64 protein-coding genes (1 of these 64 running past the window's edge) are annotated in these 54355 nt (G+C 62.3%); 13 read left to right on the forward strand and 51 right to left on the reverse strand.

The window, feature by feature from the left end:
- From CAG11_RS27775 to CAG11_RS27790, 4 genes are all read left to right on the forward strand, one after another.
- Positions 1-1136: the 3' portion of a virulence factor family protein gene (locus tag CAG11_RS27775; RefSeq protein WP_085599236.1), read on the forward strand. Its footprint begins 160 nt before the window's first position; only the last 1136 of its 1296 coding nucleotides appear in the window; its start codon lies beyond the left edge, outside the window; the stop codon is at positions 1134-1136.
- 499 nt (positions 1137-1635) lie between these two features.
- The gene (locus CAG11_RS27780; RefSeq protein ID WP_085599238.1) at positions 1636-1926 is read left to right on the forward strand and encodes a DUF3077 domain-containing protein; all 291 of its coding nucleotides are present in this window, start codon (positions 1636-1638) and stop codon (positions 1924-1926) included.
- 181 nt (positions 1927-2107) lie between these two features.
- Entirely contained in the window at positions 2108-4867 is a 2760-nt protein-coding gene (locus tag CAG11_RS27785) for a hypothetical protein (RefSeq protein ID WP_085599240.1), read from the forward strand.
- On the forward strand, positions 4854-7562 hold the full coding sequence (locus CAG11_RS27790; protein WP_085599242.1) for a hypothetical protein: 2709 nt from the start codon (positions 4854-4856) through the stop codon (positions 7560-7562). The genes CAG11_RS27785 and CAG11_RS27790 overlap by 14 nt, the downstream gene beginning before the upstream one ends.
- Before the next feature lie 76 nt (positions 7563-7638).
- Here the strand turns inward: CAG11_RS27790 and CAG11_RS27795 are convergent, their stop codons facing one another.
- Positions 7639-9480 carry a potassium transporter Kup gene (locus tag CAG11_RS27795; protein ID WP_371857876.1) on the reverse strand — a complete coding sequence of 614 codons (1842 nt, stop codon included), beginning with the start codon at positions 9478-9480 and terminating at the stop codon, positions 7639-7641.
- Positions 9481-9837: 357 nt separating this feature from the next.
- On the opposite strand from CAG11_RS27795, the gene rimO reads away from it, so the two are divergent.
- From rimO to tsaA, 5 genes are all read left to right on the forward strand, one after another.
- The gene (gene rimO / locus CAG11_RS27805) at positions 9838-11175 is read left to right on the forward strand and encodes a 30S ribosomal protein S12 methylthiotransferase RimO (protein WP_022642664.1); all 1338 of its coding nucleotides are present in this window, start codon (positions 9838-9840) and stop codon (positions 11173-11175) included.
- Positions 11176-11283: 108 nt separating this feature from the next.
- Positions 11284-11757, forward strand: a complete 474-nt coding sequence (locus tag CAG11_RS27810; protein ID WP_085599246.1) for a GNAT family N-acetyltransferase — start codon at positions 11284-11286, stop codon at positions 11755-11757.
- A gap of 82 nt (positions 11758-11839) precedes the next feature.
- The gene (locus tag CAG11_RS27815) at positions 11840-12550 is read left to right on the forward strand and encodes an rRNA pseudouridine synthase (protein ID WP_022642662.1); all 711 of its coding nucleotides are present in this window, start codon (positions 11840-11842) and stop codon (positions 12548-12550) included.
- Positions 12551-12603: 53 nt separating this feature from the next.
- Positions 12604-13065: a DUF1456 family protein gene (locus CAG11_RS27820; protein WP_022642661.1), complete on the forward strand. Its 462-nt coding sequence runs from the start codon at positions 12604-12606 to the stop codon at positions 13063-13065.
- Positions 13066-13076: 11 nt separating this feature from the next.
- Positions 13077-13772, forward strand: a complete 696-nt coding sequence (gene tsaA / locus CAG11_RS27825; RefSeq protein ID WP_085599248.1) for a tRNA (N6-threonylcarbamoyladenosine(37)-N6)-methyltransferase TrmO — start codon at positions 13077-13079, stop codon at positions 13770-13772.
- 69 nt (positions 13773-13841) lie between these two features.
- Here tsaA and fpr read toward each other — a convergent pair whose 3' ends face one another.
- Entirely contained in the window at positions 13842-14621 is a 780-nt protein-coding gene (gene fpr / locus CAG11_RS27830) for a ferredoxin-NADP reductase (protein WP_003198368.1), read from the reverse strand.
- 119 nt (positions 14622-14740) lie between these two features.
- Here fpr and CAG11_RS27835 point away from each other — a divergent pair, with 119 nt between their 5' ends.
- On the forward strand, positions 14741-15667 hold the full coding sequence (locus CAG11_RS27835) for a LysR family transcriptional regulator (RefSeq protein WP_053135597.1): 927 nt from the start codon (positions 14741-14743) through the stop codon (positions 15665-15667).
- Here CAG11_RS27835 and CAG11_RS27840 read toward each other — a convergent pair.
- Both CAG11_RS27840 and erdR read right to left on the reverse strand, forming a co-directional pair.
- On the reverse strand, positions 15664-16026 hold the full coding sequence (locus tag CAG11_RS27840; protein WP_022642657.1) for a diacylglycerol kinase: 363 nt from the start codon (positions 16024-16026) through the stop codon (positions 15664-15666). The genes CAG11_RS27835 and CAG11_RS27840 overlap by 4 nt on opposite strands.
- A gap of 75 nt (positions 16027-16101) precedes the next feature.
- The gene (gene erdR, locus CAG11_RS27845) at positions 16102-16752 is read right to left on the reverse strand and encodes a response regulator transcription factor ErdR (RefSeq protein WP_022642656.1); all 651 of its coding nucleotides are present in this window, start codon (positions 16750-16752) and stop codon (positions 16102-16104) included.
- Between the two features lie 233 nt (positions 16753-16985).
- Between erdR and CAG11_RS27850 the strand changes: the two genes are divergently transcribed.
- Positions 16986-17894, forward strand: a complete 909-nt coding sequence (locus tag CAG11_RS27850) for a DMT family transporter (RefSeq protein WP_085599250.1) — start codon at positions 16986-16988, stop codon at positions 17892-17894.
- Here CAG11_RS27850 and CAG11_RS27855 read toward each other — a convergent pair.
- The gene (locus CAG11_RS27855) at positions 17878-18588 is read right to left on the reverse strand and encodes a tRNA-uridine aminocarboxypropyltransferase (RefSeq protein WP_085599252.1); all 711 of its coding nucleotides are present in this window, start codon (positions 18586-18588) and stop codon (positions 17878-17880) included. The two genes, CAG11_RS27850 and CAG11_RS27855, sit on opposite strands and share 17 nt — an antisense overlap.
- A 189-nt stretch (positions 18589-18777) precedes the next feature.
- Between CAG11_RS27855 and CAG11_RS27860 the strand changes: the two genes are divergently transcribed.
- Entirely contained in the window at positions 18778-19203 is a 426-nt protein-coding gene (locus CAG11_RS27860; RefSeq protein WP_022642653.1) for a quorum-sensing-regulated virulence factor family protein, read from the forward strand.
- On the opposite strand, the gene CAG11_RS27865 is transcribed toward CAG11_RS27860, so the two are convergent.
- Positions 19204-19398 carry a hypothetical protein gene (locus tag CAG11_RS27865; protein ID WP_085599254.1) on the reverse strand — a complete coding sequence of 65 codons (195 nt, stop codon included), beginning with the start codon at positions 19396-19398 and terminating at the stop codon, positions 19204-19206. It abuts the gene before it with no gap.
- Positions 19399-19850: 452 nt separating this feature from the next.
- On the opposite strand from CAG11_RS27865, the gene CAG11_RS27870 reads away from it, so the two are divergent.
- Entirely contained in the window at positions 19851-20969 is a 1119-nt protein-coding gene (locus CAG11_RS27870) for an LOG family protein (protein ID WP_085599256.1), read from the forward strand.
- A gap of 40 nt (positions 20970-21009) precedes the next feature.
- On the opposite strand, the gene recX is transcribed toward CAG11_RS27870, so the two are convergent.
- From recX to CAG11_RS28085, 45 genes are all read right to left on the reverse strand, one after another.
- Positions 21010-21477: a recombination regulator RecX gene (recX, locus tag CAG11_RS27875; RefSeq protein WP_022642650.1), complete on the reverse strand. Its 468-nt coding sequence runs from the start codon at positions 21475-21477 to the stop codon at positions 21010-21012.
- Between the two features lie 8 nt (positions 21478-21485).
- Positions 21486-22538 carry a recombinase RecA gene (recA, locus tag CAG11_RS27880; RefSeq protein ID WP_053135606.1) on the reverse strand — a complete coding sequence of 351 codons (1053 nt, stop codon included), beginning with the start codon at positions 22536-22538 and terminating at the stop codon, positions 21486-21488.
- A gap of 83 nt (positions 22539-22621) precedes the next feature.
- Entirely contained in the window at positions 22622-23122 is a 501-nt protein-coding gene (locus tag CAG11_RS27885; RefSeq protein ID WP_022642647.1) for a CinA family protein, read from the reverse strand.
- A 189-nt stretch (positions 23123-23311) separates the two neighbouring features.
- Positions 23312-23626, reverse strand: coding sequence for a hypothetical protein (locus tag CAG11_RS33385; RefSeq protein ID WP_143494780.1), 315 nt, complete (start codon positions 23624-23626; stop codon positions 23312-23314).
- Positions 23627-23776: 150 nt separating this feature from the next.
- A complete protein-coding gene (locus CAG11_RS27890; RefSeq protein ID WP_022642646.1) occupies positions 23777-23959 on the reverse strand; it encodes a hypothetical protein in 183 nt (60 codons plus the stop codon).
- Between the two features lie 224 nt (positions 23960-24183).
- Positions 24184-24357 carry a Com family DNA-binding transcriptional regulator gene (locus tag CAG11_RS27895; protein WP_022642645.1) on the reverse strand — a complete coding sequence of 58 codons (174 nt, stop codon included), beginning with the start codon at positions 24355-24357 and terminating at the stop codon, positions 24184-24186.
- A gap of 56 nt (positions 24358-24413) precedes the next feature.
- A complete protein-coding gene (locus CAG11_RS27900; protein WP_085599257.1) occupies positions 24414-25424 on the reverse strand; it encodes a contractile injection system protein, VgrG/Pvc8 family in 1011 nt (336 codons plus the stop codon).
- Positions 25425-25433: 9 nt separating this feature from the next.
- Positions 25434-25646 (reverse strand): tail protein X, encoded by a 213-nt coding sequence (locus tag CAG11_RS27905; protein WP_085599259.1) that lies wholly within the window; start codon positions 25644-25646, stop codon positions 25434-25436.
- Positions 25639-26022 carry a phage tail protein gene (locus tag CAG11_RS27910; protein ID WP_022642642.1) on the reverse strand — a complete coding sequence of 128 codons (384 nt, stop codon included), beginning with the start codon at positions 26020-26022 and terminating at the stop codon, positions 25639-25641. The genes CAG11_RS27905 and CAG11_RS27910 overlap by 8 nt, the downstream gene beginning before the upstream one ends.
- Positions 26022-28358: a phage tail tape measure protein gene (locus tag CAG11_RS27915; protein ID WP_085599261.1), complete on the reverse strand. Its 2337-nt coding sequence runs from the start codon at positions 28356-28358 to the stop codon at positions 26022-26024. The genes CAG11_RS27910 and CAG11_RS27915 overlap by 1 nt, the downstream gene beginning before the upstream one ends.
- 6 nt (positions 28359-28364) lie before the next feature.
- Positions 28365-28490, reverse strand: coding sequence for a hypothetical protein (locus CAG11_RS34205; protein ID WP_022642640.1), 126 nt, complete (start codon positions 28488-28490; stop codon positions 28365-28367).
- Entirely contained in the window at positions 28487-29056 is a 570-nt protein-coding gene (locus CAG11_RS27920) for a phage tail assembly protein (RefSeq protein ID WP_085599263.1), read from the reverse strand. The genes CAG11_RS34205 and CAG11_RS27920 overlap by 4 nt, the downstream gene beginning before the upstream one ends.
- 248 nt (positions 29057-29304) lie before the next feature.
- Positions 29305-29811 carry a phage major tail tube protein gene (locus tag CAG11_RS27925; RefSeq protein WP_085599265.1) on the reverse strand — a complete coding sequence of 169 codons (507 nt, stop codon included), beginning with the start codon at positions 29809-29811 and terminating at the stop codon, positions 29305-29307.
- Entirely contained in the window at positions 29811-30977 is a 1167-nt protein-coding gene (locus CAG11_RS27930) for a phage tail protein (RefSeq protein ID WP_085599267.1), read from the reverse strand. Before CAG11_RS27930 ends, CAG11_RS27925 begins: the two co-directional genes overlap by 1 nt.
- Before the next feature lie 2 nt (positions 30978-30979).
- Entirely contained in the window at positions 30980-31183 is a 204-nt protein-coding gene (locus CAG11_RS27935) for a hypothetical protein (RefSeq protein ID WP_085599269.1), read from the reverse strand.
- A gap of 87 nt (positions 31184-31270) precedes the next feature.
- Positions 31271-31507, reverse strand: a complete 237-nt coding sequence (locus tag CAG11_RS27940) for a tail fiber assembly protein (protein WP_053135617.1) — start codon at positions 31505-31507, stop codon at positions 31271-31273.
- Positions 31508-31518: 11 nt separating this feature from the next.
- Positions 31519-32223 (reverse strand): hypothetical protein, encoded by a 705-nt coding sequence (locus CAG11_RS27945; protein ID WP_256578510.1) that lies wholly within the window; start codon positions 32221-32223, stop codon positions 31519-31521.
- Positions 32224-32378: 155 nt separating this feature from the next.
- Positions 32379-32915 carry a phage tail protein gene (locus CAG11_RS27950; RefSeq protein WP_085599273.1) on the reverse strand — a complete coding sequence of 179 codons (537 nt, stop codon included), beginning with the start codon at positions 32913-32915 and terminating at the stop codon, positions 32379-32381.
- The gene (locus CAG11_RS27955; RefSeq protein ID WP_085599275.1) at positions 32912-33646 is read right to left on the reverse strand and encodes a phage tail protein I; all 735 of its coding nucleotides are present in this window, start codon (positions 33644-33646) and stop codon (positions 32912-32914) included. The genes CAG11_RS27950 and CAG11_RS27955 overlap by 4 nt, the downstream gene beginning before the upstream one ends.
- Positions 33643-34638, reverse strand: coding sequence for a baseplate J/gp47 family protein (locus CAG11_RS27960; RefSeq protein WP_085599277.1), 996 nt, complete (start codon positions 34636-34638; stop codon positions 33643-33645). Before CAG11_RS27960 ends, CAG11_RS27955 begins: the two co-directional genes overlap by 4 nt.
- A complete protein-coding gene (locus CAG11_RS27965) occupies positions 34635-34967 on the reverse strand; it encodes a phage baseplate protein (protein ID WP_053135635.1) in 333 nt (110 codons plus the stop codon). The genes CAG11_RS27960 and CAG11_RS27965 overlap by 4 nt, the downstream gene beginning before the upstream one ends.
- 10 nt (positions 34968-34977) lie before the next feature.
- Positions 34978-35589: a phage baseplate assembly protein V gene (locus tag CAG11_RS27970; RefSeq protein WP_085599279.1), complete on the reverse strand. Its 612-nt coding sequence runs from the start codon at positions 35587-35589 to the stop codon at positions 34978-34980.
- A 3-nt stretch (positions 35590-35592) separates the two neighbouring features.
- Complete coding sequence (locus CAG11_RS27975; protein ID WP_085599281.1) at positions 35593-36117, reverse strand: hypothetical protein; 525 nt, start codon at positions 36115-36117, stop codon at positions 35593-35595.
- 18 nt (positions 36118-36135) lie between these two features.
- The gene (locus CAG11_RS27980; protein WP_085599283.1) at positions 36136-36651 is read right to left on the reverse strand and encodes a hypothetical protein; all 516 of its coding nucleotides are present in this window, start codon (positions 36649-36651) and stop codon (positions 36136-36138) included.
- A gap of 30 nt (positions 36652-36681) precedes the next feature.
- Positions 36682-37245: a glycoside hydrolase family 19 protein gene (locus CAG11_RS27985; protein WP_022642626.1), complete on the reverse strand. Its 564-nt coding sequence runs from the start codon at positions 37243-37245 to the stop codon at positions 36682-36684.
- 12 nt (positions 37246-37257) lie between these two features.
- A complete protein-coding gene (locus CAG11_RS27990) occupies positions 37258-37755 on the reverse strand; it encodes a phage tail assembly chaperone (protein ID WP_085599285.1) in 498 nt (165 codons plus the stop codon).
- Positions 37756-38649 carry a hypothetical protein gene (locus CAG11_RS33865; RefSeq protein WP_085599287.1) on the reverse strand — a complete coding sequence of 298 codons (894 nt, stop codon included), beginning with the start codon at positions 38647-38649 and terminating at the stop codon, positions 37756-37758.
- Between the two features lie 108 nt (positions 38650-38757).
- A complete protein-coding gene (locus tag CAG11_RS28000) occupies positions 38758-39249 on the reverse strand; it encodes a hypothetical protein (protein ID WP_085599289.1) in 492 nt (163 codons plus the stop codon).
- The gene (locus tag CAG11_RS28005; protein ID WP_085599291.1) at positions 39250-40179 is read right to left on the reverse strand and encodes a phage tail protein; all 930 of its coding nucleotides are present in this window, start codon (positions 40177-40179) and stop codon (positions 39250-39252) included.
- Positions 40180-40318: 139 nt separating this feature from the next.
- Entirely contained in the window at positions 40319-40837 is a 519-nt protein-coding gene (locus CAG11_RS28010) for a phage tail assembly chaperone (protein WP_085599293.1), read from the reverse strand.
- A complete protein-coding gene (locus CAG11_RS28015; RefSeq protein WP_085599295.1) occupies positions 40837-41757 on the reverse strand; it encodes a hypothetical protein in 921 nt (306 codons plus the stop codon). The genes CAG11_RS28010 and CAG11_RS28015 overlap by 1 nt, the downstream gene beginning before the upstream one ends.
- A gap of 13 nt (positions 41758-41770) precedes the next feature.
- A complete protein-coding gene (locus tag CAG11_RS28020; RefSeq protein WP_085599297.1) occupies positions 41771-42169 on the reverse strand; it encodes a phage tail assembly chaperone in 399 nt (132 codons plus the stop codon).
- A gap of 2 nt (positions 42170-42171) precedes the next feature.
- Positions 42172-43110 carry a hypothetical protein gene (locus CAG11_RS34210; protein WP_085599299.1) on the reverse strand — a complete coding sequence of 313 codons (939 nt, stop codon included), beginning with the start codon at positions 43108-43110 and terminating at the stop codon, positions 42172-42174.
- Between the two features lie 10 nt (positions 43111-43120).
- Entirely contained in the window at positions 43121-43720 is a 600-nt protein-coding gene (locus CAG11_RS28030) for a YmfQ family protein (protein WP_085599301.1), read from the reverse strand.
- The gene (locus CAG11_RS28035; RefSeq protein WP_053135669.1) at positions 43708-44748 is read right to left on the reverse strand and encodes a baseplate J/gp47 family protein; all 1041 of its coding nucleotides are present in this window, start codon (positions 44746-44748) and stop codon (positions 43708-43710) included. Before CAG11_RS28035 ends, CAG11_RS28030 begins: the two co-directional genes overlap by 13 nt.
- The gene (locus CAG11_RS28040) at positions 44738-45136 is read right to left on the reverse strand and encodes a phage GP46 family protein (protein ID WP_085599303.1); all 399 of its coding nucleotides are present in this window, start codon (positions 45134-45136) and stop codon (positions 44738-44740) included. The genes CAG11_RS28035 and CAG11_RS28040 overlap by 11 nt, the downstream gene beginning before the upstream one ends.
- Positions 45136-45645 (reverse strand): phage baseplate assembly protein V, encoded by a 510-nt coding sequence (locus CAG11_RS28045; protein ID WP_022642615.1) that lies wholly within the window; start codon positions 45643-45645, stop codon positions 45136-45138. Before CAG11_RS28045 ends, CAG11_RS28040 begins: the two co-directional genes overlap by 1 nt.
- Before the next feature lie 83 nt (positions 45646-45728).
- Positions 45729-46769 (reverse strand): phage baseplate assembly protein, encoded by a 1041-nt coding sequence (locus tag CAG11_RS28050; RefSeq protein ID WP_085599305.1) that lies wholly within the window; start codon positions 46767-46769, stop codon positions 45729-45731.
- A gap of 3 nt (positions 46770-46772) precedes the next feature.
- A complete protein-coding gene (locus CAG11_RS28055) occupies positions 46773-48011 on the reverse strand; it encodes a DNA circularization protein (RefSeq protein WP_022642614.1) in 1239 nt (412 codons plus the stop codon).
- On the reverse strand, positions 47998-49959 hold the full coding sequence (locus tag CAG11_RS33680) for a phage tail protein (RefSeq protein WP_158091444.1): 1962 nt from the start codon (positions 49957-49959) through the stop codon (positions 47998-48000). Before CAG11_RS33680 ends, CAG11_RS28055 begins: the two co-directional genes overlap by 14 nt.
- A gap of 130 nt (positions 49960-50089) precedes the next feature.
- Positions 50090-50386, reverse strand: a complete 297-nt coding sequence (locus CAG11_RS28065; protein ID WP_031321005.1) for a phage tail assembly protein — start codon at positions 50384-50386, stop codon at positions 50090-50092.
- On the reverse strand, positions 50383-50730 hold the full coding sequence (locus tag CAG11_RS28070; RefSeq protein ID WP_022642610.1) for a phage tail tube protein: 348 nt from the start codon (positions 50728-50730) through the stop codon (positions 50383-50385). The genes CAG11_RS28065 and CAG11_RS28070 overlap by 4 nt, the downstream gene beginning before the upstream one ends.
- A 63-nt stretch (positions 50731-50793) precedes the next feature.
- Positions 50794-52290 carry a phage tail sheath subtilisin-like domain-containing protein gene (locus CAG11_RS28075; RefSeq protein ID WP_085599307.1) on the reverse strand — a complete coding sequence of 499 codons (1497 nt, stop codon included), beginning with the start codon at positions 52288-52290 and terminating at the stop codon, positions 50794-50796.
- Positions 52290-52472 carry a DUF2635 domain-containing protein gene (locus tag CAG11_RS28080; protein WP_022642608.1) on the reverse strand — a complete coding sequence of 61 codons (183 nt, stop codon included), beginning with the start codon at positions 52470-52472 and terminating at the stop codon, positions 52290-52292. Before CAG11_RS28080 ends, CAG11_RS28075 begins: the two co-directional genes overlap by 1 nt.
- Positions 52469-53053, reverse strand: a complete 585-nt coding sequence (locus CAG11_RS28085) for a hypothetical protein (RefSeq protein ID WP_085599309.1) — start codon at positions 53051-53053, stop codon at positions 52469-52471. Before CAG11_RS28085 ends, CAG11_RS28080 begins: the two co-directional genes overlap by 4 nt.
- Positions 53054-54355: the final 1302 nt, after the last annotated feature.

Consider the following 54355-nt stretch of genomic DNA (forward strand, 5'->3'; position numbering starts at 1 on the left):
CCAAGGCCAAGGCCCGCGTACTGGTCGCCGTACTGCCGGATTCGACCCTGAGCGACAAGCAACTGCTGGCCCTGAGCCGCGGCGGCGCAGCGCAGATCGTCCAGGTGATCCTGCCCAAGGACGACTGCAAGCTGCAGGAACAGGCCCTGCAAAACGCCCTGCCACAGTTGGCCGGGCCCGCGACCCTGGTCAGCGGCATCGGCCCGGGTGCCGCCCTGGCCTGGCGCTGGATCGCCGCACAAAACGACGACAAGGCCCAGGCCGTATCGGTGGGTTTCACCATCGACCCGGCGCCGGGTTGCACCGACCCGCTGCCCAAGACCATGAGCCATGGCCATTGGCTGGTGGCCTGGAACGACAATCCGGATGACGAAAGCGCCGGCTTCGTACGCGACACCCCCAATGCCACCACCAGCATCAGCGACTACGACGTCCACCTGCCCCAGGTGCTGAACAACGAACTGCGCAAGCTGCTGGTGGGTTCGGACAACGGCGGCCTGAACATTCCCGTGGTGGAAGTCCCGGCCGGCCAGGCCAAGGACACCGTGACCCTGTTCCTCTCGGGCGATGGCGGCTGGCGCGACCTGGACCGCGACGTGGCCGGGGAAATGGCCAAGCTCGGTTATCCGGTGGTGGGTATCGACACCCTGCGCTACTACTGGCAGCACAAGACCCCGGAGCAAAGCGCCACCGACCTCACCGAACTGATGCAGCACTACCGGCAGAAGTGGGGCACCAAGCGTTTCGTCCTGACCGGCTACTCCTTCGGCGCCGACGTCCTGCCGGCCATCTACAACCGCCTGCCGGAAGCCGAGCAGCAGCGGGTCGACGCCATTATCCTGCTGGCCTTCGCCCGCACCGGCAGCTTCGAGATCGAAGTCGAGGGCTGGCTGGGCAACGCTGGCAAGGAAGCCGCCACCGGGCCGGAAATGGCCAAGCTGCCAGCGCCCAAGGTGGTGTGCATCTACGGCGTGGAAGAAGTCAACGAGAGCGGTTGCACCGACAAGACCGCCGTTGGCGAAGCGATGAAACTGCCAGGCGGCCATCACTTCGACGAGAACTACCCGGCCCTGGCCAAGCGTCTGGTGGAGATCATCGAGAAGCGCCAGGGCAAGGACAAGGTCGCCGAAGAGTGATCTGAGCCCCTCCCAAGAGCCCCCACTGCCCACCGGCACTGGGGGCTTTTTTACGCCTGCTAAAAACGAAAGACCGACCCGGTGTCTAGCACGACTGGCCACTCCGCCTGCATGCGGCTGGAACACATCAAGGCGCCAAACGAGGGCGAAAAATCACAATGCCGGATGACTCCCGCGGAGGTTGTAGGCAAACTCCGAACATTGCGTAAGGGGGTGCGTTAGAGCACTTTGCTGCCTTGTTGGCCTTCGCTTCGACGGGATAGGCTCCAGACGTCGCTGACTACTCAGCGATCGGGCTTGGAAACCCGACGAGTTAAGCACAACATCACTCCCTCACGACTGCAGACGTTTACGGCTGCAGTCCCGTGTTATGGCAGTTGTGCGCGGGACGTTTTCGGACGTGCCGGTTCTTAGCTCCCGGTTTTCCAACCTGCGCACAGCTGCCACCCATTCGCTTGGAAACGAACGTGGCAGCTTCTTGGAGTTAAGGAGCAAGACCATGAACAAAACAGATCCGCCTGTACTTTCAGCGCTAAAAACTATCGGCCTCACCCTGTTCATCTACCGCGCAGAGCAACCATTGTTCCAGGTCAGCGCCGGCGTGCCCATTGGCGACGCCCTGGCCCAAGCCTCCGACCTGCTGTTCCTCGCCAAGGCCTTTGCCGAGGACGCCGCCTACAGCAAAGACACCGACCGCCATGCCTGGGCCGCGCATTACCTGACCGCCATGGGCAAGGCGGTGATTGACGACGTGGTGCAGGTGCTGAACCAGTGCTCTGCAAGCCATTAATCAAAGGCGACAAAAAAGCCCCCACAACCTCACTGTTTCGGGGGGCTTTTTTGTGGGCGGATGGTGCGATGTGAGGAGGGAAACCCAGGGGCTTTGAATGAAATTCGGCGGAAGCCATTATCTCGCCATCACCGATATCTCCAAGTAAACTCCCTCTATTTTTCAGGAAGGGATACCGACGATGAGCCAGCTGCCACTAGTCATCAACCTCTCAAGTAGCGCCTCGGGAAGGTTCGACGAAGGTAACGACATTTTGCAGCGCGACGCTATCAGGCGTCTCGACGCCCTGATCATCGAACAGGTAAACGGTATTTCCGAAGAGAGCGAAGACAGTTACGCAAAGGTTAAAGAAACCTCCTTGAGCTATACGCGCATCCACAATGCAATGCTCATTGAAGGTGGGCGCGGCAGCGGTAAGACCACCTTTCTTCTGAACGCACTACACCGACTGAACGCTGCGCAAAAGCCGGACAAATCAAAAGGATCAGAGATCGCCAAGGTAGCGGACAAACTTTACGTCCTGCCGATGATTGACCCGACCCTTATAGAAACCAAAGAAAACATCATCATCGTCATTCTGTCGATGATTGAAGCCGCCATTGCCCATCTAACGGACGATAGCGGCAAAATGGAGAAAGTACGGCAATCTCTAGCAGAAGGTCTCGGTCTACTGGATGGAATCGGACCGGACTCGGCCTACGGTAACGAATGGGAAGATGCCAACTGGGTCATGAGCCGCGGCCTGCATAAAGCCAAGAAAGGTCGAATGTTCGAGCTGAAGTTTGGCGTTTATCTTGAAACTGCATTGGCCATGCTCGATAAAAAAGCTTTCGTGATTGCCTTTGACGACGTCGATACCAACTTTAATCACGGCCACACGATCCTCGAGACAATCCGTAAGTACCTGACCTCTCCCCGCCTTGTTCTGTTGCTGTCCGGCGACCTGGATCTCTATGGCCGACTACTGCGGCGAAATATCTATAGCACGTTCGGCGAACAGGTCCTGAAATACGACCCCGAAGTCATCGGAGATGACAAGCGTAACCTTGGCCATGCTGTGCTCGAGCTGGAAGAACAGTACCTTCTGAAGATCGTACCGCCACAAAACCGGATTCCGATGCTGCCGTTGGGCGGAATCATGCAGCGCTCAGGTGTCTCCGTTAAGACCAGCGTGAAGGAGGAGAACGTACAAGATCTGGCTTTATGGGCTAACCAGCAGATTCGAAAGTTACTGCTCGAAAAAGATGGCCAGTCGCAGTCGTTCTTCGATTTCGTCTCCATGGAACACCTACGTCTAGTCATTGGCTATCTACAGGCACTTAATCAGGACGATAAAAAAGCCAGCCGCCAAATGATTTTGAAAGTGTTCGAAACTCGGCTGAGAACAAGCCAGGTCCCTACTGACCTCATTGAGCGAGGTAACTTCGATTACGCCCTGAGATCGGCTTTCCAATGGCTCACAAATCAGGATGATGCGCCTGATCTGCTGGAGTTCGGGGTGCCGGTTGATCCAGTTAGAGCCGTCGTGCTGCATTGCTTAGCGCTGGCACTTGCCCAAGGTCTTGAGGCGCATAACGGGGGGTCTCTGAGGGCGCTGTTCGCTCTGGCGCTACCAGTTACGATGATGCGACGTCCGGAAAACCTAGACAAAGACATTCGAACATCCATTTTCCGTTTTCTCTGGACCAACTCATCTCCGTCATTACCCGAAATCGCCGCACGTATCGGCACCATTGACAGGTCTCGCCGTCAAGAAATCGGCAAAGTACCGGCGAGTTCCTTCGGCTCGGTTGGGCTGACTCACAAGCTGACACAGAAAGAAAATCTACTTCGTGTGTATGGTTTAACCGCCCCGGTGAAGAGTGGCGATCGACCAACTATGGTGGAACTCGTCAAACTCAATGGACCACAACTCGATACCACTACCGCGAATTGGGTCTACCACGTGCAAAACGCGGGATATGGGGACCTACAGATCCGACAAAGTGTGAGCTGGTTCTCAATCGACGATCTCATCCAAGAACGAAGTGGAAAGTTCAGCGAGGTGCTGAGACTGATTGCCTATAAACGCTTCAGCGCACGTGGTGAAATGTTCCGGTCACTTTCAGCTCTATCACTTTTCGCAGTGATTGGGGACCTGTTGATGTCCAGCGACATTGGCGACCTAACTTCACATGCTGTATCCGCGACCATTCCTCCATTCAAGCGAGAAAAAACTCAAGATGACCTCAACTTTTCGACTGAAGCCGACGATGACCAGAGCGAAGAGGAGTCGAGTAGTGAAGAGGACACCGCCTACGTTCCGGATGATGGGCATTTCGACTACTTCGTGGAAAATCTCAGGGATTGGCACACCTTCGCTCGCAGCGACCGCCTGAACGCCGCAGTTTCTCCAGCGATGCTGGGAAGCATTGCTTCACGCATCCATGATGACCTGATGGACTTAGATGAAAAGGTCACATCGTCCTGGAAAAGCGGACAAATACTTCATCGACAGATTACTAACATCCTACACGGTATCCTCGTGCTCACTTCAGGTTTGCCGGGTCGCAAGGAAAGTCCAAAAGTTTCTGATCGACCGTTGCGCGAGGCACTTGGGCGCATTCAGGGAACTAGAACGGACGCCTCCCTTCATCCGTTGGCAGTCATTGTCCTTTCCTGCCCACTAGTCTGGGCTTTCCTGAACCCCCACGACGACGACAATCATGATGAATGGGCCGATAACCCACTAAGAGTTACCGCACTCGAAGCCTTGAAAGACTGGAGAGACCATCAGGAAGCGGAGAATCACAAGGTTTATCCGAGCTTCGAGAGCTGGCTGACGCCGCCGACGATCCAGATCAAAATCGGCCCCATCGTTCAGTCCGCCAACCAGCGCTCAGTTGCACTGGAGGGCTTCTACCATGTCCTGAATGTCGTCCCGCGTAATGTCACGAAATAAGTCCTCACCCTTTGCAAACGAGCTGTTTGAAGCCCATGAACTGGTGGACTACGCCAAATGTACGCTGTCCAACCTGGACCTGTTGCGCGCATTCGAACATTTGTCGAACTCGGCGTCCGACAAGATCGACGTGGCCAAACATTTCACCCAGGAGCAAAAGGGAACTCTGAACGAAGCCCATTGCACGGGACGTTTCGTGCAAATGCGCCGGCTCCATCCTGCGTTAACCGATGAGGGGGCAGAGAACCGGATTGCGCGCATCGTGAAGCGGATCAATGGCCGAGCGGCACTGCCCGATCAGTATCCCGACAGCCTGCGCCTGGGCTGTCCGCAGAAGCCGCAGACAGGGTCGGATGATGACCTGAATGGTAACTTGCCGGAACTGTTGTCCTGCCTGGGTGAAATGTTCCTCTGCGAGGGCAACGATGGTTCGATTCGTGTTCGGACAAGGCTGCTGGAGCCTTGGCAGGATCTGGTGCTGGTGGTTCCGCCGCTGCTGATTACATCAGCCTGGATAGCGCAGCGCCTGTACTTGCCCGACGCAACGCCGTCAGTTGATGAGCTGCAACACGCCGTCACCCGGATGAAGGCATGGCTGTGCGATTCCACCTTGCCGGTGGATGATGATCCGTTCCTCGATCACCTGTGCCGGACCGAGGGGCTGGATGAAACGCATCTGCACCTCAACGGCACAACCGAGGCAGAGAAGGTCTGGTGTGATGCATTGGAGCGGCCGGAACAGGTTGTCGGTGGACTAACCGCAAAGACCATCAAACCAGACAGCGGCATCAAGGTATTGATTGGCAATGGTGTAAAACGCTTGCTGCTGCAAGAAGATCTGGACCTCACACCGGAACGATTGATGCAACGGGTAAAAAACGCCGCCGCGCTCAAGGCGCGCCTGTTGAACCACGCCACAGCGAAAGTTGCCCCGACATTTGGCGAGTCTTCGGTCGCGGCCTACCGACGCGCACAGGAAAACTGCCTGCGGCGCATCGCTTCGCAGACACCCAAAGTGGTCAAGGAAGCCTGGCAGTTGGTAGTACTGTTCAAAGGCTTTAACGAAAACCGTATGGATTACACCAGCGGACTGCTCTTCTGGCACTACACGCTGCTGCGCGCGCAGTTCTGTCGCCTGTTGATCCAGCAATCGAACCAGAAAGGTTTCGACCAGTTTCAGAGCATCACGCTCAACGAATTACGTGAGGCGACGGAGAAAGACTACGCCGAGCGGTTCCGCCAGATTGAGCGTGGACAGCAGCAAGGCGTGGATTTTCTGGAAGGCCGATTCACTCCGAAAATGACCCCCGACGATACCGCGCTGTTGCTCGGACGTATTTTGCGCGGTTACCTGGAGTTTCTCGGCGAAGGTGTTGCGCGGCCGGCTGGGGTGATGCGCGAAGCACGCGAGTATCGTTCCCTTTCAGACTTACTGAGTCGGGTACGAAGGCTGGAAGTCGGGGACGACCAATTGCCTAACAGTTCGCGAGAACACCTCAGCCACAACCATATCCCACGCTCGTCCCGGCGCTTGCGTCTGGGACTGGTGCCGCACTTCGTCAAACAGACCCATAAAGATGAGCGTGAAGGCTTCTTTGGTGGTGGAAAATTACGCGCGATTTGCCGGGACGCGAAAGTCCGCCGCGAATCCGATCAGCGTGCGCGAGCACTCGTGTCACTGATCCAGCGGACACCCGGACTCGAAACGCTGATTCGCGGTATCGATGCCGCGAGCAATGAACGCCACGCAGGCCCCGAAGTATTCGCCCCGGTGTTTCGGCGCATGCGCCATGCCGGAATCCGCCGTTTCACCTATCACGCCGGAGAGGACTTCGGGCACATCGTCTCCGGGATCCGGGCGATCCACGAAGCGGTGGTTTTCCTCGACTTCGATGCGGGATGCCGAATCGGCCACGGCACGGCATCGGGACTGGACCCGAAAGCATGGTGGGAAGCGGTCAGCGGCTACGTGGTCATGCCGGCGGAGGATCGGCTGGACGACCTGGTGTTCGCCAGAGAAATGCTGCTTTCAAGCCGGACACACATTGATCGCCTGCCATTGATCGAAGCGGAGATCCAACGCCTGTCGATGAAGATCTGGAACGAACCACGCATCACCCCTGACCTCCTCGCCGAAGCCTGGAAACTGCGTTCACTTGATCCCCTAGCGCAGAACGTGAGCCTGGAGGATGTGGACCCCAATCGAAGGTTCGAGGCTCGCTACTTTGACAACGCACTTCAACACAACTCAAGTGCGCTTAAACACTTCTTGCGTCGGCACGGAATAGAGGCGAAAAGCGAGGAGCTGAAGGCAGCACGCGAGGAGGTAGTCGTTTCGCAGGAAAACGATGTATTGCGCCCCAAAGTCATACGTGCCCTGCAGAACGCAGTGCTGAGATTGCTGCGCGAACGTTCGATTGCAATTGAAACGCTACCCAGCAGCAACCTGCGGATTAGCATCCACAAATGCTACAACGACCATCATGCGCGCAACTGGCTGGGCTTGGGTAAAAAGCCTATGGAGGGTCCTGTCAGTGTGGTCATCGGCTCGGACGACCCAGGGATCTTTGCCACCGGTTTGCGCCTGGAATACGCCCACCTTTCGCGCATGCTGCACGCCCATGTCATGTCGCCCGAAAGTGCCAAGGAATTGCTTCGTCGGATGTGCGTGGAAGCCAAGCAGTACCGCTTTTGAAAGACAGGACTGGGATCATGAAAAACAAAAAGCCCCACCTGCAGCAAAGCTGATGGGGCTTTTTTGTAAAGGCAGCTTACATCTCGACCTGGGTTCCCAGCTCGATCACACGGTTCACCGGCAGCTTGAAGAAGCGCAGGTTGCCGTTGGCGTTCTTCAACATGAAGGCGAACAGCACTTCGCGCCAGCGGGCCATGCCCACCAACTTGGAGGCGATCACCGTCTCGCGGCTGAGGAAGTAGGTGGTACGCATCGGGCTGAAGTCCAGCTCGTCCAGGTGACACAGCTTCAGGGCCTCGGGCACGTCCGGCTCGTCGGTGAAGCCAAAGTGCAGGATCACCCGGAAGAAGCCTTCGCCGTAGGAGTCCACCTCGAACCGGCGCTGGGCCGGCACCCGTGGAATGTCCTCGTAGACCACCGTCAGCAACACCACTTGCTCATGCAGCACCTGGTTGTGCAGCAGGTTATGCAGCAAGGCGTGGGGCACGGCATCCGGGCGAGCGGTAAGAAACACCGCGGTGCCCTGCACTCGGTGCGGTGGCTGCACGCGGATGCTGCCGATGAAGATCGGCAACGGCAGGCCACCTTCGTCCAGGCGATCCACCAACAGCTCCTTGCCACGCTTCCAGGTGGTCATCAGGACGAACAACACGATCCCCGCCAGCACCGGGAAGGCACCGCCCTGGACGATCTTCGGTACGTTGGCGGCGAAGAACAGCCCATCCACCAGCAGGAAGCCCAGCAGGATCGGCATGATCAGTACCGGCGACCACTTCCACAGCAACAGCATCACCGCCGACACCAGGATGCTGGTGATCAGCATGGTGCCGGTCACCGCCACGCCATAGGCCGACGCCAGGGCCCCGGAGGACTCGAAGCCCAGCACCAGCAGGATCACCCCGACCATCAGCGACCAGTTCACCGCGCCGATGTAGATCTGCCCTTGTTCGGCGCTGGAAGTGTGCTGGATGTACATCCGCGGGATGTACCCCAGCTGGATGGCCTGGCGGGTCAGGGAAAAGGCGCCGGAAATCACCGCCTGGGAAGCGATCACCGTGGCCAGGGTCGCCAGCCCCACCAGCGGAATTAGAGCCCAACTCGGTGCCAGCAGGTAGAACGGGTTGCGTGCCGCCTCGGGGTTCTCCAGCAGCAACGCGCCCTGGCCGAAGTAGTTCAGCACCAGGGCCGGCAACACCAGGGCGAACCAGGCCCGGGCGATGGGCTTGCGCCCGAAGTGGCCCATGTCGGCATACAGCGCCTCGGCACCGGTCAGGGCCAGTACCACGGCCCCCAGGATCGCCACGCCCATGCCCGGATGGGAGATGAAGAAACGCACGGCCCACACCGGGTTCAACGCCTGCAGCACTTCAGGATGCTGGGCGATGCCGTGGATGCCCAAGCCTGCGAGGACCAGGAACCAGGCCACCATCACTGGGCCGAACAGCTTGCCGATGCGATCGGTGCCGTGCTTCTGGATCAGGAACAGCGCCACCAGCACTACCAGCGCCAGCGGTACCACCCAGTGCTCCAGGCCACTGAACGCCAGCTCCAGGCCTTCGACCGCCGAAAGTACCGAGATTGCCGGGGTGATCATGCTGTCGCCATAGAACAGCGAGGCGCCGATCAGGCCAAGGATCACCAGCACCGAACGCAAGCGCGGGTAGGAGGCCGATGCGCGCCGGGCCAGGGCGGTCAGGGCCATGATCCCGCCCTCGCCCTGGTTGTCGGCACGCAGGATGAACAATACGTACTTGATCGAGACGACCCAGACCAGCGACCAGAAGATCAGCGCCAGGATGCCGAACACCCCATCATGGTTGACCTGGACGCCATAACTGCCGGAAAAGACTTCTTTGAGGGTATAGAGCGGGCTGGTACCGATGTCGCCATAAACCACCCCTACCGCGGCGACCAGCATGCTCAAAGGCCGCGCGACCGAATGCTCGGCGCCCGCCGCCTGACTACTTGCCTGACCCATCCAATACTCCTGATTCCAGACCCGGCTTCTTAGAATGAAACGCTATGCTTTGGTATTGCAGCATGTGCGGCTTTACTTGTTGTTACAGACGTTTGATTGACTACAAGAATTCGCCTATGCGCAACGGCGCGAAGCATAGCGCAGCACTCGTCGTATTTCCCTGCATAAAGCTGGTCAAGTGCGCTGCTCATCGCTAGAATTGCGCACTTTTTGATCAGAGGCGCCCAAAGCGGCCGTTCACCGCCAGCGCATCCATCCAGATCGCCGAGCGGCCAGACACCTATACCGAGGTTAGACATGTCCACCCCTACCGCGCCAGCCAACCCCAAGGTCGGCTTCGTTTCCCTGGGTTGCCCCAAGGCTCTGGTCGACTCCGAGCGCATCCTCACCCAACTGCGCATGGAAGGCTATGACGTGGTGTCCACCTACCAGGACGCCGATGTCGTGGTGGTCAATACCTGTGGCTTCATCGACTCGGCCAAGGCCGAATCCCTGGAAGTGATCGGCGAAGCCATCAAGGAAAACGGCAAGGTCATCGTGACCGGCTGCATGGGCGTGGAAGAAGGCAACATCCGCGATGTGCACCCTAGCGTGCTGGCGGTGACCGGCCCACAGCAGTACGAGCAAGTAGTCAGCGCGGTGCATGAAGTGGTGCCACCGAAGCAGGACCACAATCCGCTGATCGACCTGGTGCCGCCACAGGGCGTCAAGCTGACCCCACGGCACTACGCCTACCTGAAGATTTCCGAAGGCTGCAACCACAGCTGCAGCTTCTGCATCATCCCGTCGATGCGTGGCAAGCTGGTCAGCCGCCCGGTGGGCGACGTGCTCGACGAAGCCCAGCGCCTGGTCAAGTCCGGGGTCAAGGAACTGCTGGTAATCTCCCAGGACACCAGCGCCTATGGCGTCGACGTCAAGTACCGCACCGGCTTCTGGAATGGCGCGCCGGTCAAGACCCGCATGACCGAACTCTGCGAAGCCCTGAGCACCCTGGGCGTCTGGGTCCGCCTGCACTACGTCTACCCGTATCCGCACGTCGACGAGCTGATCCCGCTGATGGCCGCCGGCAAGATCCTGCCGTACCTGGACATCCCGTTCCAGCACGCCAGCCCGAAAGTGCTCAAGGCCATGAAGCGCCCGGCCTTCGAGGACAAGACCCTGGCCCGGATCAAGAACTGGCGCGAAATCTGCCCCGAGCTGATCATCCGCTCCACCTTCATCGTCGGTTTCCCCGGCGAAACCGAGGAAGACTTCCAGTACCTGCTGGACTGGCTCACCGAAGCCCAGCTGGACCGCGTCGGCTGCTTCCAGTATTCCCCGGTCGAAGGCGCTCCGGCCAACGACCTGGACCTGGAAGTGGTGCCGGATGACGTCAAGCAGGATCGTTGGGAGCGCTTCATGGCGCACCAGCAGGAAATCAGCTCGGCACGCCTGCAACAGCGCGTCGGCAAGGAAATCGAAGTACTGATCGACGAAGTCGACGAGCAAGGCGCCGTGGGCCGCTGCTTCTTCGATGCCCCGGAGATCGACGGCAACGTCTTCATCGACAATGCCAGCCATCTGAAGCCGGGCGACAAGGTCCGCTGCCGGGTGACCGACGCCGACGAGTACGATCTCTGGGCCGAGATCCTGTAAGGCGTAAAAAAACTGCCAAGCCCCGCTCTCGCAACGAGATGCGGGGCTTTTTTAGGTCTATCGTTTGCTCTGGAATGTGCTTCAACCCAGGCCCAAGGAGCAGGCGGCATGCGCCAACATCCAGTCATCCATACCCCGAAATTCAGCGACTACCCGGAACTGACCCAGGTCTGGGAAGCCTCGGTACGCGCCACCCACGATTTTCTCCCGGATAGCTATATCGAACTGCTGAGGAACCTGGTGCTGACCCGCTACCTGGATGCGGTGATGCTGATCTGTACCCGCGACCAGCGCCAGCGCATCAGTGGTTTCGCCGGGGTCGCGGCGGGCAAGGTAGAGATGCTGTTCATCCATCCGGACCACCGCGGCCAGGGCCTGGGGCGGCAGTTGCTGCACTACGCCGTGGAACACATGAATGCCATCCAGCTGGACGTCAACGAACAGAACCCCCAGGCCCTGGGGTTCTACTTCAAGCAAGGGTTCGAGATCGTCGGTCGCTCGGAACAGGATGGCATGGGCCAGCCCTACCCTCTGCTGCACATGCGCCTGAAGCAACCACAGGCGCAGGCGCGAAGCGGCTAATGGCCACAGCCGGTAAATGGACCCGCGATTAACCGGCGCCAGGCAGGTACAATAGCTGCCCTCTTTTACAACGGCCCCTGTCATGACCGACCCGATTCGTCTCTCCAAACGCCTCATCGAACTGGTCGGCTGCTCCCGCCGGGAAGCCGAGCTGTTCATCGAAGGCGGCTGGGTCACCGTGGATGGCGAAGTCATCGACGAGCCACAGTTCAAGGTCGGCGCCCAGAAGGTGGTCCTCGACCCCGAGGCCAAGGCCACCGCTCCGGAGCCTGTGACCATCCTGCTCAACGTGCCCGCCGGCCAGGACGTGGAAAGCGCCCGGCTGTCGATCAGTGCTGCCAGCCTGTCGGATGAGCATCGCTTCGGCAAACGTCCTCTGCGCGGGCATTTTGCCCGCCTCAATGCCAGCGACGACCTGCAACCCGGCGCCAGCGGCCTGTTGGTGTTCACCCAGGACTGGCGGGTTCAGCGCAAGCTCAGTGCCGATGCCTCCAAGATCGAGCAGGAATACCTGGTCGAGGTTTCCGGGCAGATGATCGAGCACGGCTTCAACCGCCTGAACCACGGCGTGACCTACAAGGGCCGCGAGCTGCCGCCGGTGAAGGCCAGCTGGCAGAGCGAGAACCGCCTGCGCTTCGCCTTGAAGAATCCACAACCCGGGATGATCGCGCTGTTCTGCCAGGCTGTCGGCCTGCAGGTCATCGCCATTCGCCGAATCCGCATCGGCGGCGTATCGATCGGCAAGGTGCCGCTGGGCCAATGGCGCTACCTGTCGGCCAAAGAGAAATTCTGAATTCCCCAGCCCCTGCCCTCGTTCGGGACAGGTGCACAGACCAGGACCTCAACATGATCCACAACGATGTACTGCGCAGCGTGCGCTACATGCTCGACATCAGCGACCAGAAGATGGTCGATATCATCAAGCTCACCGGTTTCAGCGCCAGCCTGGAAGAAATCGTCAGCTACCTGAAGAAGGACGAGGAAGAAGGCTTCGTGCGCTGCCCGGACCAGACCATGGCGTACTTCCTCGATGGCCTGGTGATCTTCAAGCGCGGCAAGGATGACAGCCGCCCGCCGCTGCCGATCGAACTGCCGGTGACCAACAACATCATCCTGAAGAAATTGCGCGTAGCCTTCGAATTGAAGGAAGACGACATGCATGCCGTGCTCAAGGCGGCCAACTTCCCGGTGTCCAAGCCAGAGTTGAGCGCCCTGTTCCGCAAGTCCGGGCACAACAACTACCGGCCTTGCGGTGACCAGCTGCTGCGCAACTTCCTCAAGGGCCTGACCCTGCGCGTGCGCGGCTAAGCCTGGCGACCATGGCCTACAGCGTCTCCCCCATCGGCTTCGTGCGCTCCTGTTTCAAGGAGAAGTTCGCCATCCCGCGCCAGCCGCAATTGGCACCAGCCGCCCGTGGTGTGCTGGAGCTGATACCGCCCTTCGACCAGGGCGACGCGGTCCAGGGGCTGGAGCAGGTCAGCCATGTCTGGCTGCTGTTCCTGTTCCACCAGGCCCTGGAGGACAAGCCACGACTCAAGGTGCGCCCACCACGCCTGGGGGGCAACAAGTCCATGGGCGTCTTCGCCACCCGGGCCACCCACAGGCCCAACGGCATAGGCCAGTCGGTGGTCAAGCTGGACCGTGTGGAGGCGAATCGCCTGTGGATCTCCGGCATCGACCTGCTGGATGGCACGCCGATCCTCGACGTCAAGCCCTACGTGCCCTATGCCGACAGCATCGCCGGGGCCAGCAATGAAATCGCCAGCAGCGCGCCGCTGCTCATTCCGGTGCAATGGCAACCCCAGGCCCTGGAACAAGCGCAGCTGCACGCCTTGCGCCTGCAGGAGCCATTGCTGGAACTGATCGAGCAGTGCCTGGCCCAGGACCCTCGTCCGGCCTATCAGGTGCCCAGTCCGGAGCGCGAGTACGGTGCCCAGTTCTGGGACCTGGACGTGCGCTGGCATTACCCCGAGCCCGGACTGATCCGGGTATTGGCAGTGGTGCCGGCCAACTGATCCTGCACAAACAAAAAAGCCCGCGTTGCCTGTGAAGGCAACGCGGGCTTTTTGCTCGATGCGAGGCGCTTACTTCTCGACGAAGGCGCGCTCGATCAGGTAGTCACCCGGCTCGCGCATGCGCGGCGAGACGGTCAGGCCGAAGCTGTTGAGCACTTCACTGGTCTCGTCCAGCATGCTCGGGCTGCCGCACAGCATGGCGCGATCGTCCTGCGGGTTGATCGGCGGTAGGCCGATGTCGCGGAACAGCTTGCCGCTGCGCATCAGGTCGGTCAGGCGGCCTTCGTTCTCGAATGGCTCGCGAGTCACGGTGGGGTAGTAGATCAGCTTCTCGCGCAGGGCCTCACCGAAGAACTCGTTCTGCGGCAGGTGCTCGGTGATGAACTCGCGATAGGCGACTTCATTGACGTAGCGAACGCCGTGGCACAGGATCACTTTCTCGAACCGCTCGTAGGTTTCAGGATCCTGGATCACGCTCATGAACGGCGCCAGGCCAGTGCCGGTGCTGAGCAGATAGAGGTGCTTGCCAGGCTTCAGGTCATCCAGAACCAGGGTACCGGTTGGTTTCTTGCTGATGATGATCTCATCGCCTTCCTTCAGGTGCTGCAGCTGGGAGGTCAGCGGACCGTCAGGAACCTTGATGCTGAAGAATTCGAGATGCTCTTCCCAGTTCGGGCTGGCAATGGAGTAAGCACGCATAAGCGGACGGCCGTTGGGCTGTTGCAGGCCGATCATCACGAACTGACCGTTCTCGAAGCGCAGGCCCGGGTCGCGGGTGCACTTGAAGCTGAACAGAGTGTCGTTCCAGTGATGAACACTGAGGACACGCTCGTGGTTCATGTTGCTCATGTACGGGGACTCCTAGAAATTGCCTGCGCTGACCATGAGCGCAATTGCACAGCATTCTAATGGCAGCGACAATATCTGTTAACTGGATTATTAAGATAAGGGTTATCGGTTATATCGATATGCGATTCACTCTCCGTCAACTCCAGGTTTTCGTCGCCGTCGCCCAGCAAGAGAGCGTCTCCCGGGCCGCTGGGCTCCTGGCCCTGTCGCAGTCGGCAGCGAGCACCTCGATCACCGAACTCGAGCGCCAGTCCAGTTGCCAGCTGTTCGATCGGGCCGGCAAACGCCTGAGCCTCAATGCCCTGGGCAAGCAATTGCTGCCTCAAGCCGTGGCACTGCTGGACCAGGCCAAGGAAATCGAAGACCTGCTCAATGGCAAGTCCGGTTTCGGCTCGCTGTCGGTGGGCGCGACCCTGACCATCGGCAATTACCTGGCGACCTTGCTGATCGGCAGCTTCATGCAGGTGCACCCTGAAAGCCAGGTCAAGCTCCATGTGCAGAACACTGCGCATATCGTGCAACAGGTCGCCCACTACGAAATTGATCTGGGTCTAATCGAAGGCGACTGCAACCATCCGGATATAGAAGTGCAAAGCTGGGTCGAGGACGAACTGGTGGTGTTCTGCGCCCCCCAGCACCCGCTGGCCAAGCGTGGCCACGCCACCATGGAGGACCTGACCCGCGAGGCGTGGATCCTGCGGGAACAAGGCTCGGGCACGCGGCTGACCTTCGACCAGGCCATGCGTCATCACCGCAGCGCCCTGAACATTCGCCTGGAGCTGGAGCATACGGAGGCCATCAAGCGCGCCGTGGAATCGGGATTGGGCATTGGCTGCATCTCCAGGCTGGCCCTGCGCGACGCATTTCGCCGCGGCAGCCTGGTACCGGTGGAAACACCGGGCCTGGACCTGGCCCGGCAGTTCTATTTCATCTGGCACAAGCAGAAGTACCAGACCTCGGCGATGCGCGAGTTCCTCGAGCTTTGCCGCGCCTTCACTTCCGGTGTACGGCGCAGCGACGAGATAGTGCTACCGAGCATTCCCTAGATCAGGATCACCGCCCAGACGATGGTGATCATGCTCAGGGCGATGAACTGCGCCGCGCTGCCCATGTCCTTGGCGTTCTTCGACAACGGGTGGCGATCCAGGGAGATCCGGTCGATGGCCGCCTCCACCGCCGAGTTGAGCAACTCGACGATCAGCGCCAACAGGCAGACGGCGATCAACAATGCACGCTCGACCCGGCTGACATCGAGCAGGAAGCTCAGGGGTACGAGGATCACATTGAGCAGCACCAATTGGCGGAAAGCCGCTTCACCGGTGAAGGCCGCGCGCAGGCCATCGAAGGAATAGCCAGTGGCGTTGAGGATGCGTTTGAGACCGGTTTGACCTTTGAAAGGCGACATAAGCTGGGCAACTGCAAGAAAAGGTGTGGGGAAGCTAGTTCAACCAAGGTCAAAAAAACGTGAACGAAAATTCGATCAATGGCCGGAAATTGACTCAAGTTGTTGCAAGAGCAACGCCGCCTGGGTCCGGGTACGAACACCCAATTTGCGGAAGATCGCGGTCACGTGGGCCTTGATCGTCGCCTCCGACACGTTCAGCTCATAAGCGATCTGCTTGTTCAGCAACCCTTCGCACACCATGGTCAGCACCCGGAACTGCTGCGGCGTCAAGCTTGCCAGGCCTTCGCTGGCGGCCTTGGCCTCGTCCGAGACGCTGACCTGCTCGAAGGCCTGCGGCGGCCACCAGACATCACCGTCGAGCACACTGCGCACGGCCTGCTGGATGACTTCCAGGGAACTGGACTTGGGAATGAAACCGCTGGCCCCGAACTCGCGGGAGCGCACCATCACGGACGCCTCTTCCTGAGCCGAAACCATTACCACGGGAATCTGTGGATATTGGCCGCGCAACAGCACCAGCCCGGAAAAGCCGTAGGCGCCGGGCATGTTCAGGTCCAGGAGGACCAGGTCCCAATCGGCTTTCTCGGTAAGGCGGGTTTCCAGTTCGGCGATGCTCGCCACTTCAACCAGGCGCACGTCGGAACCCAGGCCCAAGGTAACGGCCTGGTGCAGCGCACTGCGAAAAAGCGGGTGGTCATCGGCAATCAGGATTTCGTATGTGGCCATTTTTCAGATGATCCTGTTTTCATGGCAGGACTGATGCATTCAATCCTCACCAAAGCACGGGGCTCGCCAGAATGCGGCACCCAAAGAGCACGAACGCCGCGAAAAGCCTGAGTAAAACGGCGGTTCAAACAGCGCTGGCGCCCTAACCGGCGCCAAGCATGCCCAGCGAAGCCGGGGTGGTCAAGTTCGAAGCTTTGCGGCATCTTGGCCAGCTAACTAATAAGAGAGCCATCATGCGCAGCCAAGCCTTGCGTGCCGACGCCCTGATGCTGGTCACCGCAGTGATCTGGGGCTCGGCCTTCGTCGCACAAACCTCCGGCATGAACCATATCGGCCCCTTCCTTTATTCCGGCCTGCGTTTCGCCCTTGGATCGCTGTGCCTGCTACCACTGGTGCTGCGCCGCCCGGCCAGTGACCGGCCGTCCGAACCCATGCTCACCCAAGGCCTGCTGCTGGGGGGCGTGCTCATGGGCCTGGCGCTGGCCCTGGGGATCAACCTGCAACAAGTCGGGTTGATGTTCACCAGCGTCACCAATGCCGGATTCATCACCGGCCTGTATGTCATTGTAGTGCCGCTGCTGGGCTTGCTGATCGGCCACCGAACCGGGCTGGGTACTTGGCTTGGCGCGGTACTGGCCGTGGTGGGCATGTTCCTGTTGAGTGTCGGCGCCCATTTCCATGTCGCGCCGGGCGACTGGCTGCAACTAATTGGCGCCTTCGTCTGGGGCGGCCATGTAATCCTGGTGGGCCTCTTTGCCAGCCGTCACGATCCGATTCGCCTGGCCTTCCTGCAATTCGCCACCTGCTCGGTGGTGAGCCTGGCCCTTGCCTTGTGCCTGGAACCCATCGACTGGCCTGCCATAGTCGACGCCGGGCCAGCCATTCTTTATGGCGGCGTGGTTGCCGTCGGCATCGGCTACACCCTGCAGGTGATCGCCCAGAAAGACGCCATCGCTTCCCATGCGGCGATCATCCTGTCCCTGGAAGCGGTGTTCGCAGCCATTGCCGGAGCCTGGCTGCTGGATGAATCACTGCAAATGCGCGGCTACATCGGCTGCGCCTTGATGCTTACGGGAATGCTGGTGGCGCAACTCTGGCCCCAGGCCCCACGACTAAACGCCGAGGCTAGACAAAAGGCTTGAGCCGGGCATGGACTTCGTCATCCGGATCGATCGCCTTCTGGAATTTCGCCGACAGGTAGTGGGTGCTGAACACATCGAGGTAGGCATCCAGTACCTGGCTGACCTGGTCGTCCCCGGCCAGTTCCAGGCATAACGCCGCCACCTGCGCCGTACAAAAGTGATCGTCACGTTTGGAACGGCGCAGCTTGTAACGTGAAAGCCGCTCGGACGAAAGACTCAGCACCGGCAGATGCTCCAGGTACGGGCTCTTGCGGAACATCTTGCGGGCTTCACTCCAGGTGGCGTCCAGCAGGATGAACAGCGGACGCTTGCCCTCCTGGCGCCGGACCTCGGTAACCACCCGCTCCGGTGCCACGAACTCCCCCGGAAACACGATATACGGCTGCCATTGCGGATCGGCCAGAAGCGCCAGCAACTGTGGATCCACCTCGGTGCGCGACCAGTGAAACGCCGAAGTATCGGCAACCACGTCGGCGATCAGCCAGCCGGTATTGCTCGGTTTGAGCGGCTCGACATCGTGCATCACCAGGCACATGGCCGAGTCGGCCGTGACCTTGGGGCGCCAGGCACACAGGCAATGGCTGGGGATCACCCGGCAACGCGGGCAGCGTTCAGCCCGGGAACCACGGGCGACAAAAGGCTTGAGCACGCGAGCCATACGCTGGTCGCGTAGACGGGAAACCGCGTGGCTCATCGCTGGCCACACCGGCAAGAAGAGAGAATCGACACGAAAATGACTCGAAGGGGAAAAGTCGCGCAAGTTTATCAGAGCTCTCCATGCAAACCTGTACCGCCTTCCCGACTCTGCACCTATAATCCGACGCCACTGAACGCACAGTCGAGTGACTGGTCGAAGCATCAGTCACTGCACCAGGAGAGTTTCATGTTGCGCTTTACCATTCCTACCGTCGCCCTTCTGCTGGCCCTGCCCCTGGGTGCCCAGGCGGCGTCGCTGCAAGAATTCGAATTGAGCAAGATGCTGGAGAAGGTCGCAGCGGAGAGCAACATCGGCACTCCCCGGGAAATCAACGAGAACATCCTCGACCAGGGCTACACCGTTGACGGCAAGGAACTGATCAACCACTTGAGCGTCCAGGCTGCCCACGCCGCGCAAATGCGCGCCAACCCCAAGGCCGTCTACCTGCAACTGGGAGCCAGCGTCTGCCGCAACCCCAACTATCGCAAGCTGATGGCCAAGGGCGCGGTCATGCGCTACGAGTTCACCGAAAACCGGACCAACCGCCCTGTGGCCTCCGCGCGCTTCCAGGAATCGGACTGCCCAGCGCAAGGCGCCTCAAAGAAGAAATGATCAATCGTGGGTTGCGCGTCGCTGTTGATCGTCGGCGCGCAACTCCGCTACCAGAGCCTGTAAATAAGGCGAAGCTCGTTCCTTTCCCGCCAAACGGCGGCGACACTCCTCCTCCAGGCTCAATCCGTGGGCCGCCGCGGCTTCCTGTAACAGCTGGTAGAGTTGCTGATCGATATCCAGCGTGACCGTGGTCATCCATTGCCTCCATGCCCCTGGCCGATGCCGACGAAACCACGCAAACCTCGTCCTGGACTCGCTTCCAGGTCATGCGCTACCACTTAGTAAATCAGAGCTTGCAAGCGCTGCCGCCCCTTCTGATAAGCGGCGCGCACAGCTGAAAAATCAGCAAGAAGCGGTTGCCAGCCAAGACTGCATGGGCACATGATCGAGCCATATCCAGAGATTCCCGATGATTGCCCACGGCGGTTCAGGAGGCCGCCAACCGCGTCTTGCAGTGCGAGTTTTTTCTCAAATAAAGGAAAGCAGGACCTCTGAGGACGAGCCGGCCACGCCCCACAATCGCCAGTCGTGACCGGATCGAAGAACTGCCCAGGCCGCCAAGCCAGGCAGGCAGCGACACAGGCAGTGTCGTGGCGCGCTGGCACGTGCCGGGCGTGCATCAGGTTCTGTGCAGAAGGAGAAGCTGAATGCCCTACCAAACGAACGACCTGCTGGCCCGCCACTTTCAAAGCAATGGCATCGATCTCACCAGCCAGGTCGAAGAGCAACTTACCCTGATCGCCCCCAACAGTCCGAACATCCCTCTTTATCGCGATATGGTCCTTACCGTCCTGCGCATGGCCGAGGAGGACCTCAACCGCTGGAACGCCAAGATCACCTTGCAGGCCCTACGGGAACTGGAGCACGCTTTCAGGGTGCTCGAGCAATTCAAGGGCCGGCGCAAGGTAACGGTGTTCGGCTCGGCCCGCACTCCCAGCGAACATCCGCTATATGCCATGGCCAGGGAACTGGGGGCAGCCCTGGCTCGCTCGGACCTGATGGTCATTACCGGAGCCGGCGGCGGCATCATGGCCGCGGCCCACGATGGCGCCGGACTGGAGCACAGCCTGGGCTTCAACATCACCCTGCCCTTCGAACAACACGCCAACCCAACCGTTGGTGGTACCGAAAACTTGCTGTCATTCCACTTCTTCTTCACCCGCAAGCTGTTCTTCGTCAAGGAAGCCGACGCCCTGGTCCTGTGCCCCGGCGGCTTCGGCACCCTCGATGAGGCACTTGAAGTGCTGACCCTGATCCAGACCGGCAAGAGCCCGCTGGTACCCGTGGTGTTGCTGGACACTCCCGGTGGGCAGTTCTGGCAAGGTGCCCTGGATTTCATCCACAACCAACTGGAAGCCAATCGCTACATCCTGCCCAGCGACATGAAGTTGATGCGCCTGGTGCACAGCACCGAAGAAGCGGTGCAGGAAATCCAGCAGTTCTATGCCAACTTCCACTCCAGTCGCTGGCTCAAGCAGCAATTCGTCATCCGCATGAACCACAACCTCAATGAGCAGGCATTGCAGAGGATGCACGAGGAATTCGCCGACCTGTGCCTGAGCGGCCAGTTCCACCAGCATGCCTACAGCACCGAAGAGCAGGACGACGTGCAATTCAGCCATCTGGCGCGGTTGTCGTTCGCTTTCAATGCCCGAGACAATGGCCGCCTGCGCGAGCTGATCGACTTCATCAACCTGCCGGAAAACTGGTCCAGGCAACAAGCCAAGGCCGCACCACGAGAAAGGGAAACCAGCCAGGCCAACTGAGCAACACCATCGCCCGCTGCTTCATGCGGCGGGCAGCGTCTCAATCATCCAGGCCGCGACGACTAAACACGCGATTGATCATTTCCATGGGGTATCCACGGTATGCCAGGAAACGCCCTTGCCGGGCACGCTCCCGAGCATCGGCTGGTAGCTGCCCGGCGAACTTGCGCTGCCAGACATCCCGTAGTTGCTCCTGCCAGTCGATTCCGCACTCACGCAAGGCAAGTTCGATATCACTGCGTTGCAAACCACGCTGGCCAAGCTCTTCACGGATGCGCATAGGCCCGTAGCCCGAACGGGCACGGTAGGAAATGAAGCTTTCGAGATAGCGGGATTCGGACAACAAACCCTCTTCCGTCAAGCGGTCGAGGGCTGTGTCGATCATTTCAGGAGAGGCGCCGCGCTGACGCAACTTGCGCGTCAGCTCGACTCGACCATGCTCGCGTCGCGCGAGCAGGTCCATTGCAGCTCGCCGCACCGCGACGAGGGTATCGAGTACGGCGATCATCGGCTCAATCAGAAGTCAGCGTCAGCCATATCGTCTTCGGTTTCTTTGACCGGAGCAGACTTGGTATCTGGAGAACCACTCAACAGCTTGTCGCGGATCTGCTTCTCCAGCGCGTTGCCGATTTCCGGGTTGTCCTGCAGGAACTTGGCCGAATTGGCCTTGCCCTGGCCGATCTTGTTGCCCTGGTAGCTGTACCAGGCGCCGGATTTCTCCAGGAAGCCATGCAGCACACCCAGGTCGATGATCTCGCCGTTGAGGTAGATGCCCTTGCCGTAGAGGATCTGGAACTCGGCCTGGCGGAAAGGTGGAGCCACCTTGTTCTTGACGATCTTGACCCGAGTCTCGCTGCCCACCACCTCGTCGCCTTCCTTCACCGCGCCGGTACGGCGGATGTCGAGACGAACGGAAGCGTAGAACTTCAGGGCGTTACCACCGGTGGTGGTTTCCGGGCTACCGAACATCACGCCGATCTTCATACGGATCTGGTTGATGAAGATAACCAGGCAGTTGGCGTTCTTGATGTTACCGGTGATCTTGCGCAGCGCCTGGGACATCAGGCGGGCTTGCAGGCCCACGTGCATGTCGCCCATCTCGCCTTCGATCTCGGCCTTGGGTACCAGGGCTGCCACGGAGTCGACGATGATCACGTCAACTGCGTTGGAACGCACCAGCATGTCGGTGATTTCCAGGGCCTGCTCGCCGGTATCCGGCTGGGAAACCAGCAGGTCGTCGACATTGACGCCCAGCTTGCCAGCGTACTCTGGGTCCAGGGCATGCTCGGCGTCGACGAACGCGCAGGTAGCGCCGGCTTTCTGTGCCTGGGCGATGACCGACAGGGTCAGGGTAGTCTTACCGGACGACTCAGGACCGTAGATTTCAACGATACGGCCTTTCGGCAGGCCGCCAATGCCCAGAGCGATGTCCAGACCCAGAGAGCCAGTGGAAATGGCCGGGATGGCCTGGCGGTCATGATCGCCCATACGCATTACGGCACCCTTGCCGAATTGACGTTCGATCTGACCCAGGGCCGCAGCCAAGGCTTTCTTCTTGTTGTCGTCCATTAAAGTCCTCACGTAATCAATAAGGCCTGACGGCCAACACCTGTATAAGTAGCCAGTATTATTCCACAGCGTTCGCAGATCGCCTACCCCTGATTTGCGATTTCTGCCGCCGCATGTTGCAGCAGCCCCTCTAGGGCGGCCTTCACCGTTTGTCGGCGGACCTCATCGCGGTTGCCGGTGAAGTGCCGGCATTCGGTCACCAGCCGCTCGCCCACGCCCCAGGCCAGCCATACGGTGCCCACCGGCTTTTGCGGCGAACCGCCATCCGGTCCGGCGATGCCACTGACCGCCACGGCGAAACGCGCATGGCTGCGAGCCTGGGCGCCACGGACCATGGCCTCCACCACTTCGTGGCTAACCGCCCCCACCGACTCGAAAAGCCCCGTGGGCACTCCCAATTGCTCGGTCTTCTGGCGATTGGAATAGGTCACGTAGCCAGCCTCGAACCAGGCCGAGCTGCCCGGCACACGGGTGATGGCCTCGGCGATCCCGCCGCCCGTACAAGACTCCGCCGTACTGACGTGGGCATTGAGAACCTGCAGGCGACGGCCAAGTTCCGCGGCAAGCTGGGTGATTTCTTTCACGTTGATCTCCTGATGAGGCGGGCATGTGCCTAACCTACACCAGGCCCCATGGCTTGCAAGCGACACGCTGCCCCAAGGGCAGCGAGCCCGGCCCGGCAAAGAGCTCGCACCTCTGGTCAACCGGCACGACACTACACTTGGACTCTCAAAGGAGCTGCTCGCTGGACTAGCCCTGCCGGATCACGGCACTCACGGGAGAAGATCGTAGGTCAGCATGGCGCTGGAGTTTGAATTGACCGGAGCCCACCACACTCCCTGGCCTGCAGGAATCAGCACTTCATAGGGCATGGTGTGGGCACCAAGAGGGTTGGAGAAGAACGCGGGCGTCGCATTCAAGGAATAAGCCGTTGGCTTGACGCTACTGCAATAAAGCGTTCCACCATTGACGGAACAGGTCCGGATGACTGCACCAGAAACATTCTGGGCAGGCTCGATAAAAGTATGCAGAGAATCGCCATAACCTTTGTGATTGATGAATTTAGTGCCGACTCGAATGGGTTCCATAGGTCATGTTCCTGGAGTTGTTTGATTAAAAAGCGGCGAATGCCGCATGAATCGCTCGAGGCTCCAGGCCTTCACAACATCCGGTGTCTGGCCTCGAAGACATCGGATCCGGAGCGAACAGCGCTCACCTTCTCAGGCTCGCCACAGCACCTACACTGCGTTCAGCGCCACTTTCAACGAAGCTAGGGTATTGGTGACCTGGTAGTTGTTGGTGTCCGAGCCCTGGTAGATCACCCGATAGTTGCCCTGGTCGATCACCTTGGAAACGCTGCCTACGGAGACCAGCGCCGCCTGACCGTTCACCGCGGTCACCGAAATGTATTTCTCAGCCATTTTTGTTTCTCCTTGCGATTTGAATGTCTGCCCGGACACCCTTGTCCGGGAAGTTTTTGCACCCGGCCAACCACCCGGCAGGACTCTGCCCTGCCGACCGTTTACGGTGCAAAAGAGCTAGCTACTCCCCCACCGGCAGGTCTTGGGAAACAGCATTCGCCACCCACCCTGGCGCGGCAGCGCCAAGGTCCATGGTGATGACGAGAGAAGACTCAACCGGGCTCTTACGAACCAGACTCCGTGGTAGCCGTCGTATCCACGCCAGTCGATCGCCCGAGGTTCAAGCCCTTCACATGATTCAAGGTGCCGCAACGCGAACACTTGATCTGGAGCTCCGTGAACTCGCCCACACGGGCGAGCAGTCGTTTGCAACTACCGCATCTGCACTCTTTGAGCATCTTGCAATTCCTTTGATTTCAACCGCCCAGCCCACCAGGCCCGGGCTAAAAGCCACCTAGGCGCCAATGCAACTGGCATGCACCAGGCAGCGATAGCTCTGCTCGTGGCTGCCGCTGGCCGTCACCTTGTCGATCGACCAGCGCCCCTGCATGAACCCCGGCCAGCTTGAGTCCAGCAGCAGCAAGCCTTCGGCCGCCAGGGCGGGATTGCCCGGGCAGTCGATGTTGACCTTGCGCGCCGCCCGCTCCAGCTTGCGTATCTCGCCTTCCGCCGCTGCCCGCGCCTCGGCCTCGCTCTGATACCGCTGGCGCAAGGTCTTGAACGGCTTGATCCCCAGGCTCACCCGCCGCTCCTGGCCTGCGGCGCCATCCCACCAGGCGGTGATGCACCCGCTGTACTTCATCCGCGCCTCCTCATCGAGTGAGGCGGTGATGAAGGCCCGGTCCCCCGGTCGGTTGTCACGGGTCACGCTCAGCGTCACATCTTCCAGCGGCTTGCCCGAGAGGGACTTGACCTGGCCACTGCGGGCCAGCACATAGAGCCCGTTGATCGGCTTGGTGACCGCGTCGTAGCGCCGAGCCAGGCGCGTCAGGAAACCCATGTCGGTCTCGTTGGACTGGTCGATGTGCTCGATGGCCTTGCCTTCGAGCTCCGGGGCCACCCGGGGCGAAAAACCATGGCGGCTGACCAGTTGGCGAAACAGCGCGCCCAGGGTCGTTGGCCCATGGCTGGCACTGCGGCGCTGGCGGAAACCACTCTCATCGGCCGCGCCGAATGGCGCGGCAGTGGCCACCAGCTTCAAGCGCATGGGGAACAGCAACGGGGTGCGCTGGTTCACCACGAACAAGCCCTTGTCCACCAACCCGGTTTCCCGATAGCCGACCCGCAAGCCGATCTTCCCGCCCAGGCTCGGCAGACCCTCCAGGCCCTCGATGTCCAGGGTCAGCTTGAGCTGGTCGGACTCGATGCCCGCGGCATCCACATGCTGCCAATCCAGCAAGCGCTGCATGATCAGCTCCGAGTTGGCGCCGTAGATCTCCACCACGGGTGTAAATCCAAGTGTCATGTGGCCTCCTCAATCCCAGGCCGAAACCGGCGCCAGCGCCCGCGGCCGCGCTTCCACTTCCGGCAGCAGCACCCAGACTCCGGCCGGCAACACCGGTCCCAACTCCGCGAGCCCGGGATTGAGACACCAGAACGCCTCCTCGACCTCGTCGTCGCTGCGGGCCAATTCGCGGTACAGCAACAGGTTCGCCGAATCGCCGGCGATGCTTCGAGCCCTACGCATTGGCGAACTCCTCCAGATCCAGCACCCAATCGATCAGCATCGCCGTACCGTCGTCGATGACCGAACTCTGGGTTTCCGTGACGCTCTTGATCACCCAGCGCCCCCAGTTGCGCCCCACGCCGTCGATCAACGGCAGCGGCACGCGGCGGGCCTGCAAGGCGCGCAACTCGTCGAGGCGCGCCATGGCCACGCCGTACATGGCCTTGCCGGTGATCTTCAAGGTTTCCAGGCCCTGCCCGCCCTGGTTGGTCCGGGGTTTGCTCACCAGGATGTTCAGGGGCTTCCAGCCTCCGTCGGTGGTACGCACCAGGGAGTCATAGGCAAAGCTGCGGGACAGGCCGAAGATGAAATCTCCCAATGCCATCTGTTGTTTCATCACGCCACTCCATCGGTCAACGCCGCGCCACGCCGCACGGCCAGTGAATCGCCCGCCAGCGGCAGCCACTGCGCTTGCAGTTGCTGCACCACCCGGTCGGCCAGTTGCTGGGCGCTGGCCTGGTCCTGGCCGTGGATATGCACCACCGGGGCAAAGTTGATCTGCCGGTTCTCCGCCTGCGCCGCCGCAAGGTTCTGGCTGACCGCGGCCGGCGCGGCCAGGCGGTCCGCCTGGCGCCCAAGCTTGTCACCGAGCCAGGCACCGGTCTCGCCACCGGCCAGGCCGCCCAGGGCGCCTCCCAACAGGCCACCGATGGCAGTACCGACACCCGGGAAGATCAGCGTGCCGATCGCCGCTCCGGCGCTGGCCCCGGCATACGAGCCTGCCAGGCCACCGCCGACCGAACCCACGGCGGCCCCGACCTTACCGGAGTCACCCTCGCGCCAGCCTTGTACCAGGTCGACTCCAGCCTCGATCAGGCTCAAGGGCCGGAACAACTTGCCCATCAGCTTGCCCCCGGCCCCTCCTGGAAGTCGCGGCGCCTTGCCGGACAAACGCCGGCCCACCGTGGAACCCACTCGCTCAGCGGCCAGGCGCGCCATGGCCGCCGCTCGGGTGGCCAACCCGGACATCGCGGCTCCCAACCGCGATGACAGCTGGCCAGCACTGGCAGCCACCCTGGCAGAGGCGTGCCGGGTCATCGCGGCCAACCGGGTCCCGAGGCCAGACACTGCCGCGCCCAGCCCCCTGCCCGCCGCTTGCACGGCGGCCGCGCTCCTGCCGGCCAGGTTCGCAACCGTGCCGGCCAAGCGCGAGAACACCGGGCCCAGCCGTGAGCGAATACCACCGCCACTCGCCCCTCCCGCCGGAGGTTGGGGCCCGCGAGGCTTCTTGCCCAACGAGAACAGGTCACTGACATCGGTGTAGAGGTCCTTGAGCTTCACCAGCGCCGAAACCGCAGCCACCGAGACCGCCAGGGCAGCAGCGAAATGAGGGAACAGCTGCGCCAGCTCACCGAACTTCTGCAGCACCGCACCAGCGCCGGTCAACGAACCGCCGTAGTCGGCCAGCACCGCCGAACCCACGGAGCTCTTGAAGCCATCGACCTGGGCATCGAGGCGGTTCCACTGGGCCTGGGGCGTTTGCGCGGCCTCCTGGGCCGCCTTGGCCACCGCCCCCTGGCCATCGCGCAGCGAGCTGGCGTACTGCGGCTTGTCCGCCATCAGGGCAAAGGCCTGGGCCAGCCCGTCCAGGCGTGGCAACAGCGCCTGCAACGCGCCATTGTCGGCGAACAGCTGCGCGGCGATGGCGCCCTGGCGTTCGGCCGGTCGTGCCTGCAACGCCGCGAGCACCGCCTGGATCGTCTGCGGCGCCTGGGTCTGCATATCGCGAGCCACGGCTCGGGGATCGAGCTTGAGCTCACGCCAGGCCGCAAGCTGCTCCGGCGAGACCTTGTCACCCTGGCCCAGGGCCTGGCTGAACTGGGCCAATGCCACTCCGGCACTGGCCTGGTCAGCCCCCGACTTGAGCAAGGCGGCCAGCAGCGCGGCCGCTTGTTCCGGACTCATGCCCGCGGCCATGGCGTTGCCGCCATAACGGCCGAGGATCGAACCGATGTCCGCCGCCGAGACCTTGAGCCCGCTGCCCAAGTGCTGGGTGGCATCGGCCAGGTCCAGGCGTTGGCCGCGGTCGAGCTGCATCGCACTGCGCCAGCCCAACAGCAAGTCCCCCGCCTGCTTGACCTTCAACTCCAGGCCGGAGCCGACCAGCGCCGCATCCCGGGCAAAGTCCAGCACCTGCTGCGGCTGATACTGGGCCGAAGCGCCCGAACCCTCGACGCCGACCCCGGCCTTGGCCGCCGCCAGCCCGACCCGCACCAGGTCGGTAGCCGTGGCACCGGTGGGCGCCACCAGGGGTTCGTTGGCCAGCTTGATGTGCTGCTCCACCATCTGCCGCTGCTGCTCGGCGGTCAGCGGCAGCACCCGCTTGAGCTCCACCATCGCGGTATCCAGGCCGATGGCCGGCTTGAGATGGCTCAGGGGCTTGTTGTCCAGCACCGAGGCCTTGGCTGGCTGCGTCGCAGCAGGTGCGGCCAGGACCTGGCGGTCATTGAGGGTCATCAGCAACGAACGCTGGGAGACCAGCACGCCCCTTAGGGATTCGACCACCGCCAGCAGTCGTTCCTGCCCGCGAACCAGCTGCCTGAGCCCGCCGCCAAGGGCGCCATCGCGCTCCGGCAAAGGGGCCGACCACTGCAACGTCGCTGCAACATCGGCGGACAATCCGCCTGCCTGCTGCACCGCGGCGAACCTCAGGGAAAAGTTACCTTGTGCCATCGCACGCTACTCCTTGTTCAGGCCCAGGCGGGTCATCGCTATGTCGTAGCGACGCATTGCCTTGCCGGCGTCCCACTCCAGGATCTCGGCCTCGGTCACCGAGTAGATCAGCGGCACCACATCGAGGATCACTTCGATGTCGCGCTGCGAAAGAAGTCCGCCGGTTGGTTTAAAAAATCGTCGATGCGCACCTGCAACTGGGTCCAGTCCGGCACGGTCAGCATGGCCAGGTCCGGGATCATCAGGCCGGTGCAATGGGCGGTGATGAACTCGGCCCGCTCCTTGGGCGTCGCGAGTTTCTTCATCACCTTGGTCGCGCGCAGCGCTGGCATTTCCAGGGTCAGCGACGTCCGGCCCTGGCCAGCCAGGTCCAGCGGCAACAGCAGCGGTACCTGGTCCGGGTCGGCCTGCTCGTCCTGCTCCAGAAAGTAGGAAGTCGGACGGGTCGACATATCGTGTACGTACTGGGCAATGCTCACGTAGTCCGGACGCTTGAGCTGGTCCAGCTCCTTGTCGGACAGCCCCGTGGCGAGCTTGGCCAGGGCGAAGAACTGATCGTCTTCATCATCCCCGGCACGGGCCAGGGCATCTTTTTGCGCAGCGTAGAACAAAGGCTTGAGCGCGATCCGCTCAAGGGTGCTGCCATCGTCGCCGGTAATCGGCGCCAGCAGCACATGGACCGGAGGTGTCCAGGACATGAGATCAATTCCTTGGAAAAACAAAAACGCCGCCGGCCGCAGAACACGTCAGGCACCGGCGACATGGAAGGGCTAATGCTGGTCAGTTGGGGAACTTGCAGGAGCGAGGCTTGCCCGCGATGGACGCCAGGGCGATGGGTTTATCCACTGGCCTTAACGCCACTCGCGAGCAATCGAGCGTCGACCGGCGGCTCCTACAGGGGATCACCGCGCTTGACTGACTGGCATTGGCAGAAGGGTCGCGCCTTTTAGGGCAGCAACACCGCACGCCGCGCCGCACCGAGGATGTCGACCCCGTTGAGCATGAACTTCTGGGTGCGCACATCGACGTCGATCACCGGCACGCCGTTTTCCAGGCGGTTGTAGGTACGGCAGCTCAAGTCCAGGGTGGTCTTGGGCTGCTCGCCCATCTTCAGCGGGGCCTCTTCCAGCGACTTCAGCTTGCCGCCCACGGTGTGGTAGACGAAGTAGGTGTTGCCGTCCTGGTCCTGCCCGGCTTCCCGGACGTTGAGCAGGATGTCGTCACCCACGCTGACGCCCAGGGCCAGCATGACTTCCGGACCTGCGCCTTGCAGCACCAGCTTGGCCCCCAGGACCTTGCCGCCCTTGGCCATTTCCTCGCCGATGAAACGCCCACCACGCATTTCCTGCATCTCGAACTCGATCTTCGGTGGCGTGAACTCCTCCACCGTCGCCGACAGCGGCAGGCCTTGCAGGGTGGCCGCGATGGCCTGTCTGACTCGGTTGGTAAACATTAGAGAACGTCCTCCAGGAACTGCTCGATGATTTCATCGCGGGCATTGAGTTGATAAATCATGTGCTCGTTCGGCGCGTAGCGGCCGTAGTCGATGACCACGTACCAGGTGCCGTTCTTGTACTTCTCGACGCTGTTGAGCTCGGGGTGCAGGTAGACCTTGCCGCCCGGGATGGTCTCGTCGGCCACCAGGGTCTGCAGCCAGTCGTTGATGCGCTTGACCTCCTGGTCCATGAACGACTTGGTCAGGTTCTTGGCCATGGCCTTCTGTCCGGCCTTGACCAGCTTGCGGCTGATGGCGTCTTCCAGGCCGACGTAGCTGATGAACTTGCCGGTGATGGAGCGGTTGCCCACCAGCGAGAAGCCGCCCAGCACGGTGCGTGCGTAGTAGCTGATGCCGTAGCGGTTGAGCAGGTCGCCCTCGGTGGAGGTGTCGAGGATGTTGTATTCCACGCTGCGCGAAACATCTTCGGCGAAGGTCACCTGGTTGCCCGGGCTCTCCCACTGCTTGACCTTGGCCAGAGCCGCGATGGCCAGGCTCGATGGGGCCAGGAACACATTGGCCTTGGCCGCCTTGGAGTACACCGCCGGCAGGTTATGCACCACCAGGCAACGGTCGAAGCCCAGGTCGGCGCCGCCCAGTTCCTTGCTGTACGCCACTTGGTCGGCCACCGAGGCATCCTTGCCATCGAGCACCACCCGCGCCTTGATGCGCTTGCCGAACGCGGCGAACTCACCGGCCACCGCCTTGCTGCCGGTGAAGCCCGGGGCGCCGATGATGGTCAGGTCCTCGGGCACGCTGCTCAGGGCCGCCAGGCCCAGCTTGCGCCCGGTCACCGCCTCGTCGCCGCCGATCACGTTGTTCAGGGTGTCGGCTGGTGTCGCGCCTTCGTCGACGATCACCACGTAGACCGGCACCTTGACCACTTTGAGGATCTGCAGCACCGCCTGGAACAGCGTGCCGGCCTCGGCGCCGGTAGGGTCCAGCAACGCCTGGGTGCTGAAGTTGCTGATGCGGATCGGCGTGTTCTTGGCCAGCGAGGCATGGGCGTTGGGCGCGGTGCCCACCAGGCCGATGACGTTGTCGCCCAGGCCACCCATGGCCTCGGGGGACTCGCTGGCATTGACGGTGATGCCGTTGTGCTCGAAGTTCAAAACCTCAGCCATGGTCAGTCAGCCTTCTTGGTCGCGGCCTTGGCGGCCTTGGTGGATGGGGTTTGCACCGCAAGGACGCTGGTCAGTTCCAGGCGCCCGGCACTGCGCAGCGCGCTGGCCTGGACATCGAGCAGGTCGAGTTCTTCGCCGACGCTCGACCAGTGCCCACCACCAGTGGGGAATGGCACGAGCACGGTGTATTTCTGGCGGATAGCCATATGCATGTTTCTCCAGAGACAAAAACGCAAAAACCCCGGGACGGGGCTTTGTTCAGGCGTAAAAAAACCGCTTGCGCGGCAGAAGGGTTACTTGAGGAATTCCGGCTTGGCCGGCCAGGCGACCGCATCCGGATCGCTGCCCTGCTCGGGAATATCCCGCAGCCCCTGGCGGTAGGCGGCGAACGCCGGACGATTGGCTTCGCCCATGGGGTAGTCGGGCATGGCGGCATAGTCACTGGCGGCCAGGTCTTCATCGCGCGCCTTGCGAATCATTTCCCACTTGATGATCGGATGCAGCTCGGCAGGTACAAAGGTAGGTTTCATGGTGTCGTTCCTTAGCTAATGGCCAGCATGGTGCCCCAGTCACCTGGATTGGTGACCGCACCGGTGCAAGCACCGGCCAGCATGATTTCAATCAGTCCGTTGGACGAAGTTCGCATTGGATGCAAGTGGAAATAGGCTCCAAACAATGCCGAAGGAGACATCACGGTCGAGCACCAGCGCCATTTGCCCTTCTCGGCGCCATGACTCCAGGCCCCAGCGATCGACCCTTCAATCACTCGCACGAAAGCACCCAGGGTCAGCGAGGTGTTCAGCGGTACCGCAGCGGCACCGTTCGCCAATGCCTGGTCGCTGGCGTAGGGAAAGGCCAACCAGGGGCTGGAGTCGATCTGGGTCCATTTCATTTGCCAGACGTTGATCGCCCCGCGCCAATAGTCCGATGCCCGGATATCGAAATTCGGATACTGCTCCCGGACATCCGCCTGCACCTTCAGCATGAAGTCGACATCCGCAACCGGGCGCCCCATCGCCTGGGACACCGAAGAAATGGCACGCAGTTGAGTCGTGGTGACCTGAGCATGAATGCCCCAGTTGTCGATCAGTGTCCCGGCCGAGTTGGGTAAAAGGGTGAAGTTCTTGGTAACGGCCAGGCGTGGCAGGCGACCCTGGAGATCCGCAAGTTGCGAGTCATATTGCTGGCGAGCCTTGGCAATGGCCTGGTCGATCTCGCCGATCTTGCCCGTGACGGTATTGGTCAAGTTGTTCGCCGCGTTTACCACCGCGGCCAGTTGCTGTTCTGTACTCAAAGTCCTAACTCCTTAGATTGCGTTGCGACTGTTCACAACGACGTTGCCCATCCAGCACCGGTGACTGAACCACTTCACTGGCACCTGCAAGCCTGATTCAAGGCCCGTCAGACGGTCCTTTTTTCCAGGGCTCGCAGGCGAAACAGCACGTCGAGGCCCCGGTTCATATGGTCGATGCTGGCCGCCGAGAGCGTGGCCAGCTCATCTGCCAGCAAGATGTTGAGATTCTCGCTCCCGACCACCACGGTCACGCTCTGGGCCGGCAACGGCGAGATATCCAGGGTGAATTTCTGCAGTACCCGGGCAGCGGCGGCCTTGTACGTCAGCAGCTTGCCGGCCACCGAATACACCGCCAGCAACGTACCGCTGGCCAGGTAGAAACCGAACTCGCCGATCTCGTATTCGTCCGCCCCATCGAACAGCGCCGCCATCCGTAGCTGGTTCGAACCCAGATCCTCGTAATCCACGATTGCCACCCGTTGCCGCTCATCGCGAAGGCTGGTTTGCGAACCGCTCGGATCGTAGCGAGCGGTACCGGCGCCGATGTGGGTGATCTGCCCTTTCAAGCCTTGGTTCTTGGCCGCCAGCACTTCCTCCAGACCGGCGGAAGTGAAGCGAACCAAGCGCGTAATGTCTTCTGTCATAGCTGCGCCCTGAGGTCGTAGTCGTTGATGGTGTAGTGCTGGGCAACCCCAGCATTGTTGAGTCGGGCATCGAGCCCGAATTCAGGCAGCACGCCGGCCAGGCACAGCTCGCCATCGCTCAATGGCGTACCGACCCCAGCGCCCACGCCCAAAGCCCCATGCAGGCGGACTTGGGGCAATGCGCCCGGGTGGCTGTCGTCGCCGATGCTCAGGCCCGGCTCGGCGGCCGCGGCCACGCCCAGGCCGGCAGCGGTCTGGTGGACCACAGTGATGGTGCCCTCGTCGCGCTCGCTCCTGGCGGCGTTGATGCGCCGTATCAAGCGGTTGTGATCGCCACTGGACCAGTCCCGCACGATGACGGCCTGCACATCGAAGGTGTAGGGGTGTGCCTGGGGCCGTTGTTCGTACCAGGCCGCGATATTGGGCTTGAAGCCCAGGGACTCGACCGCGTGGCTCAAGGCCTTGTGGGTCCCGGCCTGGCGCTGGATCTGCCAGGACAACGCCACGGTCAGGCGCTTTTCGGTTTCACCGGCTCCGGCATCCCACTCGTTGACCCCACGGTCTGCAGCCAGGTAAGGCAGGAACTGCGCCGGGGTACGGGCCGGGTCCATCAACTGGGAAAACGGCGGTGCCACACGCTCCAGCAACCGGGCAAACCCCAGGTCGAGAGCCTTTTCCAGTGCCGAGCTGTTGCTCGGTAGCAAGCTCGAAGGTGCATTGTCTTCGTTCATAGAATCCGCACCTCCACTTCAACCCCCAGGCAGTAAGGCGCCTGGAATGCACTGGTGACTATGGGCTGCAAAGGCTCGAGGATCTCCAGCTGCACCGCACCTGCCTTGTGCAAGGTGAAATCGATCCAGCTCGGGTCGACCCGCCCCTCCAGGCGGTGACAGCTGTCGGCGTAGGCCTGGAGCTGTTGCTGTGTCGCGACCTTGGTCAGTCCGGAATCGGGTCCCGGATTGATCTTGGCCACCACACGAATCCGGTAGGGCAAGATTTGCGCTGCCTGGACGGTGACCCGATCCGTTTCCGGCTTCACATCCGGGCGGGCGAAGTGCCTGCGCACGCCATCAAGCAACTCTGCCGACGGCGCGCCATCCCCCGAGCGCGACAGCACCGTCACCATCACCTCCCCCGGCGCCGTGCGCCGGGCGTTGCCATCCTTGACCTGGGCGGCGAAGCCATCCGGGTCGAAGGTGTAGGTGACCGTCACCACCCCGGCGGCGCCGGAGTCGACCTTGACCACCGGCCGCTCCCCCAGGGTGAAGATCTCCCGTCGATACTGCATCCGCGAACCGGCCGCTGGCGCGTGGGGCGCCAGGTAATAGCGCAGCCGCGCATCGTCGTCGCTTTCGTATACCGGCGGCACCGGCGGAAAGGCCTGGTCGTCGCCCGGCACCAGCAGCTGGCGCTCCAGGCCCATGTCGGCCAGGCGCGCGTCCAGGTTGCTGCCGGTGGCCCACCACGCCAGCATCTGGCGGATCCGCGCGTTGTACTTGCGCTCGTGGGTCTGCAAGCGCACGCAGAAGGCCTCCAGGGCCATGGTCAGCAGTTCGCTTTCGTTGTCCAGGCTGGTGCGCAACTTGGCCGCCTGCTCCGGCGAACGGGCGGCCACATAGTCAAGGACGAAGGCCTTGAACTCGGCCAGCAACGGCTCGAACTCATCGACCTTGACGATCTCCGGTTCTTCGAGCTGGTTCTGCCCGGGAATCAGCATGCTCATGTCACCACCTCGAAGGATTGCCGGCGGTTGTTCCAGGTCCCGGCGAAGCGCAGTAGCAAGCCCGCGCCCTGGCGGCTGGCGACTATGACCTCGGGCTCGAAGTCGGCAATGCCGTTGGCCTTGTTGTAGAACGCCTCGGCGGCGTGGCTCTGGGCCAGGACCAGCAGGTCGTCGCCGAGATTGCGCCCCAGCAACTGGGGAATCAGCGAACCGTACAGCGGCCGCTTCTGCCGGGTGCCCAAAGGGGTAGTCAGCGCTCGGGTGGCACGCTGGACGAATTGCAGCCAGTCATCGACCGCTGCCCCGGTGTGTCTATCAACGCCGATCATGGCGAACTCCTTATGCGGTACTGATGACTCGGCCCTGGTGCTCCACCAGCGGGCCGCGCAAGTGCACACCTCCGGCGTCCAGCCGCAGGCCGCTGGCGCCCAGGCTCAGGTCCACGGCATCGGCAGTCATCACCAGGCGGGCATTGCCCAGGCTCAACTCCAGCGCTTCACGGCTGCCGCTGAATGCCGCCGGGCCGTTGCTCCAGTTCAGGGTGTGGCTGGTGTCGTCGTAGCTGCTCTGGCTGCCGTCGCGGTATTGCCGACGGGTCAGGCCGGCGACCGTGGCGGCCGGGGGAAAGCGCTGGCTGTTGAGGCCGAACAAAGCCACCGACTGGCCCCCGCCCTCCCCCGCGCCATGGTTGAGCAACAGGCATTGCTCGCCCACCGAAGGAATGCGCGACTCGCTCTGCTCCCCGGCGCTGGGGTTGAAGAAACGGATGGCCGGGGTTAGCAGGTCGCCATGGCTGACCCGGCAGGTATTGCTGGCGGCGTCCACCGAATGGCAAACGCCGATCCGGCAGAAACTCTCGGCACGCCGATGCAGGTCGTCCAGCTCGGTTTCCATCTCGGCCAGGCGCTCGATGATCGGGGCCAGTTGCACCCTAAGGACGGCATCGAACATGGTTCAGTCCTCCAGGGCTCGGTATTGGCTCGGATCGTCAATGCTGGAGACTTCCCAGGTGCGGGCGAACAGCGGCTTGCCCACAGGGTCATCCAGCAGCGTCGGGCCCAGGTAGATGGCCTGCTCGAAACTCAAGCTCCAGGCGTCATGGGTCGGCTGCGGATCGGTCACCGGCAAAGGCTGCGCGACGATGTTGCCCGCCGCGCCACACTGCTCGGCCGACCAGCCCCAGCGGTTATCCACCAGCACCGTCAGCAGCCGGCTGGCCAGGTCCCAGGCGGCCTGGGCCGAACCCGCCTGGCGCGGCACACGCAGCTGCAGGACGATGCGCAGCAACTGCGCCTGGCGCCCCTGGAAGGAACGCGGAGCCTGCTGGTTGCGCTCGATATCCAGCAAAAACCAGGGCTGCCCCGAGGTGTTGTCGAAGTCCTGGCGCGTGCCCACCTGCAGCCCTGGTTCGGCCTGGCACAAGCCACGCTCGATGGCCTGCAGCAGTTCGGAAGGTTTACGAATATCCGGTACGGACATGAAAGTCTCCTGTTCCCCTCAGGGATGCCGGGCCACCGCTGGGGCGCCCTGCAGCAGGGCCTGGGACTCGCGCACCCACTGCTGCAACGCCTTCAGTTGCTCGGCGTTGGCGTGGCACTGGTTGTAGTTGTCGACGACGCTGGCGGCGACGGTAGAGAGTGCAAGGCCCGAGGCGGCGCCATCAGTGCCGCGGGGGCCTGCGGCCACGGGCAGGTTGCGGGCACCGGCGTCGTGCACCCGGACAAAACCGGCAGGCACCACGCAAGCACTATCAGCGGCTTGGGAAACATAGATAGGAACCTCCTTGGTAATAGTGGTGCCCGCCTGGTGGACCTTGACGATGCGGTCGACGTACTCGACCACCACCTTCTCCTTGACCGTACCCAGGGCCTGGCTCTGTTCGAAGGACTGGCGCAGGCGCGCCTCGTCCAGGACGTGGTTGCGGCTACGCTCGCTGCCAACCCCGGTGATATAGCCCAGGGCATAGAGCAGCCCGGCCATGACCGCCACGGCCAGCCAACTGCGAATGTTCATGCTGATTCTCCTTGGCGCACGCCGGCGGCCTCAGGCGGCCGGCAGGCCCAGTACCGAGCGCGCCCGGCCCCAGAGCTGGCGGCGATCTTCCAGGCCGTTCAGACCGCCATTGATGCGCCGGGTGATGGCGTTGAATTCGTCACGATCGGCCAGGGCATTGAGCCCCGCCCGCTCCCAGAACCAGGCTGCGGATTCGGCGGCCCATTGCGCCTGCTCCAGCAGCTCGGGCAACTCCAGCAGGCGCTCGTCGCCGAACAGGCCAAGGCTGCACTGGCGATAGTTGCTGCGCCCGGTGACCTGGATCAGCCCACGCCCGCGATAGCGCTGGCCGTCGCCATCGGCCTCGGGGGTATTGCCCAGCCGCGCGGCCAGGGTGCCGGTGTCGTACTTGCTCAGGTACTGGTCGTTGCCCAGCTCGCGCACGTACTGCAACTGCCCCGATTCATGGCCGATCTGCGCCAGGAACGCCGCCTGGCGCTTGGGCGTATCGATCTGCCGGCGAGCCATGGCAGCGTTGAGCGGGGATACGAAAACGCCCGCTTGGCGGCGGGCGTTCGGCATGATCTTGAGCAACTGCTCTTCAGTGATCGACATAGAGGATTCCTTTCATTTGTTCTTCCCACGAAACAGCGCGAACAGTGGGTTGGATGAGCTCCTGGACTCGGCCGAAATCGATTCGGCCACCGCAAGTTGCGGGCGCAGCGCCTGCTGCGGAAAAGCCTGCTGGACAGGCCAGTCGCGCAACTGCTGGCGATACTGCTGCAAGCTGGCGAACTCGGCGGCCGAGAGAGTCGTTTCTACCCCGGCCTCCAGTTGGTCGCGATGCCGGGCCACCACCCCATCGGTTTGCAGCAACTGCGCGTCGCGCCAGCTACGTTCGTTCTCCTGTAGCCACTGCGCATCGGGGGCCGGCAAGTCGACCAGGACCGGATAACCATCGTCCCTGGCGGCCATTTTCTTCGGGCTCAGGGCCAGCTCGCTCAACAGCGAATGCCAGTAGCGCTCGGGCACCTCCACCACATCGTCCGGCATATCGCTGCCATGGATCGCCGGCAAGTAGGCACCACAGGTGCTTGGGCTGAAAAAGATCGTCGAGTTGTTCATTCAGTACCCCACTACTCGGTAATAGATGAGCCACTGCGAGCTGTTCCCCAAGTGGTTGAAAACCCTCAGCTGGCAACCTTGGTTGGTTACCTTGTTCCATACTGCAATCACCATGGCCGCACCGGTGCCGGCATGGTTGGCCACAATGGAGCGCACGCCATTTGGAAAGGCAACCGGAAAGGTGACGTAGGCGTCACCGGATTCATTGCTGGTGCAAATTCCCCACTGATCGATGATGCCGCTCGGATGTCGTTGAAAACCCGAAGCGCCATACGAAGCGCTGAACATGGGCGAATACTTCAGCGCGGCATCGCCATCGTCCAGGCTCCAGCCACGGTCATACAGGTTGCGCCGGAATACCGCCCGGGTACCTGCGGTGAAGGTCATCGGGCCACTGCTGGCACCGGAGATCTGCGAAAGGTTGTCACCAGCCCGGCCCTGCACGGTAAAGGCCCCGCCCCAGCCGAACACCGTGACCAGGCCACCGGGTGCCACCGCCGCCCACTCGGGCAAGGTCACGGTCACTGGGGCCGTCAGGGCAATCAGCTTGCCGACATCGCCAGGGGCCAGGGCCACGTCGCGATCATAGTTGACTTGCCCCGAGTAACTGCCCAGGGCCCGCTGCACGAATTCGGTGGTCGCGACCTTGTTGCTCGCATCGAACTTCGGCGCCGTATCGAAAGCGCCCTTGCCACGCAAGGCCGTCAGCAGCTGGTTGTTCACCCCTTCGACCGGTGTGGTACCCGAGGCCCGGATAACGTTCAGCAATTCTTCGGTCACCGAATTGCCCCAGCTCGCGGAAATCAGCGACCCGGGGGTTCCCGCCACGGCATCCTCATCCACGAACCTGCCGTTGACCAAGCCAACGCTGGGCACGCTCCTTGGATAATCCATTGTTTAACTCCTGCCATCTCTGGCTTTTCGACTGACGAGCACAGTCCCGCCATTTATGGCGGTGCTCGGTCAGGACAGCTCACGCTGAAAATGAATATCAGTGCCGCATCAGGACGCTGCATCCGGCGCCGGTTGCGCGGGCTTTCTGGCCCGGGTGCGCTTCACCGCGGGAGCCGCTGCCGGTGCCGGCATCACTTGTACGGGGCGCTTGTCGCTAGCGGGGAATTCGTCCTGGGCCGGCCATTGGCGCAACAGCCGTCGATAATCCTGCAGGCTCTGGAATTGAGCCGCCGACAAGCTGGTGGCGCCACCGGCGTCCAGCTCATCGCGATGGCGTGCCACCACGCCGTCGGTCGCCTGCAATTGACCGTCGCGCCAGGCCCGCTCGATCAGCGCCAAGGTCTCGGCCGAAGGCCCGGGGCGTTCCACCAGGATCGGCCGGCCCAACTCGTCGGCGGCGATGGCCCGGCCCTGGGCCTGACCCTCGAACAGCTTCTGGTACTCCAGGTCGGTGATCTTCACCGCCTGCTCCAGCAGCGCCGGTTCATGCTCGTCGGAGCACAGGAAACCCAGGGTCTGCGCTAGAAAATACTTGCTCATTCAATACCCCCAAACCAGGATGCGGCCGCCGATGGCAGTCGGAATGGGGGCGTTGGTCCCAAAGATATCCCGGGACTTGGCCACCACCACCGCCTTGTTGCTGCTGGGCAGGTCGAAGGCCCAGACCGTGGTCCGGCCCGTGGCACCCCAACCCTGGGGATGACTTTCGTTGGCGATGCCACCCAGCACCGCGTTGGGAAACTGGATGGGTAGCGACAGAGTCATGTTGCCGTTGCTGTCGGAGCCACCGATGAGCCACTGCACGATCAGGCCACTGGGCAATTTCTGATAACCCGTGGTGTTCAACGAACAGGCAAAACCCGGCATGTAGCGCATCGGTACGCTGCCCAGCAGCGCCGTCCACTCGCCATTGAGGTGCTTGACCAGCACCACCGAATCGCCCACGCCGAACTCGAAGCTGCCGAGGTAGCCGTTGCCGACGGCGATCTTGTCGCCACCATTGACCACCACGGTCATGGCCCCGGTGCCGGTGTTCATCAGGTACAGGGCGCTGCCATTGGCGATGGCCGGTCCGGCCGCGGGCAAGGTGATGCTGTAGCCGCCATAACCGAAGCGCACGCAACGACCGATATCGGCGGCGGTCAGGGTGGTGGCCGCGTTGTAGACCGCCACATCGCGCAGCGAGCCCAGGGCGCGTTGCACGAACTCGGTGGTGGCCGCCGACTTGCCGTTGTCGAACTGCGGCTTGGTCTGGAACAGCGCGCCGCTGCGCAGCGCGGTGATCAGCTGGTTGTTGCTGCCTTCCAGCGGAGCGATGCCCGCGGCCGACAGCACATTGAGGATTTCATCGGTGATCGCGTTGCCCCAGCTGGCCGGGATCAGCGACCCCGGCGTGCCGGCAACCGGGTTTTCATCGATGAACCGGCCATTGACCAGCCCGGAGCTGGGCACGCTTTTTGGATAGTCCACAGGTGATGTCCTGAAGAGGACGCCCACCGCTACGCCCCGGGTGCGACGCGGCTCGGCCAACGGCCAGGCAACGTCGGCACCCGGGATGGCGGGCAGGCGTCTTGAGATGATTGAAAACGGCTCGAAGGATTCGCGCCGGTCATTGGCCAGGCAGGTTGCCTGGCAACCATTGGGGGGCCTGCGGGCGCGCCGCCACGGCCGGAAACCCCTGGCAATCGGGCCATTCACGCAAGGCCTGGCGGTACTCCAGCAATTCCAGGTACTGCTGCGCGCTAAGGCGGGTGCCACGGCCCAGGTCCTGTTCATCGCGGTGCCGGGCCGCCAGCCACTGGCTGGCTTCCAGGCTGTCGCTGCGCCATTGTCGCTCCCGGGCTTCCGCCCCCTGGGCCACCACTTCGGCCACGTGGGCCCGGGCCATGGTTTCCAGCTTGTCGCCCGGCGGTGTCGCCAGCGGCGCAACCACCGGTTCGGTTACCTCAGCCGCCGAAGGCGGCACTGGGCTGGCCTGCCATTGCATGCCCACCCGCACTTCGCGCCCCGTGGGCGCAGGGTGGATGGCTGCGAGGAACTGCGGGGCGAACAAATCAGCGATGGCGTAGTCGCCGGTCTCGATCAACTCGACCACCACGCCCTCTTCCACACGGACATAACGGGCCATCACGCGTACTCCCAGATTTCACAAAAGCCATTGCCACCGGCGCCGCTCAAGCAGGCGGCAGTGGTGTTGGACGAGCAACTACCACCCCCACCCGAACCGCGACTTCCTGCAAACCCCGGAGTATTAAGACCCGTAAGGGGAGCGCCACCGTCGAACGGACTAGCCCCACCAAAACCTGCCGCTGTTCCCCAGTTCGGATTGCTCATGGCATATCCACCCTGCGTACCTCGCGCGCTGGCAAGATTGCCGCCAGTTACAGAACTGCCTCCCATGCCCCCATGCACAAAGTTAATAGTGCTCGAGGCTAGGGTAAGCACCTGCCCACCCTGACCTCCGGTTGCGCTCATGTGGCTACCGAAGGAACTACTGCCTCCCGTGGTGCCCGCGACCGCACGCGCCTCGCCACCGGCCCCCAGGGTAATGGGCACCCCCGAGAGCATCTGTGGGCTCACGTCGAACAAGCCCTCGGCATAGGCACCGGAACCACCGCCGCCACCCACGGTGAAACTACCTGCGGGCACCGGCTGGCAGCCGCCGCCGGAACCACCGGCGCCCACCAGGCGTACGCGAATGCGCTTGGCCCTGGGATCGGGCCGATACAGGGTGATGCCCACGGTTTCGAACTGCTTCACCGCCAACAGCCGCCCGCTGGCATCGCTGATGCCGTAGCCGCCCAGGGTGGTGGGGGTGTTCTTCAAGCGCTTGAAGTCGAGCAACTCGCCAATGGCCTGGGTCAGCTGGTCAGTCTTGCGTTCATCCGGCACCAGGCCGGCCGCCTTGATGACGTTGAGGATCTCCTGGGTGACGCCATTGCCCCAGTCAGCGGGAATCAGCGATCCCGGCGAGCCGGTCAGCGGGTTTTCATCGACGAAGCGGCCATTGACCAGGCCCGCGCTGGGTACGCTTTTCGGATAATCCATGGTTCATGTCCTGTCAGCGGGGCAACTGCGCCAGCCACTTGGGCGGCTCGGGTCGCGCTTGGGTTTGTGACTCGCCGGCCGAGGCTGGCCAGTCCCGCAGGGCCTGGCGGTAAGCCAGCAGCTTGGCGAACTGTTTGCGCCCCAGGGTCGCCGGGGCGCCAGCGTCGAGTTCATCGCGGTGGCGGGCCACCAGCCAGTCGGTCCCGGCCAGGGTCGTGCGGCGCCAGTCGCGCTCGGCTTGCAAAAGCGGCTGCTGTGGTTCGGCGCCAAGGCTGTCCGGAGCCGGGCTGAACAGCTCATCCTGGTAGCGCCAGCCGACGCCCACCGCAAGGCCTGGCGGCAGCTCGACGCCACCGTCGATATCGCCGCTCACCAGGGCCGTCACCACGCCCTGTTCGATAAAGGCTTTCATCCCTAGGCCTCCCATCTGACACGGGCGTTGATCACCCCTGCGCTACTGGTGTTCTGCGCCCAGGACAGGATCAGTACACGCCCCATGTAGCGATCGCTGAAACCACCTTCGGGCATGACCGATGTCGCTGCCCTGAAGTTATGGCCAGTATCCTCGGCCACGATGCTGTAGTCGGTCTTGACGAGGTCGTCGTAGTCCATCATTCCCGCAACGTAGGCCCGGGGTTTCCTGGCCCAGTTCAGGGGCAGCGAGTAACTGCCGCTAGCTCCGGACCAGACCCCCACGGCTTCCAGCCGTGCCTTGTTGGCCAGCAAGGTCAGCTTGGGCAGGGTCCCGGCACCGGCGGTGACCACCTTGGCCAGGAGCATGTCGATGCAGGTGGAATCGAAACCACCTCCGGAGGCGCCGGCGGCGCCCTTGAGCGCAGGGGGAACGGCATCGTTGTCGGTGCCCTTTTGCAGGTAGCAACCCAACGCCCCACCCATGACCTGCATGCGCAAGAAGTAGGTGCTGTTGATCTCCAGGTCGGGGGACATCCAGGGCACGCTGTACAGCGCCCGCGGACGGGCGGTGATGCCCACCAGGGCTTCTTCGCCCAAGCTGACCAGCACCCCGCCGGGCACCATGACCGTGCCGCCCGCCGCAGCCGTACCCGGTGTCACCGCGATACGCCCGTCGGCCGTGGCCACGGTGGGAAAGGCCAACGCGGCCAGGGGCTGGGCATCCTGGGCCAGCACGCCCTTCAAGGCCCTGAGCAGCTGGTCCGATTCGCTTTCGGCTGGTGTGATGCCCGCCGCACGAATCACATTGAGCAACTCTTCGGTCACGCCATTGCCCCAGGCGGCGGTGATCAACGAGCCGGGCGTCCCGGTCAGCGGGTTTTCATCGACGAACCGGCCGTTGACCAGGCCCGCACTGGGTACACTTCTGGGAAAGTCCATCACCTGCCCTCTAGTCGTAATTGATATGCACCCGGGTATGGACCGGGGCGCTGCGGTGGATCAGGCACTCCAGGGCCGATCCGGGGTTCATGCCGAAGCGTTCGCCCCAGTAGCTGGCACCGTAGCGCCGGCCGAGCAGCAACCGGCCGCCGGTGTTGAGCGTCCACATGAACTGCGCCTGCCAGGTGCCGAAGTGCGCCGAGCCGAAGCGGGCGCGACCCATGCGCGGAGTCTCCAGCTCGGTAATGGTGGCGTTGGGGTAACCCTGGCTGCGGGCGATTTCCACGTAGTAGCTCAGCGCCTGGCTACCCACCGCCAGCAAGCGCCGGCGCACCGCCAGGCGGCGGTCGTCGAACAGCGGCGTGGCCCCCAGGCAGGGGTCGGGCAGCTCCATCACCCGCTCCCAGTCCGGCACCAGCTCGCTGACCCCGGCCGGGTCCATCTCGTTGAGCAAGTCGGCGGCCCGGGCATCCAGGCGCGCCAGTTCCTGGGCGATGCCTTCGAGCACCTGCTCCAGTTCAGGCACTTGCTCCGGGTCCCAGGCCGGGCCGCTGGGCAGCAAGCTGCGCAGTTGTTCCTGGTACTGGGCCGCGCTTCTCATTCCAGCCATACGCAACCTCCGAAGGTCAGCAGCTGGTTGTTGGCGGCCGGTACGTCGGCGCTGGGCGCCATCAGCTTGTGGTCGTTCTCGCCGGTGGCACTGCTGATGGCTTCGGCGATATGGGTCAGCAGCAAGGTTTCGCCGAGACCGGCTTCACGGTGGTGTAGGTCGCGCAACTGGGCTTGCACCGCGGCGCGCACGGCGCTGGTGTCCGGGCTCAGGCGCAGGCGATAGGTCACTGGCTGCTGCACTGGGGCCAGCACGTGGACCTCGGCGGTCACCGGCCGCAGCGGCTCGATATGCGCTTGCACCTCGGCCAGTTGCGCGGCATCCGGCACCGGGTGCGGATCATCGTCACGCATCACGAACAGGCCCACGGTGCCCGGCCCGAGGTAGCTGCCGCGGCACCAGGCGCGGGTCACGCCGGGGCACTCCAGGGCCCAGGTCTCGTAGTCCTGGGCCGAGCCGCCGTGGGGAATGACCCGGTACGAACGGATCACCCGCGAGCGCAGCGACTCCAGGCTCTCGCGCGCGACGCCGCCCACCAGCCCTGGCGCCAGCACCGTGAAGCTGCCGCTGATGCCCTGGATCGGCTGCACCGGGATCAGGCTCAGGCCGGCCTCGGCATTGCCCAGGGAACCGGCATCCAGGGCAGCGATGCTGGTGCTGTTCAGGCCGCTGCTGGTGGTCCGCGCGGCGGTCACCTTGTAGCTGCGGCCATCGCTGGACTGCAGCAGCGTATCGACATCCAGCACCGCCCCGGCCGAAGCCATGAAGCTGACGTTGCCGCTGGCCGCCTGGGCGGCCTTGCGTGGCTGGTTCAAGCGCAGGGCGGCGATCCGTTCCAGGGTCGACTCATCGGCCTTGTCCGGCAGGATCTGCTCGGCGATCCAATCCAGGTAGCCATACAGGCCAAAGGCGGCGCCGCTGAGGGTTCGGGCCAGGACTTGGGCATCGGACTGGCGCAGCGAATCGCTGGCCAGGTCGCTTTGGGTGCGCTTGATCAGCACCGGCAGCGAAGGCGTTTCAAACGGCATAGGTCACCTGCCAACTGTGTTCGGGGTTGATGTCCAGGCGCTCGCCACCGGCCAGTACCAGCACGATGCGCAGGTTCAGGCGTTGGGCGTCGAGGCGTTCGCTGCTGATGTCCACGGCGCTGCAATGGCCATCGTCGATCAGCCATTGCAGGGCTTCGCGGGCGTAGAACTCGGCATCGAGCTGGGTCTGGCGGGTCAGCTTGACCCGGCGCAGCAACCACAGCCGCGAGCCGATGCGGTCGTCGGCCACCGTGGGAAAACTGTCGCCCCACCAGCCGAAGCGCTCGTCATCGTCGAGCACGTCATCGGCGGCAGCGCGGCGCCAGGTGTAGAGGCTGATCAGCACCGAACGGGTCAGCGCGGTCTTGAGGTCGTGGCTGAGGAACATCATGGGCCTCCCACCGGTGCGCCGGTCTGGCCGGGGCCCGGCTGCACGCCGGCATGCTGGTGGCGCATCTGGCTGATGCCACCGGCCACCTGGTCGCCCTGGGAGACGATCTTGCCGGTCTGGGTCAGGGTCGGCGTATCGATGTTCACCGCCGTGTCCGCCCGGATGTTCAGGGTGCCGGTCTGGATATCGATCACCCGGCCACGCTTGAAGTGCACCTTGTCGCCTTCGTCGGTGTAGATCGCCACCTCGCCGGGCGCCAGGGCCTGGAGGCGATAGCGGCGATCAGCGACCACCAGCACCACGGCGTGGGAGCGGTCGCCACCGAGGAAGGTGGCGATGCCTTCGGCCCCGGCCAGCGGATTGCTGGTGAAACCGTAGGGCTCGAAATGCTCCATGTCGTCATTCACTTCGCCAGCGGTCAGGCGCATCTGGAGCGATTGCAATTTGTTGGCCGAGTTGGCGAGCACGACGGTGCCGCGCGCCAACAGGCGTGTCAGTAGGCTCATGGTGGATTCCTTGGCTGGCCCGGGCCCGACGCATCGGGCAGGCAATGGCGGGCCCCGGTGGCCTGTACGCCGCCGGGGGCGGCTCAGGTTTTCGCGGGGACGGGGTTGGCGTCGAAGGTGTGTGGCGGCGCCACTTGCAAGGTGGTGATCGAGCCCTGTTCGGAGAGCGAATAGGTGACCTTGGAGATCAGCATGTCCTGGTCGAAGCCCAGGACCTTGTCGATCACCCGCACCAGGGTGTTGTGCCGCCACAAATCGCCGTTGCCCTGGCGCCAGCCCTGGACCCGATAGCTGGTGGTCAGCGCCTTGCCCATGCGGGTGGCACTCTCCCAGTCGGCCCGCTGCTGGGCCAGTTCAGGGGTCAGCTGCGCGCTTTCGCTGATCACCGTGACCCGCTTGCGCGCCATGCTCGGGTCCCGGGCCTGGCCCGAGACCTCGGCGACCGCAGCGCCGCTTTTCTGGTCGCTGCCCTTGTGCTGGCCAATGACCCGGTACTCGGAGAACACCTGGCTGAAATCCATCGGCGCATTAGCCGACAGGATGTTCTTGCCCAGCTCCAGAGCATCGCTGGCCCGCCCGCTACTGCCAGGCTTGGCCAGCAGCACCCGGCCCTCGGCATCGTCGGTGGAGAACACCCGGTACAGGGTCAGCAAGCGGTCGATGGACTGGAACACCGTCTCCCCGGGCACGATGCTGTGCTTGCCAAGCTTGGCGGTCTGCGGGATCTCGCTGACCACGCCCACGCCATAGGCGCCCGCCAGGGCCTGGACGATGCTCAACAGGCTCTGCTCCTGCCACTGGCTCGGGCGGTTGATGGCCGCGCAGTCGGCCAGGTCCTGGGTCAACGAACTGCCTTCGATGCTCAGGCTGACCTGGTGCGCGTCATAGCTGACCGGCGCCTTGTACACGTAGCCGGTGAGCACCAGGTCGCTGCCGATACGCACCTGGCAGCGCGAGCCGGGCTTGATCGGCTTGACCTCCAGTTGCCCCGGCCACTGCCAGGTGATGTTGAGGCTGAAGCTGCGGAACTGGCGCTCCAGGTCCGCGCTGATCTCGACGCTTTTCCAGCCGCCGTAGTCCAGGCCGTCAACGGTCAGGGTGACGGCATCTTGTGCTGGGTTCATGGCCTACACCTCGGCGATTTTCAGATCGGCCGGCGGCAGGAAGCCAGGATGCACCGCCTTGTTGCGCTGGCTCACCTCCCCCACCCGAGTGGCATCGCCAAAGCGCTGGTAGGCCACCACCAGGGCCGGCAGGCTCTGCTTGGGCGACAGGGTCAGCAGCCGCACTCCGGTGGACGACACCGCCGTGAGATGGCCGAACAGCTGCTGGCGCAGGCTGTTAAGAGCCTGGTAATGCAGGGCATCGGCCTTGAGCGCGGCCTGCCAGATCACCTCATTGAGGGCATCGCGCAGGCTCAGCACATCCTCGGCCACCGGTACATCCAGGCGGCGTACCGGCTGGACCGCCTGCTGGGCCACCGAAGGCGTGGAGTTGAGCTTGACCACCGGCGCTGCCGCCGGCATCTGCGCGACCTGGTAGCCGAGCTTCACCAGCAGCATGTCCTGCACCAGGTTGGCCATGGCCTGGGCCGCGGCCACCGTGTCCTTGCCGGTGGTGAGCTTGGGCGTATCGATCTTCTTCGCCGCCTCGACCTGTTGCGAAGCGTTGGCCAGCACCCCTCGATAACCCTCGCGGGCGAAGTCCTTGAGCTCGCGGATGTCCTTGAGCAAGCCCTTGAACTCGGCGCTGACCTCCCTGGGCAGCTCCTTGAGCGCCAGCACCAGCTGGCGCAGGTCCTTGTAGGTGTCGATCAGCTCCTTGAACTCATGCTCGATCACCGCGTAGACGTCCTTGAGGCAATCGCGCAGTTCCTTGACCGCGATCCGTGCGGCCTTGATCAGGCTGATGACCTCCTCGAAGCGCCGCACCGCCGAACCCAGCAGGCTGTCGGCGGCCACCAGCAATTGCTCGCGGGAGTTGACCACCGCCGTGGGGAACAGCAGCGGCTGGTCGGGGTGGAACTTGAGGGCGAACGTCACCAGGCCGCCGTCCTGGCGGGTATGGGTCATTTCGCACTCGCCGACCTTGACCTGCATCCGTCCCAGCCAAGGGTGGACCAGTTCCCCGGCCCCCTGCTCCAGGGCCTGGAGCAATTGGTCGCGCTGCTCCAGGCAGTTCTCGCCCACGATGAAGGCCGTCAGGTCGTGGACCTTGGCTTGCTGGCCGAGCCCTTCATAGAAGGGCTGGTCGCGCTGGGGGTACTCATGCAACTGGCCCTTCTGGCCCACCGGGGTCTTGGCCTGGTCGACCCAGAAACCGACGCCGCGAAACGACGCCGGCAACAACCGATCACGCCAGCTCATTGGAACCTCCTAGGGAAAGTGAGCGATAGCCGATGCGCGGAGTCACCGCCAGGCCCGGCTGGTTGGTCTGCGGCTGGCTGGTGCGCATGCCCGCCGGGGCGTTTTCGAAGCGCACCGTCAGGCCGCCTTCGAGTTGCGTGCGGTTGTTGGCCGCACTCTGTTGCACCAACGCACCAGAGCCCTGGTTCAGGTTGCGCGCCGCCGGCGAAGCCTCGGCACCGAAGAATGCCGGGGCCAACTGGCCCTTGCCTTCGGCGTTGGTGCGCTGCTGGGCCTCGGTCAGGCCTTCGACCTTGCCGGTGATCTTGGCGATGAAGCCGCCAAAGCTGCCGCCGAGCATTTCCCGGATACCGCCCAGGGTGCCCTTGAGCTTGTCCCAGAACGCCGAGAACCAGTCGGCGATGGGCTGCCAGTTGGCCGTGACCATGTCCATGGGCGACCAGTTGAACAGCTCCTGCAAGAACCCCTGGACCGGCGCCGTGACCGCCAGCAGCGAGTCCCACAAGCCACTGAAGAACCCGGCCACGGGCTCCCAGGCCGCATTGACCAGCGGCATCGGCGACCAATCGAACAGCGCCCGAAAGAACTCGCCCACCGGCGCGCTCAGCGCCAGCAACTGGTCCCAGGTGGCCGAAAAGAAGTCCATCAGCGGTTGCCAGTTATTGATCACCAGGCCCAGGGGCGACCAGTCGAACAGGGTCTTGAAGAACCCCAACACCGGTTCCGCCTGGGCCCGCAGGCCATCCCAACAGCGTCCGAAAAAGCCCAGCAGCGGCTGCCAGTTATTGATCACCAGGCCCAGGGGCGACCAGTCGAACAAGGTCTTGAAGAAGCCCAGCACCGGTTCCGACAGCGCCCGCAGGCCATCCCAGCAGCGCCCGAAAAAGCCCAGCAGCGGCTGCCAGTTGTTGATCACCAGGCCCAGGGGCGACCAGTCGAACAGGGTCTTGAAGAAGCTCATCACCGGCACCGACAGTGCCCGCAACAGCTCCCACAGCGCCGAGAACAACCCGGTCAATGGCTGCCAGTTATCGATCACCAGCCCCAGCGGGCTCCAGGAAAACAAGGTCTTGAAGAAGTCCAACAGCGGCAACGCCAGGGCCTGGATGCCCTGCCACAAGCCACTGAAGAACTCGCTGAGCGGTGCCCAGGCCTGGGTCGCCTCGCCGACCACCGAGCTCCAGAGCCCGGAGAAGAACCCCGTGAGCGCGCCCCAGGCACCGGCCAGGGCCTGCAACGGGCTCCAGCCGAACAGGCTCTTGAAGGTGGCGAAGGCCACCTGCGCCGCCTGCTGCAGGCTGTTCCAGATCCCGCTGAAGAACCCGGATATCGGCTCCCAGTAGGCCACGATCAAACCAGCGGCCACGGCGATCGCCGCCGCCACGATGCCCACCGGCGAGGCCAAGAGGCCGACCACCGCCGCCAGGCCCATGGCCCCAGTGGTAACCACGGTGAAGGCCACGGCCGCAGCGGCCAAGCCTTCCACCAGGGCCGGGTTGTCGGCGATGAAGCTGCCGATGCTGCTGATCAGCGGGATCAGCCCGGTGATCAGCTGGTTGACCGCCGGCAGCAGCGCCTGACCCATCTTCAGCGACACCCCTTGCAAGGCGTCGTCGAACTGCTTGAGGTGAGCCGAGGTTTCACCCAGGGGCACTTGCGGTGCCTTGAGCTGGGTGAGTTGCTGGCTGCTGGCTTGCAGGTCGTCCTCGGCCTTGATCGCCTGCTTGATGCCATGGATGAACGGCTCCAGCAAACCTCCACCCTTGATGAAGCCGCCCAGGTCGAGGGAGCCGAGGCCACTGTCCTCGATGCTCTTCTTGAAGGCGCCGATCCTGGCGCGGATCCCCGACATCTGGGCTTCGAGTTTCTGTGCGCCGAGCACCACCACGGACATGTGCACCGTGGTCTGGATGTTCGTCAGGCTCATGCTTTGTTGAATATTGGCCATCACTGCACCTGCTGCATCGCATTGATCCGTTGCGCGTGCTCCAGTGACTCGCGGAGCACATCCAATGGCCTGGCCATCATCTGTTCGGGGTCAACCTTCCAGAACCAGGCCAGGTCATAGGCGGCCGCGATCAGGTCGCCGATGGCTGCGACGCCGCACTCATGAAAAAACTCGCGACGGCCCAGCTCAGGCCGTTGAGGTCGGCCAGGTCCAGCTGGTTCACCGAGGACGGTGGGATACCGGCGCAGACCGCGATGTACTTGGCCGCGACATCCATGTCCAGGCTCACTTCCTCGCTCTTGTCGATCCGGTACGGCAGCGCCTTGATGTTGCGCACCTCCTGCACCGTCGGGCGGCGCAGGGTCAGTTCGTCGAGCGTTTCGCCGTGGGCCTCGATGGCCACTTGCAGCTTCACGACTTGAGTCATTGCCAGGTCCCCTTCACGCCGTTGAACACCAGCGCGATGCTGGCGTCGTCGCCCTTGGATACCGGCTCGTCCACCAGGTAGGCGCCGGCCAGGACGAAGACCTTGCCGTTGTTGAATTCGCAGGTGACGGTCATGTCGGTACCGGCCACCAGCTGCTTGAGCGGGAAGTCCGGGGTGTGCAGCGCCGTGACCTTGAATGTCGGGGTGACCTCGACTTCCTTGTAGAAACCCGGCACGACGGTTTCACGCTTGGTGGACATCAGCGGCGCCTCGCAGCCGCCGTTGATCGTCAGTTGAGCACCGTCGACCTTGACGTAGCAGGTGCCCGCAATCACTTGACCCATGGTGTTTCTCCCTTCAATAAAAAGCCCACGCAAGGTGGGCTGGATTCACAGTCGAACGCGCGTTCAGGCGACGTTGTCGTACTGCAGGCGGAACTGGTTGAGCAGCGCGAACACTCGCAGGCCGTTGATGTAGTCCGGCGGGAACAGCACGTTGATGCGGTTCGGGTCCCGGGCATCGCGTTCCACCACCAGGTGCTCGGCGAACAGCTCGGCGTTTTCCACATGGCCTTCCAGCTCCAGCTTGGCGTACTGGGCGATCAGCTCGCCGCGAATGGTGCTCGGGGTGACGATCGGCTGGCCGGCGCCGAAGCGGGTGCCGTCGGCGGCCAGCTTGTGGCGCCCGTACTTGCTGGTGATCACGCTTTGCAGGCGGCGCACGATGTAGGCCGACTGGTGCAGGGTCTCGCTGTCCAGGTAGGAGTTGTCCGCCTGGCCGAAAGCGTTCTTCTGGTAGGTGGTGATCGAACGCTGGATGCGCACGTAGCCGCCTTCGTAGTAGGCGGTGGCGATGCCGTAGTTGAGCAGTGACTGGCGCTCGGTCAGGGTGAAGCGCTCGCTGGCCGCGGCCGGGTCCAGGCCCGGCAGGCTGCCGCTCTGGGTCGGACGGCTGGCATCGGCGGAGATGAACACCGCGGTGCGCGCGGCCAGTGCCGCAGCCTGGACCCAGGCCGGTTGCGGAACGCCCGGTTCCAGGGCCTGGATGGTCATGTGCTGGTCGTTGCGCGCCTGCCCGGCGGCGACCAGGGTGCCCACGGTGCCGCGCTTGGCGGTGTAGACATGGCCGAACAGCTGCTTGGCCCAGGACCAGCGACCCACGCTGTCATCCATGACCGCTTGCCAGGTGTTGAGGCTGGCGACGTCGGTCCAGGGCATGCAGATGAACTCGAACGGTTCATCGCCCAGGGCGGCGACCGCGGCGACCTGGTCAGGCACGCCGGCACCACCGGCCATCTTGCCGATGACGATGGCCAGGCCTTCCGGGGTGCTCTCGCCGTTGCTCTTGCCCAGGCGATTGAGCTGCAGGCTGATGTCGTTGCCGCTGTCGCCGGTCCACTTGGCGTTCAGGGTCACCACGCCTTCGGCGGCGCTGGCGCTCAGCGGCAGGTCGGCCGAGGTGTTGATCTTCTGCACCAGGGCGGTGGCCGCCTGGGCTGCGGTGGCGCCCTTGGCGATGGCGGCCTGGACCCGCACGCCGCCCACATAGAGGTTGAGCACGCCGCTCTCGGTGGCGCTGCCGGTCAGGGTCAAAGTGCCCTTGGCCACGCTGCCTTCGCTGTTGTGCAGCGGCAGGCACCAGATCTCGCCGACCGGGTCGGTCTTGCGGAAGGTCTCGAACATCGAGGCCAGCATCGAACCCTGGCCGCCGATGCTCTTGGCCAAGGCCACGCTGGACACCAGCACCAGCTTGCCTACGTCGCTGGCGGGCACGTTGTCATTGACCTGGGCGACGATCAGCCGGCGCATGGCCGACGAGGCGCTATTGGCCGCCGAGTTGTCCATCTCGGCATAGAACAGCGGAACACGAATGTCCGCGGGGATATTGCTGAATCCGATCGCCATTATTGGGCTCCCTTCGGTTGTGCCGCTTGCACGGCGTTGATGGTGATATCGCCATCGGCCAGACGGCGACGCCACCAGGCGTTGTCCGTGACTTCGCGGCCAGTGACCGGCAGCAGGTCGCCCGCTTCCGGATCGGGTACGGCGCGGCCAGCGGCCGGCAGCACGGTGATGCGTTTGCTCATTGCTTCAGCTCTCCTGAGAAAGTCAGCTCCAGGCGCCCATCGGGGCCCGGGCTTTTCAAATTGGGATCCGCCGGATCGATGGCATCGACCCGCACCGTGACCCCGGTAAAGGACGGCAAGCCGTCGAGTTCACGTTCATGCCAGGTTTCCGCCGGCTGCCCGGAACGATTGCGCCCCAACTGGAACTCGGCGAAAAAGCGCAGGCGATAGAGCAACCGCTCATTGCCCACCGGCACCAGCTCACCGCCCTCGTACTGGATCGGGCTGTACTCGGCCCCGGGCTTGAAACCCACCAACGCGCGCCAGAGATCGGCGCGCAGGTCATGGAGCTGGTCCAGGGCCTGTTGCGGGTGAGTGGCATCGAGCAGCAAGGCGACTTCGAAGCGGTCGCGGATGACCTGGCGGAAGGTGTTTTGTGCGGTGGAGGGAGTGGCGAGGTCGTTGATGGGAGCGAGGTAGGCAGCGGGAAGAGCTTGGGTAGTGTTACTTGTCGATACTCCTGGACTAAATCCAATAACGAAACGATTCGTTAATAGAGGGCAATATTCTTGGAGCTGCCTTATAAGCTTAATTAAGAGCATAGTCCCACCAAACAAAAAGTTAATTAAATAAAAACACCAACTAAAAAACTAGAAACCAAGCACAAGTAGAAGCTCCATAAAACCGTTACTCGTGAAAAATTAATTTTTACTCAAGCCATTAAAAAGCAAATAAAAATTTAAACCCATAAAAACCATTAATCCCCACATGACCTATACAGACCACTCACTGACACTCACAACTGGCACTACAAGGGCACCCTAACAGGCGAACTAGATAAAGTAACAAACCAAATCTTTAATGAAACAGAATATCTCCTGCCAGCCTTATTAAAAAACCTGAACTTAGCATCTCGATTAGTTACGGACGACGCCGTCAATTAATAGCCACACCAACATGAAGCAAGCAGAATACGTTCAGAATATTATATTTTTATCACCATCTACGACTCCAAATTTCTCAGCATACAAACGATACTCAAAAACCAATAAAAACACCCCATATATCCTCTGCCTTCAACAACTAACACAGAAGATCGATAAAGGTTAAATATTCGTGAGAGCTGTACATTTAAATCAATTTACAACTCATGAAAATAATGATTAAGCAGTTCCCCTAGCCATTACCTCATTATCGCGAAACGGCAACTTATGCCTCGCAAATTAGTTCAATAGCTGGATCACTCCCTTCATTGAATTACATAACTAACAAGCGACCCATCATGTCTGGAACGCAAAGAACGAGAAGAATTTTCGCAAGGTATTTTGAGCACATACGAGGAGACAGAAACAGAGAAGGAAGAGAAATTTATCTAAAAAGCAGAATACCATAGGCTGCTCGTTTACCACCTGGATCTCTAGCATCAAGCTATCGAAGTACTCTTTCTCGATCAGGAACAACTCCGATGCGTTGCTGACTTAGCTCTTGGATGGTTTTTAATACTCTAGGAGAGAACGAATTCTGGCTTTTTCGACCACGGACGATACGTAGCATTTTAGCAAACAGACCAGCAGATGCTCTATGCCCACGGCCGCCCATGGTAACCATGGCTCATCACACCGTTAAGCGTTTGAGCCCTGTTCGAGACATAAGCTAATCCTAGTGAGGTCACAGGAATAGTTACCAGAATGGATATCTATGAGTCCACGCCTGAGCGAGACATGAAGGAGCTGACTCGGTTCGACCGGGCTGTCCGTCAATTCATCCCTTAACCACCAACCATTAGCTACTTCGCTCGCAATGACACAACAAATTTCTATACACCAGACGGCCTACTTCATTACAAAAATGCGTGTCTTCTTCTACGAACCGATGTTAAGAGCTGACTTTCATATCGACTGGAA

Origin of the sequence: Pseudomonas sp. B6(2017) (assembly GCF_002112765.1) — a bacterium.
GTDB lineage: Bacteria > Pseudomonadota > Gammaproteobacteria > Pseudomonadales > Pseudomonadaceae > Aquipseudomonas > Aquipseudomonas piscis.

Bases quoted from the DNA above. Each gene is read 5' to 3' on its own strand.
- CAG11_RS34210 (WP_085599299.1), bottom strand. From the start codon at position 43,110: ATGGACTTTCCCAGAAGTGTACCCAGTGCGGGCCTGGTCAACGGCCGG.
- CAG11_RS27780 (WP_085599238.1), top strand. From the start codon at position 1,636: ATGAACAAAACAGATCCGCCTGTACTTTCAGCGCTAAAAACTATCGGC.
- CAG11_RS27930 (WP_085599267.1), bottom strand. From the start codon at position 30,977: ATGGCTGAGGTTTTGAACTTCGAGCACAACGGCATCACCGTCAATGCC.
- CAG11_RS33385 (WP_143494780.1), bottom strand. From the start codon at position 23,626: ATGGAACCCATTCGAGTCGGCACTAAATTCATCAATCACAAAGGTTAT.
- rimO (WP_022642664.1), top strand. From the start codon at position 9,838: ATGTCCACCCCTACCGCGCCAGCCAACCCCAAGGTCGGCTTCGTTTCC.
- CAG11_RS28035 (WP_053135669.1), bottom strand. From the start codon at position 44,748: ATGCCGTTTGAAACGCCTTCGCTGCCGGTGCTGATCAAGCGCACCCAA.
- CAG11_RS27905 (WP_085599259.1), bottom strand. From the start codon at position 25,646: ATGCGTAGGGCTCGAAGCATCGCCGGCGATTCGGCGAACCTGTTGCTG.
- CAG11_RS33865 (WP_085599287.1), bottom strand. From the start codon at position 38,649: ATGGATTATCCAAGGAGCGTGCCCAGCGTTGGCTTGGTCAACGGCAGG.
- CAG11_RS27855 (WP_085599252.1), bottom strand. From the start codon at position 18,588: ATGAGCCACGCGGTTTCCCGTCTACGCGACCAGCGTATGGCTCGCGTG.
- CAG11_RS28085 (WP_085599309.1), bottom strand. From the start codon at position 53,053: ATGCTCTTAATTAAGCTTATAAGGCAGCTCCAAGAATATTGCCCTCTA.
- CAG11_RS27970 (WP_085599279.1), bottom strand. From the start codon at position 35,589: ATGTTCGATGCCGTCCTTAGGGTGCAACTGGCCCCGATCATCGAGCGC.
- CAG11_RS28020 (WP_085599297.1), bottom strand. From the start codon at position 42,169: ATGAAAGCCTTTATCGAACAGGGCGTGGTGACGGCCCTGGTGAGCGGC.
- CAG11_RS28030 (WP_085599301.1), bottom strand. From the start codon at position 43,720: ATGGCTGGAATGAGAAGCGCGGCCCAGTACCAGGAACAACTGCGCAGC.
- CAG11_RS27810 (WP_085599246.1), top strand. From the start codon at position 11,284: ATGCGCCAACATCCAGTCATCCATACCCCGAAATTCAGCGACTACCCG.
- CAG11_RS28075 (WP_085599307.1), bottom strand. From the start codon at position 52,290: ATGGCGATCGGATTCAGCAATATCCCCGCGGACATTCGTGTTCCGCTG.
- CAG11_RS27975 (WP_085599281.1), bottom strand. From the start codon at position 36,117: ATGTCCGTACCGGATATTCGTAAACCTTCCGAACTGCTGCAGGCCATC.
- CAG11_RS27935 (WP_085599269.1), bottom strand. From the start codon at position 31,183: ATGGCTATCCGCCAGAAATACACCGTGCTCGTGCCATTCCCCACTGGT.
- CAG11_RS28050 (WP_085599305.1), bottom strand. From the start codon at position 46,769: ATGAACCCAGCACAAGATGCCGTCACCCTGACCGTTGACGGCCTGGAC.
- fpr (WP_003198368.1), bottom strand. From the start codon at position 14,621: ATGAGCAACATGAACCACGAGCGTGTCCTCAGTGTTCATCACTGGAAC.
- CAG11_RS27890 (WP_022642646.1), bottom strand. From the start codon at position 23,959: ATGGCTGAGAAATACATTTCGGTGACCGCGGTGAACGGTCAGGCGGCG.
- CAG11_RS28070 (WP_022642610.1), bottom strand. From the start codon at position 50,730: ATGGGTCAAGTGATTGCGGGCACCTGCTACGTCAAGGTCGACGGTGCT.
- CAG11_RS27915 (WP_085599261.1), bottom strand. From the start codon at position 28,358: ATGGCACAAGGTAACTTTTCCCTGAGGTTCGCCGCGGTGCAGCAGGCA.
- CAG11_RS33680 (WP_158091444.1), bottom strand. From the start codon at position 49,959: ATGGCCAATATTCAACAAAGCATGAGCCTGACGAACATCCAGACCACG.
- CAG11_RS27940 (WP_053135617.1), bottom strand. From the start codon at position 31,507: ATGAAACCTACCTTTGTACCTGCCGAGCTGCATCCGATCATCAAGTGG.
- CAG11_RS27815 (WP_022642662.1), top strand. From the start codon at position 11,840: ATGACCGACCCGATTCGTCTCTCCAAACGCCTCATCGAACTGGTCGGC.
- CAG11_RS27865 (WP_085599254.1), bottom strand. From the start codon at position 19,398: ATGACCACGGTCACGCTGGATATCGATCAGCAACTCTACCAGCTGTTA.
- CAG11_RS27950 (WP_085599273.1), bottom strand. From the start codon at position 32,915: ATGACAGAAGACATTACGCGCTTGGTTCGCTTCACTTCCGCCGGTCTG.
- CAG11_RS27980 (WP_085599283.1), bottom strand. From the start codon at position 36,651: ATGAACATTCGCAGTTGGCTGGCCGTGGCGGTCATGGCCGGGCTGCTC.
- CAG11_RS27795 (WP_371857876.1), bottom strand. From the start codon at position 9,480: ATGCTGGTCGCCGCGGTAGGGGTGGTTTATGGCGACATCGGTACCAGC.
- CAG11_RS28040 (WP_085599303.1), bottom strand. From the start codon at position 45,136: ATGTTCCTCAGCCACGACCTCAAGACCGCGCTGACCCGTTCGGTGCTG.
- CAG11_RS28000 (WP_085599289.1), bottom strand. From the start codon at position 39,249: ATGAGCAAGTATTTTCTAGCGCAGACCCTGGGTTTCCTGTGCTCCGAC.
- CAG11_RS28010 (WP_085599293.1), bottom strand. From the start codon at position 40,837: ATGGCCCGTTATGTCCGTGTGGAAGAGGGCGTGGTGGTCGAGTTGATC.
- erdR (WP_022642656.1), bottom strand. From the start codon at position 16,752: ATGGCCACATACGAAATCCTGATTGCCGATGACCACCCGCTTTTTCGC.
- CAG11_RS27990 (WP_085599285.1), bottom strand. From the start codon at position 37,755: ATGAACAACTCGACGATCTTTTTCAGCCCAAGCACCTGTGGTGCCTAC.
- CAG11_RS27920 (WP_085599263.1), bottom strand. From the start codon at position 29,056: ATGTCCTGGACACCTCCGGTCCATGTGCTGCTGGCGCCGATTACCGGC.
- CAG11_RS27965 (WP_053135635.1), bottom strand. From the start codon at position 34,967: ATGATCGGCGTTGATAGACACACCGGGGCAGCGGTCGATGACTGGCTG.
- CAG11_RS28015 (WP_085599295.1), bottom strand. From the start codon at position 41,757: ATGGATTATCCGAAAAGCGTACCCAGCGCGGGCCTGGTCAATGGCCGC.
- CAG11_RS27850 (WP_085599250.1), top strand. From the start codon at position 16,986: ATGCGCAGCCAAGCCTTGCGTGCCGACGCCCTGATGCTGGTCACCGCA.
- recX (WP_022642650.1), bottom strand. From the start codon at position 21,477: ATGATCGCCGTACTCGATACCCTCGTCGCGGTGCGGCGAGCTGCAATG.
- CAG11_RS27870 (WP_085599256.1), top strand. From the start codon at position 19,851: ATGCCCTACCAAACGAACGACCTGCTGGCCCGCCACTTTCAAAGCAAT.
- CAG11_RS27835 (WP_053135597.1), top strand. From the start codon at position 14,741: ATGCGATTCACTCTCCGTCAACTCCAGGTTTTCGTCGCCGTCGCCCAG.
- CAG11_RS27895 (WP_022642645.1), bottom strand. From the start codon at position 24,357: ATGCTCAAAGAGTGCAGATGCGGTAGTTGCAAACGACTGCTCGCCCGT.
- CAG11_RS27820 (WP_022642661.1), top strand. From the start codon at position 12,604: ATGATCCACAACGATGTACTGCGCAGCGTGCGCTACATGCTCGACATC.
- CAG11_RS27785 (WP_085599240.1), top strand. From the start codon at position 2,108: ATGAGCCAGCTGCCACTAGTCATCAACCTCTCAAGTAGCGCCTCGGGA.
- CAG11_RS27910 (WP_022642642.1), bottom strand. From the start codon at position 26,022: ATGAAACAACAGATGGCATTGGGAGATTTCATCTTCGGCCTGTCCCGC.
- CAG11_RS27925 (WP_085599265.1), bottom strand. From the start codon at position 29,811: ATGTTTACCAACCGAGTCAGACAGGCCATCGCGGCCACCCTGCAAGGC.
- CAG11_RS27960 (WP_085599277.1), bottom strand. From the start codon at position 34,638: ATGAGCATGCTGATTCCCGGGCAGAACCAGCTCGAAGAACCGGAGATC.
- CAG11_RS27985 (WP_022642626.1), bottom strand. From the start codon at position 37,245: ATGTCGATCACTGAAGAGCAGTTGCTCAAGATCATGCCGAACGCCCGC.
- tsaA (WP_085599248.1), top strand. From the start codon at position 13,077: ATGGCCTACAGCGTCTCCCCCATCGGCTTCGTGCGCTCCTGTTTCAAG.
- CAG11_RS28065 (WP_031321005.1), bottom strand. From the start codon at position 50,386: ATGACTCAAGTCGTGAAGCTGCAAGTGGCCATCGAGGCCCACGGCGAA.
- CAG11_RS27840 (WP_022642657.1), bottom strand. From the start codon at position 16,026: ATGTCGCCTTTCAAAGGTCAAACCGGTCTCAAACGCATCCTCAACGCC.
- recA (WP_053135606.1), bottom strand. From the start codon at position 22,538: ATGGACGACAACAAGAAGAAAGCCTTGGCTGCGGCCCTGGGTCAGATC.
- CAG11_RS27790 (WP_085599242.1), top strand. From the start codon at position 4,854: ATGTCACGAAATAAGTCCTCACCCTTTGCAAACGAGCTGTTTGAAGCC.
- CAG11_RS27860 (WP_022642653.1), top strand. From the start codon at position 18,778: ATGTTGCGCTTTACCATTCCTACCGTCGCCCTTCTGCTGGCCCTGCCC.
- CAG11_RS28080 (WP_022642608.1), bottom strand. From the start codon at position 52,472: ATGAGCAAACGCATCACCGTGCTGCCGGCCGCTGGCCGCGCCGTACCC.
- CAG11_RS27900 (WP_085599257.1), bottom strand. From the start codon at position 25,424: ATGACACTTGGATTTACACCCGTGGTGGAGATCTACGGCGCCAACTCG.
- CAG11_RS28055 (WP_022642614.1), bottom strand. From the start codon at position 48,011: ATGAGCTGGCGTGATCGGTTGTTGCCGGCGTCGTTTCGCGGCGTCGGT.
- CAG11_RS28045 (WP_022642615.1), bottom strand. From the start codon at position 45,645: ATGAGCCTACTGACACGCCTGTTGGCGCGCGGCACCGTCGTGCTCGCC.
- CAG11_RS27955 (WP_085599275.1), bottom strand. From the start codon at position 33,646: ATGAACGAAGACAATGCACCTTCGAGCTTGCTACCGAGCAACAGCTCG.